The 57,671-nt window shown below is 42.0% G+C and carries 49 protein-coding genes and 2 pseudogenes (2 of these 51 cut by a window edge); 30 read left to right on the top strand and 21 right to left on the bottom strand.

Annotation, left to right across the window (positions count from 1 at the left end; all coding sequences use genetic code 11):
* The 5 genes and pseudogenes from MHN79_RS13095 to MHN79_RS13115 all read left to right on the top strand — a co-directional run.
* A protein-coding gene (locus MHN79_RS13095) for an HNH endonuclease (protein ID WP_239173255.1) crosses the window boundary here: on the top strand, nucleotides 1-153 show its final stretch. Its footprint begins 777 nt before the window's first position; 153 of the gene's 930 nt are visible here — the last part of the coding sequence; its start codon lies off the left edge, out of view; the stop codon is at nucleotides 151-153.
* 240 nt (nucleotides 154-393) lie between these two features.
* Nucleotides 394-1,315: pseudogene (locus MHN79_RS13100) on the top strand (LysM peptidoglycan-binding domain-containing protein); the annotation flags it as partial.
* A gap of 289 nt (nucleotides 1,316-1,604) precedes the next feature.
* Nucleotides 1,605-2,009: a hypothetical protein gene (locus tag MHN79_RS13105; RefSeq protein WP_239173256.1), complete on the top strand. Its 405-nt coding sequence runs from the start codon at nucleotides 1,605-1,607 to the stop codon at nucleotides 2,007-2,009.
* Between the two features lie 546 nt (nucleotides 2,010-2,555).
* Nucleotides 2,556-2,987 (top strand): hypothetical protein, encoded by a 432-nt coding sequence (locus MHN79_RS13110; RefSeq protein WP_239173257.1) that lies wholly within the window; start codon nucleotides 2,556-2,558, stop codon nucleotides 2,985-2,987.
* Nucleotides 2,987-3,211: a hypothetical protein gene (locus tag MHN79_RS13115; protein WP_239173258.1), complete on the top strand. Its 225-nt coding sequence runs from the start codon at nucleotides 2,987-2,989 to the stop codon at nucleotides 3,209-3,211. The genes MHN79_RS13110 and MHN79_RS13115 overlap by 1 nt, the downstream gene beginning before the upstream one ends.
* Here MHN79_RS13115 and MHN79_RS13120 read toward each other — a convergent pair.
* From MHN79_RS13120 to MHN79_RS13135, 4 genes are all read right to left on the bottom strand, one after another.
* Nucleotides 3,170-4,309: a tetratricopeptide repeat protein gene (locus MHN79_RS13120; protein WP_239173259.1), complete on the bottom strand. Its 1,140-nt coding sequence runs from the start codon at nucleotides 4,307-4,309 to the stop codon at nucleotides 3,170-3,172. The two genes, MHN79_RS13115 and MHN79_RS13120, sit on opposite strands and share 42 nt — an antisense overlap.
* 589 nt (nucleotides 4,310-4,898) lie before the next feature.
* A complete protein-coding gene (locus tag MHN79_RS13125; protein WP_160928043.1) occupies nucleotides 4,899-5,672 on the bottom strand; it encodes a hypothetical protein in 774 nt (257 codons plus the stop codon).
* 350 nt (nucleotides 5,673-6,022) lie between these two features.
* Nucleotides 6,023-7,135 carry an outer membrane protein transport protein gene (locus tag MHN79_RS13130; protein ID WP_239173260.1) on the bottom strand — a complete coding sequence of 371 codons (1,113 nt, stop codon included), beginning with the start codon at nucleotides 7,133-7,135 and terminating at the stop codon, nucleotides 6,023-6,025.
* A 132-nt stretch (nucleotides 7,136-7,267) separates the two neighbouring features.
* Entirely contained in the window at nucleotides 7,268-8,818 is a 1,551-nt protein-coding gene (locus MHN79_RS13135) for an arylsulfatase (RefSeq protein WP_239173310.1), read from the bottom strand.
* A gap of 343 nt (nucleotides 8,819-9,161) precedes the next feature.
* On the opposite strand from MHN79_RS13135, the gene MHN79_RS13140 reads away from it, so the two are divergent.
* From MHN79_RS13140 to MHN79_RS13180, 9 genes are all read left to right on the top strand, one after another.
* Entirely contained in the window at nucleotides 9,162-10,709 is a 1,548-nt protein-coding gene (locus tag MHN79_RS13140) for an arylsulfatase (RefSeq protein ID WP_239173261.1), read from the top strand.
* Between the two features lie 153 nt (nucleotides 10,710-10,862).
* A complete protein-coding gene (locus MHN79_RS13145) occupies nucleotides 10,863-13,181 on the top strand; it encodes a cytochrome c3 family protein (protein ID WP_239173262.1) in 2,319 nt (772 codons plus the stop codon).
* 114 nt (nucleotides 13,182-13,295) lie between these two features.
* Nucleotides 13,296-14,279 (top strand): MoxR family ATPase, encoded by a 984-nt coding sequence (locus MHN79_RS13150; protein ID WP_239173263.1) that lies wholly within the window; start codon nucleotides 13,296-13,298, stop codon nucleotides 14,277-14,279.
* Between the two features lie 12 nt (nucleotides 14,280-14,291).
* Nucleotides 14,292-15,254: a DUF58 domain-containing protein gene (locus MHN79_RS13155; protein ID WP_239173264.1), complete on the top strand. Its 963-nt coding sequence runs from the start codon at nucleotides 14,292-14,294 to the stop codon at nucleotides 15,252-15,254.
* Nucleotides 15,255-15,797 carry a DUF4381 domain-containing protein gene (locus MHN79_RS13160; protein ID WP_239173265.1) on the top strand — a complete coding sequence of 181 codons (543 nt, stop codon included), beginning with the start codon at nucleotides 15,255-15,257 and terminating at the stop codon, nucleotides 15,795-15,797.
* Nucleotides 15,790-16,881 (top strand): VWA domain-containing protein, encoded by a 1,092-nt coding sequence (locus MHN79_RS13165; RefSeq protein WP_239173266.1) that lies wholly within the window; start codon nucleotides 15,790-15,792, stop codon nucleotides 16,879-16,881. The genes MHN79_RS13160 and MHN79_RS13165 overlap by 8 nt, the downstream gene beginning before the upstream one ends.
* Nucleotides 16,874-18,589, top strand: a complete 1,716-nt coding sequence (locus tag MHN79_RS13170; RefSeq protein WP_239173267.1) for a VWA domain-containing protein — start codon at nucleotides 16,874-16,876, stop codon at nucleotides 18,587-18,589. The genes MHN79_RS13165 and MHN79_RS13170 overlap by 8 nt, the downstream gene beginning before the upstream one ends.
* Nucleotides 18,589-19,899, top strand: a complete 1,311-nt coding sequence (locus MHN79_RS13175) for a hypothetical protein (RefSeq protein WP_239173268.1) — start codon at nucleotides 18,589-18,591, stop codon at nucleotides 19,897-19,899. Before MHN79_RS13170 ends, MHN79_RS13175 begins: the two co-directional genes overlap by 1 nt.
* Nucleotides 19,900-20,182: 283 nt before the next feature.
* Nucleotides 20,183-21,076: an iron-siderophore ABC transporter substrate-binding protein gene (locus MHN79_RS13180; RefSeq protein ID WP_239173269.1), complete on the top strand. Its 894-nt coding sequence runs from the start codon at nucleotides 20,183-20,185 to the stop codon at nucleotides 21,074-21,076.
* Nucleotides 21,077-21,162: 86 nt separating this feature from the next.
* Here MHN79_RS13180 and MHN79_RS13185 read toward each other — a convergent pair whose 3' ends face one another.
* A complete protein-coding gene (locus MHN79_RS13185) occupies nucleotides 21,163-22,389 on the bottom strand; it encodes a glycoside hydrolase family 18 protein (protein ID WP_239173270.1) in 1,227 nt (408 codons plus the stop codon).
* Between the two features lie 263 nt (nucleotides 22,390-22,652).
* Between MHN79_RS13185 and MHN79_RS13190 the strand changes: the two genes are divergently transcribed.
* Complete coding sequence (locus MHN79_RS13190) at nucleotides 22,653-23,558, top strand: LysR family transcriptional regulator (protein WP_239173271.1); 906 nt, start codon at nucleotides 22,653-22,655, stop codon at nucleotides 23,556-23,558.
* A 45-nt stretch (nucleotides 23,559-23,603) separates the two neighbouring features.
* Here the strand turns inward: MHN79_RS13190 and MHN79_RS13195 are convergent, their stop codons facing one another.
* Both MHN79_RS13195 and MHN79_RS13200 read right to left on the bottom strand, forming a co-directional pair.
* The gene (locus MHN79_RS13195; protein ID WP_239173272.1) at nucleotides 23,604-24,584 is read right to left on the bottom strand and encodes an HAD family hydrolase; all 981 of its coding nucleotides are present in this window, start codon (nucleotides 24,582-24,584) and stop codon (nucleotides 23,604-23,606) included.
* Nucleotides 24,585-24,716: 132 nt separating this feature from the next.
* Nucleotides 24,717-25,505, bottom strand: coding sequence for an SUMF1/EgtB/PvdO family nonheme iron enzyme (locus MHN79_RS13200; RefSeq protein WP_239173311.1), 789 nt, complete (start codon nucleotides 25,503-25,505; stop codon nucleotides 24,717-24,719).
* A gap of 173 nt (nucleotides 25,506-25,678) precedes the next feature.
* On the opposite strand from MHN79_RS13200, the gene MHN79_RS13205 reads away from it, so the two are divergent.
* The 4 genes from MHN79_RS13205 to MHN79_RS13220 all read left to right on the top strand — a co-directional run bounded on the left by MHN79_RS13205 (nucleotide 25,679) and on the right by MHN79_RS13220 (nucleotide 29,000).
* The gene (locus MHN79_RS13205) at nucleotides 25,679-27,001 is read left to right on the top strand and encodes an anaerobic sulfatase maturase (RefSeq protein WP_239173273.1); all 1,323 of its coding nucleotides are present in this window, start codon (nucleotides 25,679-25,681) and stop codon (nucleotides 26,999-27,001) included.
* A gap of 84 nt (nucleotides 27,002-27,085) precedes the next feature.
* Nucleotides 27,086-28,081, top strand: coding sequence for a HEAT repeat domain-containing protein (locus tag MHN79_RS13210; RefSeq protein ID WP_239173312.1), 996 nt, complete (start codon nucleotides 27,086-27,088; stop codon nucleotides 28,079-28,081).
* A gap of 74 nt (nucleotides 28,082-28,155) precedes the next feature.
* The gene (locus MHN79_RS13215) at nucleotides 28,156-28,563 is read left to right on the top strand and encodes a YeeE/YedE family protein (protein ID WP_239173274.1); all 408 of its coding nucleotides are present in this window, start codon (nucleotides 28,156-28,158) and stop codon (nucleotides 28,561-28,563) included.
* An 11-nt stretch (nucleotides 28,564-28,574) separates the two neighbouring features.
* Nucleotides 28,575-29,000 carry a YeeE/YedE family protein gene (locus MHN79_RS13220; protein WP_239173275.1) on the top strand — a complete coding sequence of 142 codons (426 nt, stop codon included), beginning with the start codon at nucleotides 28,575-28,577 and terminating at the stop codon, nucleotides 28,998-29,000.
* 18 nt (nucleotides 29,001-29,018) lie between these two features.
* On the opposite strand, the gene MHN79_RS13225 is transcribed toward MHN79_RS13220, so the two are convergent.
* On the bottom strand, nucleotides 29,019-29,915 hold the full coding sequence (locus MHN79_RS13225; protein ID WP_239173276.1) for an endonuclease/exonuclease/phosphatase family protein: 897 nt from the start codon (nucleotides 29,913-29,915) through the stop codon (nucleotides 29,019-29,021).
* 277 nt (nucleotides 29,916-30,192) lie between these two features.
* On the opposite strand from MHN79_RS13225, the gene nrdD reads away from it, so the two are divergent.
* Together nrdD and nrdG are read left to right on the top strand one after the other, a co-directional pair.
* Nucleotides 30,193-32,313, top strand: a complete 2,121-nt coding sequence (gene nrdD, locus MHN79_RS13230; RefSeq protein WP_239173277.1) for an anaerobic ribonucleoside-triphosphate reductase — start codon at nucleotides 30,193-30,195, stop codon at nucleotides 32,311-32,313.
* Nucleotides 32,314-32,316: 3 nt separating this feature from the next.
* Nucleotides 32,317-32,790: an anaerobic ribonucleoside-triphosphate reductase-activating protein gene (nrdG, locus tag MHN79_RS13235; protein ID WP_239173278.1), complete on the top strand. Its 474-nt coding sequence runs from the start codon at nucleotides 32,317-32,319 to the stop codon at nucleotides 32,788-32,790.
* 95 nt (nucleotides 32,791-32,885) lie between these two features.
* Here nrdG and MHN79_RS13240 read toward each other — a convergent pair whose 3' ends face one another.
* Both MHN79_RS13240 and MHN79_RS13245 read right to left on the bottom strand, forming a co-directional pair.
* Nucleotides 32,886-33,959, bottom strand: a complete 1,074-nt coding sequence (locus tag MHN79_RS13240) for a lipase family protein (protein ID WP_239173279.1) — start codon at nucleotides 33,957-33,959, stop codon at nucleotides 32,886-32,888.
* A 201-nt stretch (nucleotides 33,960-34,160) separates the two neighbouring features.
* Nucleotides 34,161-34,604: a DUF2000 domain-containing protein gene (locus MHN79_RS13245; RefSeq protein ID WP_160927997.1), complete on the bottom strand. Its 444-nt coding sequence runs from the start codon at nucleotides 34,602-34,604 to the stop codon at nucleotides 34,161-34,163.
* 658 nt (nucleotides 34,605-35,262) lie between these two features.
* Here MHN79_RS13245 and MHN79_RS13250 point away from each other — a divergent pair.
* Together MHN79_RS13250 and MHN79_RS13255 are read left to right on the top strand one after the other, a co-directional pair.
* Nucleotides 35,263-35,706: a sulfite exporter TauE/SafE family protein gene (locus MHN79_RS13250; protein ID WP_239173280.1), complete on the top strand. Its 444-nt coding sequence runs from the start codon at nucleotides 35,263-35,265 to the stop codon at nucleotides 35,704-35,706.
* Nucleotides 35,703-36,290: an O-methyltransferase gene (locus MHN79_RS13255; RefSeq protein WP_239173281.1), complete on the top strand. Its 588-nt coding sequence runs from the start codon at nucleotides 35,703-35,705 to the stop codon at nucleotides 36,288-36,290. Before MHN79_RS13250 ends, MHN79_RS13255 begins: the two co-directional genes overlap by 4 nt.
* A gap of 353 nt (nucleotides 36,291-36,643) precedes the next feature.
* Here the strand turns inward: MHN79_RS13255 and MHN79_RS13260 are convergent, their stop codons facing one another.
* Both MHN79_RS13260 and MHN79_RS13265 read right to left on the bottom strand, forming a co-directional pair.
* Complete coding sequence (locus MHN79_RS13260) at nucleotides 36,644-37,720, bottom strand: DUF3541 domain-containing protein (RefSeq protein ID WP_239173282.1); 1,077 nt, start codon at nucleotides 37,718-37,720, stop codon at nucleotides 36,644-36,646.
* A gap of 136 nt (nucleotides 37,721-37,856) precedes the next feature.
* Complete coding sequence (locus MHN79_RS13265) at nucleotides 37,857-38,306, bottom strand: ADP-ribosyltransferase (RefSeq protein WP_239173283.1); 450 nt, start codon at nucleotides 38,304-38,306, stop codon at nucleotides 37,857-37,859.
* A gap of 692 nt (nucleotides 38,307-38,998) precedes the next feature.
* On the opposite strand from MHN79_RS13265, the gene MHN79_RS13270 reads away from it, so the two are divergent.
* The gene (locus MHN79_RS13270; protein WP_239173284.1) at nucleotides 38,999-39,910 is read left to right on the top strand and encodes a LysR family transcriptional regulator; all 912 of its coding nucleotides are present in this window, start codon (nucleotides 38,999-39,001) and stop codon (nucleotides 39,908-39,910) included.
* 71 nt (nucleotides 39,911-39,981) lie between these two features.
* Here the strand turns inward: MHN79_RS13270 and MHN79_RS13275 are convergent, their stop codons facing one another.
* The 3 genes from MHN79_RS13275 to MHN79_RS13285 form a co-directional block, all read right to left on the bottom strand.
* Nucleotides 39,982-41,745: a methyl-accepting chemotaxis protein gene (locus tag MHN79_RS13275; protein ID WP_239173285.1), complete on the bottom strand. Its 1,764-nt coding sequence runs from the start codon at nucleotides 41,743-41,745 to the stop codon at nucleotides 39,982-39,984.
* A gap of 249 nt (nucleotides 41,746-41,994) precedes the next feature.
* The gene (locus tag MHN79_RS13280) at nucleotides 41,995-43,299 is read right to left on the bottom strand and encodes an inosine/guanosine kinase (protein WP_160927975.1); all 1,305 of its coding nucleotides are present in this window, start codon (nucleotides 43,297-43,299) and stop codon (nucleotides 41,995-41,997) included.
* Nucleotides 43,300-43,408: 109 nt separating this feature from the next.
* Complete coding sequence (locus MHN79_RS13285; protein ID WP_239173286.1) at nucleotides 43,409-43,879, bottom strand: CreA family protein; 471 nt, start codon at nucleotides 43,877-43,879, stop codon at nucleotides 43,409-43,411.
* A gap of 153 nt (nucleotides 43,880-44,032) precedes the next feature.
* Between MHN79_RS13285 and MHN79_RS13290 the strand changes: the two genes are divergently transcribed.
* The gene (locus MHN79_RS13290; RefSeq protein WP_239173287.1) at nucleotides 44,033-44,536 is read left to right on the top strand and encodes a flavodoxin; all 504 of its coding nucleotides are present in this window, start codon (nucleotides 44,033-44,035) and stop codon (nucleotides 44,534-44,536) included.
* Between the two features lie 18 nt (nucleotides 44,537-44,554).
* Here MHN79_RS13290 and MHN79_RS13295 read toward each other — a convergent pair whose 3' ends face one another.
* Together MHN79_RS13295 and torT are read right to left on the bottom strand one after the other, a co-directional pair.
* Nucleotides 44,555-45,010: a methylglyoxal synthase gene (locus MHN79_RS13295; RefSeq protein WP_239173288.1), complete on the bottom strand. Its 456-nt coding sequence runs from the start codon at nucleotides 45,008-45,010 to the stop codon at nucleotides 44,555-44,557.
* Nucleotides 45,011-45,020: 10 nt separating this feature from the next.
* Nucleotides 45,021-45,980, bottom strand: coding sequence for a TMAO reductase system periplasmic protein TorT (gene torT / locus MHN79_RS13300; RefSeq protein WP_239173313.1), 960 nt, complete (start codon nucleotides 45,978-45,980; stop codon nucleotides 45,021-45,023).
* A gap of 119 nt (nucleotides 45,981-46,099) precedes the next feature.
* On the opposite strand from torT, the gene torS reads away from it, so the two are divergent.
* Nucleotides 46,100-48,979 (top strand): TMAO reductase system sensor histidine kinase/response regulator TorS, encoded by a 2,880-nt coding sequence (torS, locus tag MHN79_RS13305; RefSeq protein ID WP_239173289.1) that lies wholly within the window; start codon nucleotides 46,100-46,102, stop codon nucleotides 48,977-48,979.
* A 109-nt stretch (nucleotides 48,980-49,088) separates the two neighbouring features.
* On the opposite strand, the gene MHN79_RS13310 is transcribed toward torS, so the two are convergent.
* Complete coding sequence (locus MHN79_RS13310) at nucleotides 49,089-49,562, bottom strand: SET domain-containing protein (protein WP_160927965.1); 474 nt, start codon at nucleotides 49,560-49,562, stop codon at nucleotides 49,089-49,091.
* A 171-nt stretch (nucleotides 49,563-49,733) separates the two neighbouring features.
* Nucleotides 49,734-50,882, bottom strand: coding sequence for an iron-containing alcohol dehydrogenase (locus MHN79_RS13315; protein ID WP_239173290.1), 1,149 nt, complete (start codon nucleotides 50,880-50,882; stop codon nucleotides 49,734-49,736).
* A 344-nt stretch (nucleotides 50,883-51,226) separates the two neighbouring features.
* Here MHN79_RS13315 and MHN79_RS13320 point away from each other — a divergent pair.
* Nucleotides 51,227-54,145, top strand: a pseudogene (locus MHN79_RS13320) (glycosyl hydrolase family 18 protein); the annotation flags it as partial.
* Between the two features lie 96 nt (nucleotides 54,146-54,241).
* On the opposite strand, the gene MHN79_RS13325 reads toward MHN79_RS13320, so the two are convergent.
* Nucleotides 54,242-54,760: a hypothetical protein gene (locus tag MHN79_RS13325; protein WP_160927959.1), complete on the bottom strand. Its 519-nt coding sequence runs from the start codon at nucleotides 54,758-54,760 to the stop codon at nucleotides 54,242-54,244.
* Between the two features lie 97 nt (nucleotides 54,761-54,857).
* Entirely contained in the window at nucleotides 54,858-55,223 is a 366-nt protein-coding gene (locus MHN79_RS13330; protein WP_160927957.1) for a NirD/YgiW/YdeI family stress tolerance protein, read from the bottom strand.
* Nucleotides 55,224-55,385: 162 nt separating this feature from the next.
* On the opposite strand from MHN79_RS13330, the gene MHN79_RS13335 reads away from it, so the two are divergent.
* The 3 genes in view from MHN79_RS13335 to modB are tightly spaced (at most 11 nt apart) and all read left to right on the top strand, a layout consistent with a single transcriptional unit that may run on beyond the window.
* Nucleotides 55,386-56,858 (top strand): cobyric acid synthase, encoded by a 1,473-nt coding sequence (locus MHN79_RS13335; RefSeq protein ID WP_239173292.1) that lies wholly within the window; start codon nucleotides 55,386-55,388, stop codon nucleotides 56,856-56,858.
* Nucleotides 56,855-57,613, top strand: a complete 759-nt coding sequence (gene modA / locus MHN79_RS13340; RefSeq protein ID WP_239173293.1) for a molybdate ABC transporter substrate-binding protein — start codon at nucleotides 56,855-56,857, stop codon at nucleotides 57,611-57,613. The genes MHN79_RS13335 and modA overlap by 4 nt, the downstream gene beginning before the upstream one ends.
* 11 nt (nucleotides 57,614-57,624) lie before the next feature.
* Nucleotides 57,625-57,671: the beginning of a molybdate ABC transporter permease subunit gene (gene modB / locus MHN79_RS13345; protein ID WP_239173294.1), read on the top strand. 640 nt of this gene lie beyond the right edge of the window; only the first 47 of its 687 coding nucleotides appear in the window; the start codon lies at nucleotides 57,625-57,627; the stop codon falls past the right edge of the window.

Genomic DNA, 57,671 nt, shown 5'->3' on the forward strand with positions numbered 1-57,671 from the left:
TTTGCCCAAAATGGGGATTTGTTAGTCGCGAGCGAAAAAGTGGTGTCAGTACTGCATGTATGGGGCGTTAAATACCCACTCAATGTTGGAAGCTTTACCGAGGAGCAGGAAACATATCTTTCTTATCATAGGTTGTATTGTTTCACTGGCTAGATGTTTACGTTTGAAAGACAGTGGAGTCAAGTAGATTTCAATGTTTCTAATCTCAGTATGCCTAATAAAAACACACAATAAAAGCATCACAACCATGAATCAAACTCACAGAATCTAAACTCAATTCAGTAAATTTATAATGTAAATAACATTTAATTCAGACAATTAGATACTATTGGCGCAGTTTAATCTGAGTTAGAGTTTGTTGTAAGTTATAAAAGTGTACGATTAACTGAATTGATGGCGTATGAATTCGGTCAAGTTGAAGGAAACTTTGAAAATTTAGACGAGCGGGCATTAAAATCAGCGATTCCTCACGGGATGAATCATCGCCATTTTATCGATAAACTCAAGCAAGGTGAATTAGCCTTGCTGACTCATTCACCTGCAAGTCCTTTAATGTGCCGTGATGCGCTGAGTAAATCTTGGAGTCTATCGTCACAGGGGCAAGTGGTACTTTCTCCAGAAGCTGTCTAGAGCCAACTTAGCGAAGTCTGTCAAAGGTAATGCAGGCGGCTTTCGCAGCACTGGATATACTCCGAATATCGAAGACACATACACACCGGAACCAATTCGGCCAGCTAATCTTGATGAACAACCAAAACTTGAATACGAGTACAGCTTTGAAATCGCATGTTCCCACAAGGTATTTAAAAGTAAGGTTGGTTGTGAGTTTCAGCTAGCTAAAACTAAGCAAGAACAAGCTCTCGGGCGTTGGGAGCAGACCGTAACCGACCACGGAACAAAGTACACTACGAAAATGGCGGTTGATGAGCCAAAGCAACTTGTGGCGAAAGTTGCGGCTTATTCGATGGGGGTAAGCATTCTAGAAAGAGTTAAGGTTTACCCGATTGGGTCAAGTATTATTGAGGACGCGTTTATCCCAGTCATTCCTTCGGTGCAGTTGGGTGAACGTTTGGGACTTCCAACTCAAGGCTATTACTATCATTTTCATAATGGGCAATTAGTCCAAGAATATAAGTTGTTAGGAGATAAAAAGTGGGCTTTTTACGCCACTTGTTCTACCCACGACAAGCTTAATGATGAACAGGGCTTCAATATCGTTCAAAGTGCCATTCTAGTTTACTGGAAGTTAAGTGGTAAAAAAGTCGAAGACCAAAGCTTAGTTTATCTTGAGCAGCAGATTACTCGCGAGGAGCTTGCTGGTAGTGCTTGTAGTTATATTTGGTTTGTATATCCTATGTTGAGAATTGCATGGCAGATACCTTCTGATGATATTGTGAAATGGCAGAAAGATATCTGTGAAATCTTAGGGTCCAATTATCGTCTTTATTGGTTATCTACAATGCTTCTCAACTTAACATTGGCTGGCATTGCTGTGTTTATTATCAATGAGTGCCTACTAAGAAACTTTATTTGACTACTATTTTTGATGTAAAGTCGAATAATATACCTGAATTCAAGTGAGTAAAAGTTAGAGGAAATTATCTTTGATTGATATTCTTTTCAAACTTGGTTTCACGTTGTTTTTACCAACATTTCTTCCTTGGCTTTTTATTAATATTTTTCTCTCTTTAAAGCTTAGGCATAAAAGATTTGAGATGATTGAAGCTATCGCTGTTAGTGCACCAAAGAAATTCCGCACAAGAGCAAAATTAATGCTAGACAGTAATTTTTCTTGGGTTTTTGCCAGTTCAGCTGCCTATGCGTGGTACGTTTATCTAATGCTGAGGTTCGTTTGGAACATTCCAAGATGTGAGATTCTGGATTGGCGCGAACGTGCAGGAAGGTCTTATGGCCGATACGAAACTATTTATAAGGTATTCTCATATTTGGTAAATGTATCGGTATTAGGCTTTGCGATATTGATGTTCTGCCTAATATTGGATGAGTGACCATTAGTGATGGGCAGTGAATGAATATTCTATTTTCTACGTTGGTTACATTCTCCCTTGTCTGGATGTTTGTGTACTTTTATTACTCTCTGATATTTGGGCTCGGAGACAGAAGACATGTGAATAATCTGGTCGAGTGTCTGGCCAAAGATCCTGAGTTGTTTAAAGATAGACACCAACACTCACTGAGCGGCATTGGTGCGGGTGGAATCTTTACGGTTTTCATTCTTGCTTATCCATTTATACGGCATCGTAGGAGAAATAAAGCTTGGTCATTTGATATTTTTATGTGGCTAAACTGGTTGTTTTTTATTGTGGCTTCATATATTTACTTCTTCAGTTAGTCACTTCGCTAAGGCTGTTTATCGACAATAACGTTTTATGCATATTTGCAACTTCGGTAGGTATATTAGCATTCGTATTTGATGTTGTGATTTCTTTGATAATACCCAAAGATGAACCTCCAAATTGGAATACATTTTGTAGCTAGCCAAATGTCATGGGAAACAGCGGGTAAAGAAAAAAAGTTTTGGGAGTGCGTCAGTAATGCAGCTATATAAACTTGTGGCGTCTATCGCTTTATTAACTGGATGTGCTGCTCAAGCAGATACGGAACAGTCAATTACCGCTTGGGTTGAGAAAACAGATAAATGTGTGGCCATGACAGAAGAAAGCACAGCAAGTTTTCCTGATAATTCTTGGTTCCAGTCTTTGGATATGGAGAAGAAAAAGGGAGTTACATTTTACCTCTATCAAGAGAAGCTGTATGGCTGTTCAAAGCGAGAATCGGACGCTTTGATGCAGTCTTTGACTCAAAGTGAAAATAAAACGTTAATTAAGTTCTTTTCGGGGCTGGGAGCGTTCGCCAAGCCAGACTCAAAATTTATAGATGGGATTGATGCTGAGCAACTGAAGAAACTCTCAAATAATGTAGACTTGTTTAACCTTAGAAAAGTAGGTAAAGAGTTAAATTTTTGATGTCGTTAAATGAAATTGGTGCTTCTTTCGATAGTGACATCAAGCGCCAGAATATAGGCCATGCCATGCCATGCCATGCCATGCCAGGCCAGTTTGTTGATGCCTTACCAGAGCTCAGTTTGGCGCAAGGGTTTAAGTCATGGGATGTAAACTCGACCTTAGCGCCAATGAGCGGTACTAACTCACTGTATCAGTGTCGGAATAGGGCAATAAGTTTTACTTAGTTTGCTATTTAGGCAGTCTCGATAGGTTCTTTCCGCTTGAGCCGTTTTTTCTATAGAAAGTTCTTGTTTGATCGTATTGAGAAGTGAGTCCATATCTCTGTTGTTGGTTGATGCGATTTTTGCCCATACATAGGCGCTTTCATAGCTTTGCTTAACAATCAATCCACCAAAAAACATTCTTGCGAGATCTTGTTGTGCGTTAATTTGGCCACCGATGGCAGATTGAGTGCACCAGTGCACCGCCTTTTTATAACTTACCTCTATTTCATCGCCGTTAAAGTACATATGACATAACTGCAGTTGGGCATTCGGGTCGCCTGCTTTTGCCAGTGTGTCAGCTTGTTGATATGTCAGCTTATTAAGCGCAAGGTAGTTTTGCATGCCCTGGTAATTGTTTCTCTGTGCGGCTGTTTGAAACCACTCTTTAGCAGTTTGTTTATTTTGCTTAACACCTTGGCCATTTCGATACATCAAGCCTAAAAAATTAGCGGCTGCGCCATCACCATTGTTTGCGGCAAGCAAATACCAATGTTTGGCTTTGGTATAATCGAGTTCGACCCCTTGGCCGTTTGCGTATAAAAGACCAATATTTCGTTGTGCAGGTGCAAAGCCTTGCTGGGCCGATTTCTTATACAGAGCCATAGCTTTTTGGTAGCCAAGTTGAGTTCCACTTCGCTTGTAAGTAAAAGCTAGGCTGTTTTGAGCAGGCGCATAGCCCTGATCAGCGGCTTTTCTATACCAACGAGCAGACGTTGCGATATTTTGAAATGGCATGTTTCCGCTTTCATGCATCCAGCCAAGCTTGTCTTGAGCATACTTGTTTCCTTGCTCAGCCGCTTTTTGATACCAGTTTTTGGCTTTGTAGTAGTCAAGTTCAACTTGGTTGCCGAGCTCATAAGCTTGGCCGAGATAGAGCTGTGCCGAATCACTGCCGTTATTTGCAGCTTGTTTTATTTCTTGAAGCGGAAGATTGTCAAACTCGGTTTGAAGACGTGTCGGGTTGTCATTATCCCAACGAATTGTGACTCCCTTAAGCGCCTTCGCGGAGAACGAAAGCATCAAAACGAGGAAACATAATGAATAGAGTAATTGACGCACAGTTAAAAACCTTAGAATAATAATTTTCCAAGTAATATATCACTAATTTTTATTTAACTCTTGTTAATAAGTCGATGAAGATTATCGAAAAATCACCAGCTAGGTTTAGTAGCTGGTGATGAGAGTGGGTAAGTGGGGGGAGCGCTTTAATGACTGTTCCAACTGTAACCTAAGCTGAGAAAGTACAGCGCTGGGTCATTAAATTGCGCGATGGTATTGCCTAGTTAATATTATGGAGTATCTAAGTTAATTATGCCTGAAAACTTAGTAGGTTTCTTTGTTGGACCATTTTGACGTTTAGACTGATCGTTATCATCTAGTTGCTGCTCGAAGTTAGGCTTTAAAGCAGTTTGGTAATCTATTTGACCAAAGGAGGTAAGAAGCCGATTTTTCCTGCCAAGTTTTAGCTTGATTGAAGAACTTCAATGATATAATATAGTTCGGTTTATCTAATCATATTTCATTTCTCTTATATGCATATTACAGAAATGACACAGGCTTCTCAACATTACCTTTTCTTTAGTTTCTTTAGTTTCTTTAGTTTCTTTAGGCCATAATTCTTACTTAAATTGTTTTTGAAGCTCACCACTTATCGAAGGTCAAAGTAACTACCTAGTAAAAGTCTATTATCTCCTTTGATAGAAGCTGTACCACGATGAATAAAACGAGTATCAACAAAAATTACCGAACCTGCCTTTGCCTCTACTGATATTTTGGTTACTCTAGGGTTTTCGAGTAATTTTAACTCCTCATTTGAACACAAATGTCCGTACGAGCCATTTTTTCCTGAGAGAACATACTCTAATTCCTTGTGCTTGCGTGCGGGGTCACGAGAATAACTATTTTCATAAATTACAAAGGGGCAATTCTCCTTACCTACATCATTTAAATATAAGAATATCTTGAATCGTTTCCTCCAATCATCAAAGTGAGGAATGTCTGCTGAGGAACGTTTACCTATGGTGCCTTTCACTTCAAACATACTTTGATACCTGGTACCATGCCCTCCTAGGTAACTTGCTCCTATTTCGTCAAAGTACTCACAAAAGAAAGGGGATAATTCATTCCTTCTATCTGCTGCTAAGTACCTTTCTACACCGTAATCTGGAAAAGATAAGTGTAACTTATCATCTTGAGCCGTTTTACCGGAGTGCTTTTTAGCAGCGTCAAGCATAATTTGGGTCGTTTCCTTATCGAAATACTCTGAAGCGAGGTAGTAGCCCTTTTCATTTACGGCTTCTAGCACGTTTTTTTGAAACTCATCTCGTCCCTCAAAGTCGATTTTAGTGTTTTTTATATATCTAGGTTCATCCCAAAAAGAGTGTTTGGCATGTTTCAATATCGATCTTAGTTGAGTAGACATTACTAAATCCTTTTTTAATGTAGATGTTTCAATCTCTATGATTGTTGATAGGGGCTTTCAAATATCATTTGAACATGATTTATTTTAGTAATCCTGTGATTAAATTATAAATCAAAATAGCGTGCGTATCTCTGTATATACTCACAAATTCACGTTTAATAAAATTCTTGATTTTTTACTAATGATCTGATTAATGCCTCTGAGTCTTCGGCTCTTCAGCCCTGTTAAGTCATTCTACTAACTAAAGTATTAATTTTGGTTATTATTAAGTAATTAATAGATATTATTGAGTTGAAAATTCATGTTATATATTTATAATTATCCTCTAAATTTGGTAATAGAGCAGCGATTTATTTGCTGTTCCAGCTGTAACCTAAGCTGAGAAAGTACAGCGCTGGGTCATTAAATTGCGCGATGGTACTACCATTTGGTCCTTGGAACTCTGACGAATCAATCAAGGTCGCTTCTAGCGCGATAGAAAGGGTATTGGTATTATCTAATCGGTAGTCGATGCCTGATCCTATACGATAAGCTTTACCGGCTGGGATGGTGATATCGCCATGGGATTGATCGGCATACATGCTCGAATCATAAGCAAAGCCTGCGTTCCATGTTAAACGCTGATTAACTTTGTATTGAGTGCCAAGGGCGACTTGATAGGTATCTTGAGTGTCTGCGCCCATTATGGTTTGGTAATCACTCCAGTCTTGCCAATTGAGGTTACCCATTACAGCAAGTTTATCGTTGATATTGTGGAAGGCGCTGAAGATGACCTGTTGAGGCGCAAGTGCGTCACTGGTATCAAATTCAAATTCAGTTTCGTTGGTGTAAGCTAAACCAATTCGAGTGTCAGAACTAAATTCGTATAATAAACCTAATTTGCCATTAACTTGGACATCGGTGTCGTGTTGGTCGATGTTGACTGCGTTTGAATTAGTTGAGTGTGCTTCTAAGTCGAAAATGCCGTAGTGAATGCCTAACGAGGCTCCCACAGATAATTGCTCGTTGACTCGGTATGACGCCGACGGTTGGAATGTCAGTGCTTGAGTGGTCGCACTAGGTATTTCTAAACGAGAAAATAAATGCTCATATTGTAGGCCTAAGCCGTAGTTACCGTAAAAGCCCGCGCCGACTGTCCATTTATCGTTGAGCTGCTGGCTGTAGAAAGCTGAGCCTAAAGGCACATATCGAATCGTATTGCCTGCATCACCGCCGCCTATGGTATCCAGAGTGGCATCGCCGTAGAGGTTGATAAAGTTACCTGAAAAAGACTGTCCTTCTACATTGGCAAGGCCAGCGGGGTTGGCCGCGATAACTGAAGAATCTTGGGCTCTAGCTGCCATACCAGCAGAGGCTAACCCGATATCCGTGGTTGATGTTTCGTAAAGGTAGAGCCCGCCGGCATGGGCGCTGCTGATCAGTATCATTGGCGCTACAGCAATGAATTTATTAATTGTTTTCATGGTAAACCTGCAAATTTCTATACCATTAATGGACACTGTGTTGGATGACGCCTGCTGATTAAGCGGCGTCATTGTTGGCCTTAAGTTAAGCCTTAAGGTAGCGCGTCCCTGCGCTTAGGACCTATTCTTGGACTACTGCTTTTTTAGTTCATCAAGCTGCTTCAGCTTTTGCTGCAAAGAGAGCGAGCGATAGCTCATATCAGCTGGATTCATGGTTTCACCTTGTTGCAGCGGGTAGTCTTGAAGCGTGCTGGTGAATTTGCCAACCACATCTTGGATTGGAACAAATAGCCACATATTGTCTGCCATCCATCTCAGATACATCCCTGATTCCTTCGGCGCTTTCTCAAACGGGTCGGCGCGCAAGTGAATGATCTGAGGCCAGTTCGGCGTAGCTCGTGTTGCGTCAGAAATATTCCCTTCCATAGTGGCAAAGTTGAGTTTCCAATCATTCCATCTCACGGCATTAAGCTCACCATTGGATGAGAAATACATCAGAGATTCACGTGGACCTTTCTCTTGTTTGCCTTGGAAGTAAGGCATGAAGTTGTAGCCATCAATATGAACGCGCCAATTCTTGCCGTTTGCTTTATATCCTTTGGCCAATTTCTCTTTGACATCTGGGACACCAGCGGCGGAAAGTAGGGTAGGTAACCAGTCTTGGTGAGCCATCATATCGTTATACTTGGATCCTGGTTTGATCACACCTGGCCAGCGAACCAACTGAGGGACTCGCATGCCGCCTTCCCACGTGGTGCCTTTTTCTCCATGGAAAGGAGTGGCACCGCCGTCTGGCCAAGTCACGGTTTCTGCCCCGTTATCGGTTGAATAGATGACAATGGTATTGTCAGCAACGCCGAGTTCATCGAGCTTATCGAGTAAGATGCCGACTTGGTCATCATGCTCTAGCATGCCGTCAGCATAGATACTGACTCCAGACTTGCCGCGATACTTCTCTTGTAAACGCGTCCAAACATGCATGCGTGTGGTGTTATGCCAGATAAAGAAAGGCTTGTCTGCCTTGACCGCTTTCTCCATAAAGGCGAGTGAGGTTTCGAGGAACTCTTCGTCAGCATGTTCCATACGCTTTCGCGTCATAGGGCCAGTGTCTTCAATTTTGCCGTCAGCAAAGGATTTAATTACCCCGCGCGGACCATAGTTTTTGCGAAATTCTGGATCTTTAGGATAGTAGTAAGTCTCTGGCTCTTCTTCTGCATTGAGGTGGTAGAGATTACCAAAGAACTCATCAAACCCATGATTGGTAGGCAAGTGTTGGTCTTGATCGCCTAAATGGTTTTTACCAAATTGGGCCGTCATATAACCTTGTTCTTTTAGGAGATCGGCGATAGTCGGTGCCCAATCCGGTATTCCATGTGAGGATCCTGGCATACCAATAGTGAGCAATCCGGTACGAAACGGCTCTTCACCTGTTATGAAGGCTGCGCGCCCGGCGGTACAAGACTGTTGTCCATAGTGATCAGTGAAGAGTGCGCCTTCATTGGCAATACGATCTATGTTCGGGGTTTCGTATCCCATCATGCCTTGGTTGTACGCACTGATATTCCAATAACCCACATCATCGCCAAAGATCGCGAGAATATTGGGTTTATCTGCGGCCACTGCTGCGCTTGAGGTCGCGAGTATGCCGATACCAATAGCAAGCTTGCTCATTTGGTTAGCCATAAAAACTCCAAATTGGTTAGTAAGTTGAAAACGAGTGTTGGGTGCTAACACTTCGTTGCTGACTAACATAATGCGCTACTTGCTAAGCGTCGCTTTATACTGCATATAACCATAGGTTATAGAGATTCATAAGTACTTGTTTATAAGTGGTATTACATGAATTTGTATTAAAAGACAGCGTGTGTGGTTCTAGACTTATATCACGTTACTTCATTTAGACATCATGATTATAAGATCTGGGTTTGAGTTCAGATATTTTTATGCTACTAGGTTCGCATTGATCTGTTTTGTCGACTATAAGTTTGTGTGCGCAAAGCATTTTCTATTACAAACAGAGGTTTATATGACAGTGAAATATGGCGTTAAACGCCGGCTAGCGATTCTTGCCGCGGCTTTACTTGGCGTAACGACAAGCAGTATCGCCGCAGACAAACCCAACATTCTGGTTATTTGGGGTGACGATATCGGGCAAACCAACGTCAGTGCTTATACGTTTGGCTTGGTGGGCTACAAAACACCCAACATAGATAGCATTGCCAAAGAGGGCATGATGTTCACCGATTATTATGGTGAGCAATCTTGTACTGCTGGGCGTGCAACCTTTATCACTGGTCAAACCGTATTGAGAACAGGCTTAAGTAAAGTCGGTCTGCCAGGCGCAGATCTAGGTTTACAAGCCGAAGACGTCACCATTGCTGAACTTTTGAAACCTCTGGGCTACATGACAGGGCAATTTGGTAAAAATCACCTTGGTGATAAAGACGAGCATCTTCCCACCAATCATGGATTTGATGAGTTCTTTGGTAATCTCTACCACCTCAATGCAGAAGAAGAACCTGAAAACGTAGATTATCCGAAAGATCCTGAGTTTCGTAAGAAATTTGGTCCACGTGGGGTGATTAAGTCTTATGCGGACGGAAAGATAGAAGACACAGGTCCATTAACTCGTAAGCGCATGGAAACGGTCGATGAAGAGACTCTGGATGCAGCGCTCGATTTTATGGATCGTTCAGTAAAAGCCAACAAACCTTTCTTTGTGTGGTGGAATGCGACTCGAATGCATTTCCGCACTCATGTTAAAGAAGAGCATTTAGGTAAAACAGGGATCAGCTACTATGCAGATGCCATGGTAGAACACGACAATCATGTTGGTCAGCTGCTGAAAAAAGTCGACGAGCTTGGCGTAAAAGACAATACCATCGTCTTTTATTCAACAGACAATGGCCCTCACATGAATACTTGGCCTGACGCGGGTATCACACCATTCCGTGGCGAGAAGAACACTAACTGGGAAGGCGCCTTCCGTGTTCCAGCCATGGTTCGTTGGCCAGGTAAAATCAAGGCGGGTAGTGTGTCTAATGAAATTATGCATCATATGGATTGGATGCCAACTTTCTTAGCCGCCGCTGGACAAAGTGATGTCAAAGAAAAATTGGTCAAAGGCGAGTCCGTTGGTGGAACTAATTATAAAGTTCACCTTGATGGCTATAACTTCTTGCCTTATTTAACCGGTGAGGAGAGAAAAGGGCCGCGTGAAGAAGTCTTCTATTTCTCTGACGATGGCGATCTTACCGCTCTTCGCTATAACAACTGGAAGATCGTCTTTATGGAGCAAAGAGTAGAAGGTACTTTGCGAATCTGGGCTGAACCCTTTGTCGCACTTCGTTTACCTAAGATCTTCAACCTGAGAATGGATCCGTATGAAGTTGCAGATATTACGTCCAATACTTATTACGACTGGATGCTAGATCGTGCGTATATGCTGGTACCGGCGCAAGCGTATGTGGGTAAATTCTTAGAAACGTTTGCTGAGTTCCCACCAAGACAAAAAGCGGCCAGTTTCTCGCTCGATCAAGTTATGGAGAAACTTCAGGAAAGCCATAACAAGTAAATTGGTCAATAGAATCTATCAGGGCCCTTCAGTGGCCCTTTTTTGATCTTGGTATGAGTTCTCCCTTTAATGATGTGCAATTTGTTGTATTTGAAAGGAAATATCTTCTATCTTTGCTGAGAAAAAATTAAAACAACTCTTATAAGGGCAGTCATGACTCAGTGGGCAAGTCGTAATCAGGCGATACAACGTCTATTTGTGCTCGTCATTTTTCTGGTGTGGACGCAAAGTGTGTTTTCAGAAACTTCTCAATCAACCAAGCCTTTAATGGCTGATTTTGTCGGTACTCAAGCTTGTGTTGATTGTCACCAAAAACAGTTTACCGCATGGAAAGGTTCCCATCACGATATGGCCATGAAACACGCCGATCCGCAGTCTGTTTTGGGTGACTTCAATGATTACGTTTTCAATTTTAATGGCAAAGCGAATCGTTTCTATCGTAAAAATGACCAATACTGGGTGAATGTTCAAGGTGCGGATGGCAACTGGCACGATTATAAAGTCAGTTACACCTTTGGATGGCAACCGCTTCAGCAATACATGGTTGAGTTTGGTGACGGAAGAGTCCAACTACTGCCTTTTGCTTGGGACTCAAGACGTAAAGAGGAAGGGGGACAACGCTGGTTTCACCTTTACCCAGAAACCACTCCGACCGATGAGTTTTATTGGACTAATTCAGGACAAAACTGGAATTTCATGTGTGCCGATTGCCACTCTACCAATGTACAGAAAAATTATGATGCCCAGTTAAATACTTACTCTACTACTTGGTCTGAGATTAACGTTGGTTGTGAGGCATGTCATGGCCCTGCCAGTAAGCATATGGAATTGGCGCAATCTGACAAGCTTTCAAAACAAGCGATAGGACACCTAGGTTTTGACCGCGATTTATCCAAAGCGGTGAAAGAATGGGTACAAAAAGAAGGCCACAGCACGTTACAGCCCAAAGAGATTGTTATGACCCAGCAAGTACAAACCTGTGCGCAGTGTCATAGTCGACGAACACAGCTCAATGAAACGGGCGATCATGTTAATGACTCATTTTTTGACAAATATCGTCTGAGTTTAATTACGCCAGAGCTCTATCATTACGACGGTCAAATATACGATGAAGTCTATGTTTATGGATCATTTTTACAATCTGAGATGGCGAAGAAAGGCGTGACCTGCACTAACTGTCATGACCCGCATAATGCACAGCTCAAGATAGCGGAAGAAGCGGTGTGCTTGCAGTGTCATTCGGCATCTGAGTACAGCCCAGAAAAACATACTTTCCATACGGCGGGTACAAAAGCATCAAAATGCACCACTTGCCACATGCCTGAAACGACGTATATGCAAGTTGATCCTCGTCGCGACCATAGTTGGCATGTGCCACGTCCAGATCTTAGTCAGCATATCAACACGCCGAATGTCTGCACATCTTGTCACGAGGACAAAACGGCGCAATGGGCCGATGCACAAATCGGTAAGTGGTATCCGAACTCGACCTTTCGTAACCAACGCCATTTCTCGCTTGCTTTCTACGCTGATGCCATTGGCCATCGTGGTGCTCCCGATGCCCTGGCATTCTCGGCTCAGGACTCTTCTCTAAGTGATATTATCCGCGCGTCGGCACTTGAGCGAATGGGAGGCAATACTGGGCAAAATACCCTAGTGTCACTGGCTCGTTCGGTAAAACATGATGATGAAATGATCCGTCTTGGCGCTATTGCAGGCTCTTCGGGGTACTCCTTTAGTGATAGGTGGCAAATCCTAGAGCCTTTATTGAGTGATCCAGTTTTGTCTGTGCGAGCGGAAGCCGCAGGCGCTTTGGTTCGCTCATATTCCGAAATGAACCCACTTCAAAAAGAGAAGCTCCAACCTGCGCTTGATGATTATAAGCGCATTCAGATATTTAACTCGGATAGGGGCTTTGGCAGAACCAATCTTGGTAATCTCTATCGCGATCTCGGAGAAACCGATAAGGCGATTGACGCATACAACAAGGCAATAGAGATAGAGCCCTATTTTGAAAATAGCTACGTGAATTTAGCTGATTTGTATCGCGCGCAAAATAAGGAAACCAAAGCGATAGAGGTGCTCAGCGCCGGAATGAAAGCTCAGCCTAAATCGAGCGCATTGCCCTACAGTGCGGGTTTAGCGTGGTTAAGGCGCGGTAACGATAATAAAGCGATGAAGCTCTTGAAGCAGGCTGCCGAAACCGCCAAGCGTAATCCACATTATTGGTACGTTTATGGATTGGCGCTGGAAAAAACCAATGTTCTGGCGGCTAGTCAAGCGCTCAATACTGCTTATGAGGTGGGTGGCGATCCTCAACACCTTTACGCTGAGTGTGATGTCTTGGCTCGTAATTATAAAGCTGGCGGTATCGCCTTCGCTTTTGAGCAGTGCGTAAATCGATTGAGTAAGCAGGTGCCTCCCCAAGTGGTTGAGCAACTGAGGGCTAAGGTCGTCGGAGCGGGTGGATAAGAATGCGATTAAGCAAGAATTTACGATTGGGTAGCTATTAAGTTTATAACCAATAGTTATAGCGCTTGTGAGTAGGATGTACACAGCAATCACAATGCATATTGAGGGAATAGGATGAATCATGTACAGCAAGCCATAAACGAGTTGATAAAACGCACCGAAGAAAGTGTGATTGGACAGAGTCATGTGGTTCAAGCTTTGGTCATCAGTTTGCTCACCAATGGACATGTGTTACTTGAAGGTCTTCCGGGTACGGCCAAGACTCGTTCTGTAAAGTCACTCGCGCAAAGGCTAAACACAAGTTTTGGCCGTATTCAGTTCACCCCAGATTTGCTGCCCTCTGATGTGACAGGGACAGAAGTTTATCAGGAGCTAGAAGGGAAACCTCAGCTCATGTTTCAAGCAGGGCCGATTTTTAACAGTATTGTATTAGCCGATGAAGTAAACCGTGCGCCAGCCAAGGTTCAAGCGGCGCTGCTGGAAGCGATGGCAGAAGGCACCATCACTGTCGGTGATAAAACTCACGTGCTCCCTGAGCTCTTTATGGTGCTCGCTACTCAAAACCCTGTTGAACAAGAAGGAACCTATCCATTGCCTGAAGCGCAAATGGATAGGTTTATTATGAAGGTCACCGTTGAATACCCAGAAGATGAGGCAGAGCGTGATATCATTCGTCTGGTACGAAGTGAAGAGCAGGGTGCTAAAACCTCAGTGACGCCCGAAAATGCGTGGCATATAGACTCAGATTTAGTGATGGAGGCACGTCGTCAGTTGCCTGAAATGACAGTTTCTGATTTGGTTGAAAACTACATTGTTGCGTTAGTAATGGCCACGCGCAAGCCAGAGCGTTACCCCAATTCTCAGTTAACAAAATGGCTGGAAATAGGCGCCAGCCCGCGTGCTTCCATCGCTTTGGATAAATGCTCAAGGGCTTATGCATGGTTACAGGGGCGTGACCACGTAACGCCAGATGATGTCCGTGCTATGGCTCCCTCCGTACTTGGCCATCGCTTTTCCCTGTCCTATGATGCCCTTGCAGACGGTGTCGACCACAAGCGGGTAGTGATAGAGCTGCTTGACCACGTAGAAATCGGATAGGCGGGCAGCATTATGGCTCGGCCGAAAATTGCTCCAAAAAATCAGGGACTTGATCCTCGTTTGTATTGTGAGTACGCAGGCTTGGTCCGTCTGCAAGCTCAAGTCGAATCGTTCAGCTTACTGCCTCATTTAAACTCAGGTAGTGTGTTATCGGGCAGGCATCACTCCCTTTTTCGTGGCCGTGGTTTGAACTTTGAGGAATTGCGCCATTACCAAACAGGCGACGATATTCGTAATCTCGACTGGAAAGTGACCATGCGCACCGGAAAACCACATGTGCGCAGCTACACAGAAGAAAAAGATCGTAACGTGATAATTTGCATTGATCAGCGTAGCGGAATGTTTTTCTCTTCAACCCAAGTAATGAAGTCGGTTGTGGCCGCTGAATTAGGTGCGATGTGTGGATGGCGAGTGTTAAAAGATGGTGATAGGGTCGGGTTTGTGATTGCAGCGGACAACGAATTGTATCACAGCAAAGCAAAGCGTTCTCAGTATGACTTATTGGCCCAACTAAAGCGACTATCCAAGGCGAATCAACGTTTAAATGTACAGTCACTCAATTCAGATAAGGTCGATTTTGGGCATTGGGTTTCGCTCTTGAAACGAATGAAGCTTAAACAATCGACTTTCATCATTATCAGTGACTGGCGAGATTGTGAAGATCATCATCTCGATCATTTAAAGCAGCTTCAGCAGCACAACGATGTATTGGCCGTCACCATTAGCGATCCCTTTGAGCAAGCATTACCCAAAGACTTAGTGAAAATGAAATGGGTGATTGGAGATGGCCGCTATCAGCTAAACCTCGACAACCAAACAAAAGTAGCAGCTGCAAGCGCTGGGTTGGCAGAACAAACCACTAAGCAGAGGCAGTCTGTAGCAGAATTGATGGCGATGAAAAGATTGCCTCATATCGAGCTGGATACTTCAGGAAACCATATCGCTCAATTTAAAAAGCAGGTGGGGAGACGATAAATGGCTCAAACTCATACACCTCCAAGTACCTATATTCTGCGTGATCTTCATGATGTTGCTGTGCCAGAGAGCGTTAGCTGGCTGCCTCAGACCCTAGGTTGGAAAATTCTAGCAGCTGCCTGTTTTGTCTTATTTCTCTACTGGTTATATCGTATCGCCTCTCATTGGTGGCATAACCGCTATCGCAGTGAAGCCGCTCAGGCAATATCACAACTGCAATTCAATCAGGATAGCGATGCAAAAGAGTTATTTTCAATTATGAAAATTGTTCTTATCTACCTCGACAGCAGTAACGCGCCTTTATTTGACGAAAAGTTTTTGCATAAGCTTGATGAATTAAACCCTAAGGGTGTCCAATTTACCGATGATGTTAGCAAGCGCTGGGTTAAAAGTGTCTTTGACCCAAATATCTCGCTTGATGCTTCAGAATGCGCTTTATTGAAACAACGCGCACTGGCTTGGATGAAAAGTCATAATTATCGAGAGACCAAGCCACTAGTTAAAACATGCTTGCGTCGATTGGTAGGGGGAAAGTATGAATGATTTTCTTTCCCTGATCAGCCAACTATCCCGTGTTGAATTTGATCATCCCATTTGGTTTTTAATGCTGCCGTTACCCTTAGTTATTTATTATTTGGTTCCTGCTTATCGCACTAAGCAAGTGGCGATAAAAGTCCCTTTTTTCAATTTGTTAGTTAAAGCCATCGGAGAAACCCCTTCAGAGGGGGCGAGCCAATTAACGCCAACCTGGTGGCAGCGTGCAACACTCGCTTTGTCTTGGATGTTGGTAGTGACAGCGCTCGCTAAACCTAGCATTCTTGGCGCCCCGCAAGTGCGTGAAAGTTTGGGCCGCGACGTGATGGTGCTTGTTGATTTGTCGGGCTCGATGGCAGAGCAAGACTTTGTATCTAAGCAAGGTAAGTCAGTGACACGTTTAGACGCTGTGAAAGAGGTTCTGGCTGATTTTGTCAAAACCAGACAAGGTGATCGGCTCGGATTAATTCTTTTTGGTGACGCTGCTTTTGTTCAAACCCCTTTTACGGCCGACCAACAAGTATGGCTAGAACTGCTACAGCAAACTGATGTGGCAATGGCCGGGCAAAGTACACATCTTGGCGACGCTATTGGTCTTGCGATAAAAGTGTTTGAGCAAAGCGCCAAGTACGAACAAGCACTTGATAGAAAGAGAGAAAAAGTCGCTATCGCTTTGACCGATGGTAATGATACGGGCAGTTTTGTAGAGCCGATAGACGCGGCGAAAGTGGCAAAGGCAAAAGGGGTACGTATTCATGTTATTGCTATGGGCAACCCGAAAACAGTGGGAGAAAATGCACTGGATAAAGACACCATAATGCGAATTGCACAGGATTCAGGTGGTGAAGCCTTTGAAGCGCTCAATCGTGACGAGCTTGAGAGGGCCTATGCGCGAATCAGTGAATTAGAACCACAGTTATATAACAGCACGACCTATCGGCCAAAACAAAGTCTTCACCATTACTTGATAGTTTGGGTTGTGCTGATGTATTTAACCGCATTCTTGCTTGCGACTATTAAACGCAAACGGCTGTTGAGCCGCAGCCTATCATCTTCGATTGGGGCTGATATGTCTGGAGAGAAACATGGTTAACAGCTTAGACATCGAACAGTTTGTGACTCAGTTTCACTTTATCCGTCCACTTTGGCTATTGGCCTTTATCCCTATGTTGTTGCTTTTGTGGTTGCGATGGCGAGAAGAGAGTAAGCCGAGTTGGAAGGATGTATTGCCCGAGCATCTGCGCCAAGCTCTCACTTTGGGTGAACAGGGCTGGCGCAAACAATTACCTTTAAAGTTGTTAGTCGTGATCATTGGGCTTGCGATAATCGCTTGTGCTGGTCCCACTTGGCATCGCCAAGCCTCACCTTTTGGTGAAGATAAGGCGTCTATGCTAGTTGTCATGGATACCAGCGATTCAATGCTACAGAAAGATCTGCCCCCCAGTCGTTTAGAGCGTGCAAAACACAAAATACATGATTTGTTGTTAGCAAGAAAGGGAGGGCGAACAGGATTAATTGTGTATGCTGGCTCCGCCCATGTAGCTATGCCCATTACCCAAGACAGCGAAGTATTTGCGCCTTTCTTAGCGGCTATTTCGCCTGACATTATGCCCAAAAAAGGGAAAATGGCCGAAGAAGCATTGCCTCTTATCGATCAACAATTGCAAGGTCAACTTGGCGCAACTGTGCTTCTGGTGACCGATGGTGTTAATCCGACCACGATACAAGCCTATAAAGCCTATTTTTCCAACAAGCCCTATCAGTTGTTAATTTTAGCCACTGGCAATTCGGATGTGATCTCTGATCGTCCGCTTGATATAAATTCGCTCAAGCAGCTCGCTAGCGAGACTTATGGGCACCTTGTGGAAGTGACGGTGGATAATGCTGATATTGAGGCATTAAACCACTATGTAGAGCGCAATATGCAGCTCAATGGGGATTCGGCTATGCCGTGGCAAGATATGGGCTATCAATTGCTGATCCCCATCGCTTTGATTATGTTGCTTTGGTTTCGTAAAGGCTGGTTGGTGCAATGGTGTTTATTGGCAACTATTTCTATTACCGCATTTGCTCCTCATCAGGTTTTAGCGCAAACCGTATCATTGAAAGCCGAGACAAGCGAGGTGCTCGAGGAGCGAACGACAATAGATCGAATGTCTCAATGGTGGTGGGACTTGTGGCTGACACCCAATCAGCAAGGTCAGCGTTGGTTTAATCGCAAAGATTACCTAGAGGCTGCCAAGCACTTTACCGATCCGCTAAGGAAAGGGACGGCGTATTACTATGCTGGCGAGTATAAGCTTGCCCACAGTGCCTTTCTCGAAACGCAGAGTAACTCATCACAAACAACAAAAGACCTAGGGCTATATAATGCCGCAAGTGCGCTTGCTCGTCAGCGAGAATACCTAGCTGCGCGAGATGTCCTTCAATCTTTGGCTGATAGGGATACGTTAAGCGAACCACTAAAGTCAGATGTGGCTCATAACCTCAAGGTGATCCAAGGTATTGTTAAAGAAATTAATCGAACCAGTGAGAGTCAAGCAGGCACAGAAAATGATGCCTCAAAAGAGCTGGGTGACAACCCGCAAACCGCCGAGGGAGCGGATGAGAAAACGTCGTCAGAATTGATGATCAAAGAGACCTTAAGTGCCAATGAACTTCTTGCCGACCAAGAATTGGCCGATAAGTGGTTAAAGCGAGTAGAGGCCGACCCAAAATATTTTCTGCAGGCCAAATTTCATATCCAACTGCGTGAGAGATCTGCTCTTGTTAGTCGCTCTGAAAAAGAGGAGCAAGAATAATGAAAATTGTATTTCAAACAAGCCGATTTCGTTACTTTTTATCAGTGGTTTTGTCATTAATCGCGCTAGTGGCTATCTCAACACCTAGTCAAGTACTTGCCCAAAATATTCAAGACCTTGAGCGCAGTAACGACATTGAACTTCGAACTTGGGTTGGCAAGCAGAATGATGTGAGAAATGATCGAAAAACGCAGTCATTCAGCATTAATGAACAAGTTATTTTATACATTGAGGTTGCCACTCCACGCTGGTTTACCGGCGGTACTCGCATTGGCCGCATCGAGATACCCAATGTTATTGCCAAGCAGCGCAACCAGCTTGCGACCAATTACACTGAGAAAAAACAAGGCAAAACTTGGTCTAGACAACGTTGGGAAGTAACCCTCTATCCCCAATCTTCGGGTAAGTTTGTAGTTCCACCTGTTCCAGTAAGTGTTCAAGTGTCAGCACCTAATGGCAAGTCAGTATCGGGTACTTTGTATACTAGGCCAATACGTTTTGAAGCCAAATTGCCTTCTGGTTTGGTAAGCGTTGAGGGGCAGTGGTTTACTGCGACCGATGTGGATGTCAAACAGACTTGGTCAACGTCTAATGATGAACTTAAAGTGGGTGATGCTATTACGCGAACTGTAGTTATTAATGCCAAAGACAGTCTGTCAGTCCTACTGCCCGATATCCTATCTGATCGTGCAACGCCACAATATCAAGCATACCCTAAGCCCAATAAATTGGCAGATACCGCCACGCGTGGTGATTATCAGTCAAGTCGTGTGGAAGAAATGGTATATGTGATCCAGCAAGGTGGTGAATTAAGCTTACCTGAATACCAATTTCAGTGGTGGAACAGCAAAACCAAACAACTTGAAACACACACAGTGGCAGGGAAAATCTTTATCGCTAAACAGACATTTCAGTCATTCGTTCGAGCCTATTCGCTATGGTTTTATATCGCTGCTGTAATCATTTTAGCCACGGGTCTTATGTTACTGACTGCTCGACGATACTATTGCAATCATCCTAGGCCCGCTTGGTGGGTGCTCAATCGCTTGCTCAAAGATGAGCGATGGAGTGATGCACGAACTTTCTTGTATCGACATCTACGAATGAATACCAATGAATTAGAAATGAGCAAATTGTTGACATCAGACACTTGGCTTAAACAGAGTGGCCGATTTCAAGATGGAGACAAAAACAGACATTTGTTTGTGTCGTTGTGGAAAGTGATAAAAGGAATGAGAACGAGTCGATTTAGGTTAGCAAGCTTCAAAGCACTTCCTAGACTTGCAAAAGCTCAGAGAAATCGATCATGATACCCTTCATTTAAGCCTGCCGACATCCTCGTACTTCTTGGAACTTAATCTGGCGATAAAGCTGCCGCCTATAAATAATATCAGCATCTGGCCTCACCCCAGATGCATTTATAGGTATCATAATATTAAGCTTTGAATCTAATGAATTATTTATCGAACAAACAGTATGGTGTATAGTTCCGTCCGGCTCTCACCTATGAGACATTTAGTATCTGTACTTATATGTTAAATTGGGACCTCTGAAGTCTAGTATTATTTGAACTCAAAACTTAGGAAGTGATTAGTGAGACGAGTCTCGATCTTTTTGACCATTTTTTTGGCGTTGTCGGCTAGGGCATTGGAAATCCATCATGACTATGGGACGGAATCATTTGAACGAGTACCTAAAAAAGTTATTACCCTAGATTGGACTTTAGCTGAGACGTTGATCAGCCTAGGCATTCAGCCGCAAGGTATCGCTGATGTCTCGGGCTATAATACTTGGGTATCACAACCTAAGCTAGGGACGAATGTTGTTGATGTGGGTAAACGTCGTGAGCCTAATATTGTCCGGATAGCTGAGCTGAAGCCAGATGTGATATTGATTAGCGGTTATATGGCTTCTTCTTACCACGAATTAACAAAAATTGCTCCGGTCTTAGTTTATTCAGTCTATAACACTGAAAAAGCGCCACTTCTATCTGCTATGTCCATAACGAGATCGTTAGGTTCCTTATTTGGTAAGCAAAGTAATGCTGAAAAAGTCATCCAGCAAACGGAAGACCATCTAAAAGAGAATGCCAATAAAATAAAAATGAAAAACATTCCTACTAAGCCTTTATTGTTTGTTCGTTTGATGAATGAAGGTACGCTGCGCATTCATAGTGAAGGTTCTCTTGTCCAATCAGTAATAGATAAAATGAACTTGAAAAACGATTGGCATGAGGAAACGAATATTTGGGGTTTTACAACGACTGGCGTTGAGAAAATTGCCAACCACCAGCAGGCAAATGTGCTGATATTTGGGCCTCTCATGGATGACGAACGAGAGCTTCTGTCTAAATCACCTCTTTGGCAGGAAATGAGATTTACTCAAACAAATTCGGTTTATGAACTACCCGTTATCTGGAGCTTTGGCAGTCTTATATCAGCGCAAAGGTTAAGTGATAGTATTACGGAGCAGTTGCTCGGTAAGTAACTTAAGTCAGATTGGATAATGGTAAAAACTGATTCCGAGTGTAAAATTAGCACTCGGATTGCTATTGAACCAATGAAATGATGGATTTAGTTACAGTTCGAGATAAACACCCAGCCTGAGTATTGATCGGCAGGAGTTTTGCCCGCATCTGTCCAACGCTCCGAGTGGTACAAATCGTTTTGATAAACCACGTCCACATCAGGCCTATATTGACCTGATTCAAACTCTTCAATGCCTTGGCACTGGTTTGGGTGAGGCTGCGAAGGGGGCTCTATGTTTGCTTCTGCGATGGAACTAGATAAGGTCTGATTTGCTGAATCTTGGCCAATCTCCCACACAGCAATGCCTCCAAAGCCATTGGCATCGGCATAATCAACCTTTGCATCTATATTCAGTGGGCTGTCATAAAAGATAATGTTATTTTCAGCATTAGAATAGGAGTAGGTTCCTTCCCAGTTGTTTTCTACTACTGTGTAACCTTGATTTATAGACGGCTCTATACTTGCGTAAGTAACGGCTTGATAGCCGCTAAATTCACTATTTGGCGTGGTTGTGCCACTAAACTTACTGGCAAAAAACGCTACGCCTAAGTTGAGTTGCTCTGCTGGTAAACCACGTTCAAGCCAGTAGTCTAACCCTTGAGCACCATCCATTAGGCTAGAGTGATGTTTTGTGGTTTGAGACCAGCCGCCAGAATATGAATAGGTCATCACGACGAGATAATCTGAATCGGATAATGCGTCTATTGGTGTGTTATCCCCCATATAAGCGCTTGGAGAGATAGCGTTAGAAACGAGAAGGTTATGGCTGTCAGCTGCCGTATTGAGCTCGGCCATAAGATCAGTATAAGCTTGCTTGTAACTTTCGTTAGTATTTGGCTCACCCCATTCCCAATCGATATCAATTCCGTCAGCTTCCCATTCCAATGCCAGCTCTATAGCGTTGTGGACGAACTCGCTTCTTGTCTCAGGATTCGCCGCCATTACTGGGAAGTATTGCGAGCCTTTTTCTGAAGTACCGCCGAAAGTCAGCATCATTTTAGTATTGGGGTTCGCTTTTTGTTTTAAATCCTCAAAGTATTGCGCCATTTGCACCTTCGTTTTTCCATCGGGCCAACCCAATGTTCCATCTGCTAGAGGAGTAATTGAGAATAGGTGGACATGGGTATACATGGAGATATCCATGTTTTTAACGGTCTCAATGCGGTAACTAGGAACATAACCAATTACGTTCCCTTTGATGTTTTCTGTTGCGGCATTTGCACTTAATGTCAGTACAGCTGGAACGAATAACACTGCTTTTAACTTATTCATAGATATCCCTATATGTTTTTTATTCGAGAACAATTAGCACACCCTTGTGTTAGTCGAATATGACACTAGACTATTTTTCTTTGTATCTTTGGGTTGGCTCCACAAAACGAAAGTTATTCATAGTGAACTTTGTTAAAGGAAAGTCCATGAAATCAACTCAGTATGCGAAGAAACCTGTATCGCCACTCAATTTCTTGATTTTAAGTCGTGGTCAGGAAGCAAGTTGGCTAGAATAGAGCGATGTTGGATTTTGTGTTGGTGCCATGAAGAATACAGACTTAAACCTTATTCCCATTTTTGTGGCGATTTATGAGGAACAAAATTTATCTAAAGCCGCAGCTAGGTTGGATATAAGCCAGCCAGCGGTGAGTAAAGCGTTGGCTCGTCTAAGAGATATTTATGATGAACCATTGTTCCATCGCAGCCCTTCAGGCGTTGATCCAACCAGTTTTGCGATGGACATTTACCCTGCGATGCTAACCGCGTTGAAGAACTTTACTTCGACCTTATCGGCTTCAAGTAGTTTTGATCCTAAAGTATCCAATCGAATTTTTTCTATTGCTTGTTTGTCTGTGGCCAGTTACGAATTAATGCCGCAACTTATGTGTCAAATTCGCGACCAAGCCCCAAATATTGCCTTAGAAGTTCACCCGCTATTTACCGAGGATTATGAGGCTGATTTGCGCCTTCAACGTTATGATTTAATCATAGATTTGCCGCCAAGAGGCCGAACTGTACTCAAAACCGAAGCGATATTTTCTGAGCGTTTGATGGTGGTTTGTCGTGCTGATCATCCTCGACTGATAGACGCTTGTACTGTTGACCAGTTTTTAGCAGAAGAGCATGTGGTGGTGGCTCGTTGGCAGGCAAGGGATAGTTTGCTTACCGGTGAAGATATAGAAGACCTAGCCAGGCGCAATATTGTTTATCGTGCGGCAGGTGCAATGGAAATGTTGCCTGTTATCAATAGTAGTGAGCTTATTGGTACCTTGCCAGAGTCTACTATCCAGCATTTCTCTAACACCTATGATCTTAAATCCTTTCCTCTTCCTTTTAGCGATAGCGTGCATGATTTATATGCTATTTGGCACTCCAGTCGAACTAACGAAAGTGCGCATCAGTGGTTAAGAGCACAAATCAAGCGGGCAGGGAAAGCGATCCGTAAATAGGCGTTTTGATTTGAACGCTCCCCATAATGGGGAGCGATGAGGGAGTTAATAAACAGTGCACCATTCGTTCTTCATATCAATGAGGTGCCAATTGTTGCGTTTGTTTGCTTCATCCATGGCCTTATCAAGATGTCCAACGCTTGATTTACGGTCATATTGCCACTCTCTGTCTTTATCGGTGTGATGAACGATCATTGCCATCGAATTTGGCTGGCTTGTTGCCCATTGCATCATTGCGTGGTCTCCATCGGAATTACCAACTGCAAGTACAGGTTTCTTACCGATAACGTGCTGAATATTTTCAACCTTTACTTCTTTATCATCGATACTAAGGATTTCATTAAGTTTGGTTACGGTTGGATTACCATCGTTGTAATCATATTGATACTTAAGAGCACTACCGATGATCTGCTCTTGAGGGATGTTGTACACATTGGGCGCCCATACGCGCATAAAATCAACCCCACCACCAGAGACAATATAAGTTTTGAAGCCGTTGTCTTGAAGGTAATTTAGCATCTCTCGCATCGGCTTATAGGTTAGGTCAGTATAGGCCTTGCTAAATCGCGGGTCTTTGGCTGCTTCAAGCCATGTGGCCACACGGCTTTGGTACTCTTCGACCGTCATACCACTATGTGTGGCAGTAACGATTTTTAAAAGCGCTTTCTCACCACCGCGAAATACACTCGGGATGTCATTTTTGAGCACTGACTTGAATGGCTCTTCTGCACTCCATTCTGGATGCTGGTCAGCCATAGACTTAACTTGATCGAAAGCAAAAGCAAGCTGGTAGTAATAGGGTTTTTCTGACCAAAGTGTGCCGTCGTTGTCAAAAACAGCAATCCTATCTTTTTCTGGGATAAATGTGTTTTGCGACTTATCAGTAGATTGAGAGACAAATTGAGTAATCTCCGTTTTACTCGCACCATCTTTCCAAGAAGGTAATAAATTTGGGTCGCAATCTACAGCCATTGCTGAAAAGGAAAGACTCGATAAAACGGCGAGGGTACAGATGTTCTTATTCATTTATAGGCTACCTATGTGTTTGTTGTACTTATGTGAGTGCAGCGATAGATAAACGTATCAGGTGATATACGTTTGTCTAACCTAACCAAAAACGTGTGTAAAATCTCATCGTGTATTGGGCATGCGTTTTCGCTACTGAGTATCTTTTGCTAGCCGAAGCCCCATGTCCGACATAATAATAGACTGACTTGCGAAATCTCGGCGGAAATTTTCCGACTCATCAGCATCATAGGCAAAACTTCCGCCTCGCACGACCTTGTGTGCTAAGCCAGCTTTTTCCTCTTTTGCGTTATTAGGATTAGTTGTTGGACCAAATCGATAAAAGGTATCGTCATAAGCATCAATGACAAACTCTCCGACATTGCCCGTCATGTCGTAAAGCCCTAGCTCGTTAGGTTGTTTTTGCCCAACAGGATGTGCTTGGTTGTTTGAATTGTTTGCATACCAAGCGACATCGCCAATGCTATTTGAACCTGAATAGGTATAACCGAGACTCTTATTACCACCTTTGGCGGCAAACTCCCATTCTGCTTCTGTGGGAAGTCTGTAGTTCTCACCGGTTAACTTATTAAGCCGCTGAATAAAGTAATTGGCTTGCTGCCAACTTAAATTATTTACTGGCATGTTTGGGCCATGAAAGTAGCTCAATGATGACCCCATTACGGATTCAAACAGCTCTTGCGTGACCTCGAATTTAGAAATATAAAAGCTGTCGATTTCTACCTTTCTGGCGGGTTTTTCGGCTTTGTTTGCGCTTTTGCTGTCTGAACCCCTGATATAAGAGCCTCCTTCTACCTTAACCATATCTAGATCAATGTTGAGAGCAATAGGGTGAGTGGGTTTTGTCGCGCAGCCGTTGACCAATAGACTCGATAAAATAATAGAAAGTGAATGTAAGACTACGTTTTTATTAACTTTCATCAGGGAGTTCTCTTTCATATTTTGAAACCTTAGCTTAACAGCAACAGCCATGAAAAAAGGTTATATCCGGTATAACAAGCCAGTGGTATTAATGACATTTATGATTGCTGTACCAAGTTAAGAGCAGGCGGCTAAGACTGTTTTTAGCTGACTTAAACAGACAAAGGTGACTTATGCATATTACTCAGGGTCCTCAATTTAATGGTAAAGCGTCTAAACGGCTGCATGTGATGGCCAAGCCTATCGGCGCTGTGTGTAACATTGACTGCACTTACTGCTATTACCTCAGTAAACAGGACTTACTTGAGTACAAACAGGGTTGCTCGCCTGTTATGGACGATGACACTTTAGAAACCTATATTCGACAATATATTGAAGGGCAAAATACACCCGAAATTATTTTCTCTTGGCAGGGTGGTGAACCTACTATGCTAGGTTTGGACTATTTCAAAAAAATTGTTGAATTCCAGGCCAAATACCAGCCTCAAGGTATTACTATTTCGAACGATTTGCAGACAAACGGCACCTTACTTAATGATGAGTGGTGTGCGTTTCTAAAACAACATAACTTTCTCGTGGGTTTGAGTATTGATGGGCCTGAAATGTTGCACAATGCTTATCGAACCAATCGTGCTGGTCGCGGTACATTCAATCAAGTGATGAAAGCTGTAGAGTTACTCCATAAACACCAAGTAAAATTTGCAACTCTAACTTGCGTGAACAACTTAACCAGTCGTAATCCGCTCGAAGTTTATCGCTTTTTGCGAGATGAAGTGCGTTCTCCTCAAATGCAGTTTATTCCGATTGTTGAACAAAAAACGTTCCGCACTACCGCTCCCCAAACTTGGCAACCGCAGGAACAGTTAAAGCAAGGTGATAAACGTTTGATCCCCGGTCATAAAGATTCAATTGTGGAACCATGGTGTGTCGCAGATGAAGCATGGGGTAATTTCCTTATTGAAATCTTTGATGAGTGGATACAAAACGACATAGGTAAAGTGTTTGTTCAATACTTTGAAGCAAGTATTGAAGCATGGATGGGACGAAAAAATCCTTTGTGCACCTTGGGTGAAATTTGCGGTAAAGGTTTGGCTATGGAGCCAAATGGTGACGTGTATTCGTGTGATCACTATGTTTATCCCGAATATAAAATTGGCAATATTCACCATCAAAAACTAGACACCTTGGCCTATAGCACCGAGCAACAAAAGTTTGGTTTTGCTAAAAAGCGTACATTGCCACGTCAATGTCAGAGCTGTGATTATCAATTTGCTTGTTATGGTGAATGTCCGAAAAATCGTTTTATTCGCACTCAAGAGGGTGAGTCTGGATTGAACTATTTGTGCGCTGGCTGGAAGAAGTTTTTTTCTCATGCGGATAAGGCTATGGCGTATATTCTCCGAGCAACGGGTAACCCTGTTGCGCATGGAAAATATAGTGATGCCGTATTGCGTGAGCATTTGGGTAAACCTTCTGTATTTGAAACTAAGTTTTGAGGTGTATTGATGCGATTGTATTTAAACCATGGCCCAACAACTCATACCTCAGTGAATAAATGCTATCGGGTTTATAAAAAATTGATGGTTCTGTTAGTTGGCGCCTCAGTCTGCCAGCTTTCGCTTGCAGCGAGTACTGGCCAAGAATCGGCCCTTCCAGCACAGCATCAAGAGCAGCAGGTGACGCCTCAGCAGAGAATAGCGGCGCTCTCTTACAAAGCGCAGGATATTAAGCAGCCTCAAGCTCAGCGTATTCAAGCGCTTCGGGAGTTAGCCAACTATCCCAGTCAAAATGCGCTGGTTGCGGTAGTAAGAAGCTTGCAAGATAGCGAACCCGAGGTTCGAGAGGCAGCGATTGTGGGAGCGGCGCCGTACAGCATTGAACATCGCTGGCGTTTGATTGAGCCTTTGCTTACAGATGATGAGAAGAGAGTTCGCATTACCGCGGCGACCAATCTGGTTCGAGATTTTTCAAATCTGAATAAAAAACAGCAACAGATACTCGAAAAACCAGTCGCTGAGCTTATTACAGATTTACAAGCCGACAATGATCAAAGCTCGCAATTACTGTTAGCAGACGTTTACCGCTGGCATCAAGATTGGCAAAAGGCAGACGACATCTACCAAACTCTGGTAAAGGAACAACCTAATAATCCCGAGATTTGGCTCAACTTAACGGATAATTATCGTGCTCAAGAAAAAGATCGTATTGCTGTAGAAACTCTGACCAAAGCGATCACGCTAAACCCCAATAATGCGCCTCTTCACTATTCGAAATCATTGGCCTTGGTCAGGCTCGATGATAAGAAAAGTGCTGCGTTTGAAATTGAGCAAGCGGCAGAGATGGCAGAAGATAATAGTTATTATTGGTATCTAAATGGTGTGTTACAAGAGAATTATGACTTACAAAAGTCAATCAGGTCTTTTGAGCAGGCGTATTTAATTTCTGGTGCTCCAGAGCAGTTATATGCTGTGTGTGATATATACGTTCGCCACAACAATCCAAAAATAGATCAATGTTTGAGTGAGCTTGCCAAGGTTGCGCCAAAATCGGTGATTGATGGGTTAAAGAAGCGTTAGTTAATTCATTTGTATCTTGAACTTCATTACATTAGCAATTAAAGTATTAGTAATTGCTAATATTTGGTGTGAACATGATGGATAGTCTTCCTTGGACCTCCTTTTTTGGAGGCGTATTACTTGGCTTATCAGCGGTCTTTCTGTTTGTTATTCACGGTAAAGTCGCAGGCATCAGTGGGATAATTAATGGATTGCTTTCTCCAGTCAAAGGTGATCGACTTTGGCGAGTGTTGTTCTTAGTCGGTCTTACTGCTGGTGGTTTGGCTTGTTTAGCAATACTGGATATTCAAGTGCCAGATACTACCTCTATTCCAATTCATACTCTTATTCTGGCGGGCTTACTTGTCGGCTTTGGTACTCGACTAGCGAATGGTTGTACAAGTGGACATGGCATATGTGGGATAGGAAGGTTTTCAGTTAGGTCTGTCGTTGCGACATGCGTATTTATGCTCTTTGCTATGGTCACTGTGTGGCTAACCTAAGAGATTCAGCTATGACACGAACAATGTTAAGCTTATCTATATTAGCAACTGGCCTGTTGTTTGGTGCTGGTATGACTTTGTCTGGAATGATTGATCCCGCCAAGGTAATCGGCTTTCTTAATATTGCTGGTCAGTGGGATCCAAGCTTGGCATTTGTCATGCTAGGCGCATTGGCAGTTTACACTCCTGCTTATCATCTTTGGTTAAAGCAAAGATCACAGACTTTATCTGGTGAAAGTTACTGCCTTCCGACCAATAAAACCATCAATGTTAGACTGATATTCGGAGCGGTATTATTTGGCATAGGCTGGGGGTTGGCGGGTATTTGCCCAGGCCCAGCCATGGCTAGCCTGGGGTTTGCCAATCTAGATATCGTTATTTTTATCATCGCAATGCTCGTCGGCTCTCAGTGTGCGAAGCATATAATGCCTAATTAAGCCGTTATTGTGTTCTTTTCACTCAAGCGCTGTTTGTAATGGGCAATGATCACTTAAGTGGTATTTAAGCACTTGCTTACTTGGAAAAGTGATCTGCTTTGGCGTGCTCAGTGAGAGCTCTTGATTGACTATGATATGGTCAATCAAAGAGCGAAATTGGTGAAGGCGCTTAGGTTGGCTCCTAGAGCGGACTTTACAACGTGGCTGAGTGGACAGTGTCGCAAGGCTGGCTGAAGAAGTTTGCGTGATCGCTTTCCATAGCCAGTCACCTTGATAACTCAGGTTGTGGTTAAAATCTCCCAAAATCATATATTGCTCGTCTGCTTTTTCGCGATCCAAAATCCATTGGTTTAATGCTTTCCCCTGAGACATAAGGACTTGGCAATCCTTGCTGTTTTTATATGCTCCGCTGCAACGCGCCTTTAGATGAACCGACAATATATGCAAGGGTGGTTTTTGTTTTGGTGTGACTATCATATAAGTGGCGAATCTAAGCTTACTGTTTTTACGATTGTCGAGCCTAATGTCAGATTGTCTCTCGACAGATAATCCTTTACGAATAGCAAACCCCGTGTATTGATTTATATTCTCAAACTGATGTCGTTTATTGTTCGTGTTGGCTCGCTGTGATAGGTAAATATCATAGTCTTTGCCTACCACAGCGCGAAGCGCCGCTATGTCGTTGACTTCTTGAAAGGCGAGAACGTCAGTATCTGTAGCTGCAAAATGGTTGGCTAGTGCGTCAAAGTCTGCTTGTGTTCGTTTTGACTCAATAAACTGTTTGGAAGGCGTTGTCGTTAACCATTCTATATTCCACGTCGTAAATGAAAGAGAAGATGCCGTAGCGCAGGGAGAGAGGAAACAGAATATCAGCGCAAGTGCCAAGTACTTCCAGTTAGAGTAAGCTTTAGCCATAACAAAAGAGTGCTATTGATTAAAGCGTTCAATTCTACATGAAATTTACACGGATTCAGTGATAAACACTTCAAACAAAGAGAAGAATTTCTCACTAGAGTGCGATCTCTGCCAATACGATTGATGTCTTGTTCATCAGGTACAAAGCTTTGTTGATCGATATCAAGACACACCTCTACCGATTTTCGTTAAATACACAACATATAGTATCTATCTGATTTTTATTGTCATTATATTGCGATTTTAGACCGGTTGTGGATTGGGTTAAGGAGGATAAGTGAAACCAGTTGTAATTAAACGTGATGGCTCAAAGGTGCCTTTTTGTCGTGGGCGTATCCAATCAGCCGTGGAGGCTGCTGCAGAGGTCAAAGGCAAAAATATCGCGGTTTATGCTCTTGAGGTAGCGCTTAACATAGAAGCTCAGCTTAAGGATCATCACCAGATCGATATATCTGATATCCAGACCCTAGTTGAAAATGAGTTGATGAAAGGCCCATTTCCGTCGCTCGCCCGTTCTTATATTGAGTATCGACATGATCGTGATATTGCCAGAGAAAAACAAAGTGGGTTAACGAGGGAAATCGAAGGATTAATTGCTCAAAGTGATCTTGATTTGATCAATGAGAATGCCAACAAAGATGGCAAAGTTATTCCGACTCAGCGAGACTTACTGGCAGGGATTATGGCTAAGCATTACGCAAAAACTCGAATTCTTCCTCGAGATATTGTGGCTGCTCATGACAAAGGCGATATCCATTATCACGACTTAGACTATGCGCCGTTTTTCCCCATGTTTAACTGTATGCTGATTGATTTAAAAGGCATGTTGACTCACGGCTTTAAAATGGGAAATGCTGAAATAGATACGCCTAAGTCGATCTCTACTGCTACAGCGGTGACGGCACAAATTATTGCTCAAGTGGCTAGCCATATATACGGTGGTACAACCGTCAATCGTATTGATGAAGTGCTTTCGCCTTACGTTATGGCAAGTTATGACAAGCATCTCGCGGTTGCCAAAGAGTGGAACATAGAAGATTCACAAAGTTTTGCTCGTAGTCGCAGTGAAAAAGAGTGTTTTGATGCTTTCCAGTCCTTGGAATACGAGGTGAATACCTTGCACACAGCTAACGGGCAAACGCCGTTTGTGACTTTTGGCTTTGGGCTGGGTACGTGCTGGGCTTCTTGTATGATTCAGCAAGCCATACTAAAAAATCGTTTAGCAGGGCTTGGAAAAAACCGTAAAACGGCAGTGTTTCCAAAACTTGTTTTTACTATAAAACAGGGGCTAAATCGTAGCCGTAACGATCCCAATTATCATATCAAGCAACTCGCATTAGAGTGTGCGTCAAAACGCATGTATCCGGATATTCTTAACTATGACCAAGTGGTAAAAGTGACAGGGTCATTTAAAACCCCAATGGGTTGCCGTAGTTTTCTTAACGATTACCAAGAAAACGGTGAGTTTATCTATGATGGGCGCAATAATTTGGGTGTAGTGAGCCTAAACCTTCCTCGAATTGCTTTGCAGTCAAATCAAGTTGAAGCCGAGTTTTATGCCTTACTTGATCAAAGACTTGTGCTTGCTCGCAGGGCATTAGAGACTCGAATTGATCGGCTAGAAAACGTTCAAGCTCGCGTTGCCCCCATTTTGTATATGGAAGGGGCTTGCGGAGTAAGGCTCAAAGCACAAGAACCAATAGCAAACATTTTTAAGCATGGGCGTGCCTCAATCTCTCTTGGTTACATTGGTCTTCATGAAGCCATTATCGCCTTGTATGGTAATGAGCCTCATATATATGACAACACTGACTTGCAAGCCAAAGCATTCAAAATAGTGCAACACCTTAAATGCGCAGTTAAGCAGTGGAGTGAGGAGTCTGGCTATGGCTACAGTTTGTATGCCACGCCAAGTGAAAACCTATGTCACCGATTTTGCGCTATCGATACCAAAGAATTTGGTGTGATTAAAGGTGTGACGGACAAAGGTTATTACACCAATAGCTTCCATCTGGATGTGGAAAAAAAAGTTAACCCTTACGATAAAATTGACTTTGAAATGGTTTACCCTCAGCTCTCAAGTGGCGGTTTTATTTGTTATGGCGAATTTCCTAATATGGAGTCCAATATAGAAGCCTTAGAAGATGTTTGGGATTACAGTTACTCACGTGTGCCTTACTATGGCACCAATACACCGATTGATGAATGCTATGAATGCGGTTATCGAGGGGAGTTTGATTGCACAAGTAAGGGATTTTGTTGTCCCAACTGCGGCAATCATGATTCGTCGACAGTGTCTGTGACAAGGCGAGTATGTGGTTATTTAGGCAGTCCTGATGCTCGTCCCTTTAATACTGGTAAGCAGCAAGAAGTCATTCGCCGAGTGAAGCATTTATAAATAATGAATTATCATGCCTATTATCCAATCGATGTCGTTAACGGCGAGGGAACGCGCTGCACCTTATTTGTTTCCGGCTGTGAGCACCAATGTAAAGGATGTTATAACCAATCTACCTGGCGTGTTGACTCTGGTCATTTGTTTACAAAAGAGCTGGAAGACCAGATCATCGCGGACCTGAATGACACACGAATAAGGAGAAGGGGGCTGTCTTTATCGGGCGGTGATCCGCTGCATCCTGCAAATCTTTTCGCCATTAAGAAGCTTGTTCAAAGAGTAAAATTAGAATGCCCTGACAAAGATATTTGGTTATGGACGGGTTATACACTCAAGTCACTCTCTCCTGCACAACGCGCTATTGTTCAGCAAATCGATGTTCTTATTGACGGCAAATTTGAACAAGACAAAAAAGATCTCACCCTAAAATGGCGCGGCAGCTCAAACCAAATGATTTATTGGGTGAGGGATTTTGGTTAAGTGTTTTTAAAGGATTAAACAGATTCGTCGGAAAGTAGGCATAATGGTATACTATTATCATGAGGCCTATGAAAAAACTAAATTTAAGATATCGCTTAAAAGATCTGATTGCGTTTTAGAGCAACGATCTCGAGCTTTTTACGATAAATACTGATTGAGTGATCAGAGATAAATTTTTTGTACGGGAGTTTTCCGGTTAGGTGGGATTTGAGTCTGAACAGTAGAGAAACAGAGTAAAGTAACTGAACATCTTCATACTCTCCTTTTCGACAGTTTGTTAAGTAACGCATATTGCCAGCATGCATATATCCACGGAATTTTTCTAAAAATAGTTCTTTTACCTTAGAGCCAACCCAAGGTATGAAGCTAATACTCACACCGATAATACCAACTGCTAGTCCATTAGGTGGTAACATAGTCACAGAGTCAGCAGCGTTCACAACTCGGTAAATTGGTGTCTTTATTGTAGAAATCCACTCTTTGTCCCCAACTTTTGGTGAGCCAAATGTGTAGCATGCCGCTATACCAAAAGCGAATTTTAATCTTTTCGCTGCGATTGTTGCTAATGCACCGCCTAAACTATGCCCTGTAATGAATAATGGTTTATTTTTTGTTAATGAATTAAGAGTAGTACTAAGCTCTTTCTCCACTGATTTAAAAGCTTTATGAAACCCTTCATGTACGTTACCTGGGCTTTTACATTTAGTTATTGTAGCTTTGATATTTGTTTTGATATCGCGAAAGCTGGTGGATTCAGTTCCTCTAAACGCTAATACGTAGGAGTGAGGAGTTTCTACCAATATAGCTTGAGTTCCTATATCAGTACTGAAGGTTTGTATAAGGCGAGAGCCGTTTAGAGTATTTAACTCATTAACTAGCTGTTTTCTTTCTTCTTCATGATCCCAAAGCAAGCTCTCTATCGCGAATACGGCTGCAGACATATTTATGTTGCTTGAATCATCTATAAGTTTTTTTAATGCCGTATTTAAGCCAAGCTTCTGTACATTGCTGGGTAATGCTGGATTAAAACGTAAGTATGCGAGCTCTGAAAACGTAGCCATTAGCCAAGCGGTTCGATCGCTATATGCTTGGCGATAACTTGGCTGTGGCAAACTCAATAGGCAGGATTTGGGAGTCAAGCCGATATTAACGTCCTTTAATACAGTCATAACCAACACCTTAATATGCAACTGTGCTTTTATGGTGTGGCATTTAACCAGTCGTAAAAGAAACTTTCAAGTAACGATTTGAATTTGAGGGTAATTAGGGGAACACACTCCTCAATAGGTTGTATTGAATTTGAAGAGTGAGCGAACGTTTTGGTCACATGTCATTTCACGATGTAAATGACACAAACTTCTAAGTTTTTCTTACTTAAAAAGGCTAAACTTGCCTGTAATTTCCTTTAGATGCTCTGTCTCACCAAACATACAAATTCCAAAATACTCTAGATCTTGCTCTTTTTTATCTAACGTGGCCATAACTTGCTGTTCTGACGACCCTATGATCATGGTATCTGTAAAATCAGTAAATGGTATTTTTCGTTCTAAGAGCTCATTGCGAATTGTTCTGATTTTATTCGAGTTGTCAGCTTTAAGCACAATGAAAGGGTAGTGTGATATTGATGGGTGTATGCCTTCATCTTTATCTTGATATTGCAAGAAACAAAGCTTTTCAACATCACCAACTTGATTGACGAGTCCTGCAGACATGTGACCTAATGCATTAAATAACCGCCCAATTTCTACTTTTTTATTTAATACGGCCACAAATCTTTTTGAAGTCTCATCGGGAAGACTTGAATAATCTGACATATTATACCTTCGTGCTACTCTCATGGAGAGATTAAGGGTGTGATACTTTAGGTGATGAGTCTAAGTATATAAGTCAAAACACTCACCTAAAGCAATACTTAGCTGTCATAGCCCATACAATAATTTATTTTAAAATTGACATGTGATGATTAGCCATGAGCATCGAAATCATTATTCTATAACTAGCACCTATAATCAATAAAATTTTATATATCATATAGATAACACACTAGTCTTATTCGTGGAATACAAGACGTTATGAAAACATACAACTAAGTGATAGTCGAGGCTTAACCTGCTCTTTAAGTACTACAAATTAATATTGAGTTGACATTTTTCATCTCCTTTGTAACCAGACCATAATGTAACCTTTTCCTCCTTTGAAATTTATATCTCATCCTATATAAATTTTTTACCTCAGGTTGAAAGTAAGTTGACATAAATCCAGTATTATATCTGGCTTACCTATATTTATCTTCTAAATAAGTCATTGGCTTTATTATTTTTCGTTTACTTTTAAGCTATATATTTTGCTTCAAGGTATTACCTAGTTTGGTATTCGATATTAATAAATCACTATTAGTAATGCATGAGTTTTATAATACTTCATGTCATATACTTTCATAATTGATAGATCCACCATTTTCACCAAATGTAAATGTTACTCACGATCTATGCGATCGCGGGACTTGCTAACTTTCAATTTGAAATACAGCAACGGTGGCAAGGGTTTTTTGGTGCTATGATGGGTTCATGTAATGGGGTTTTCACTGGTTTGACGGGCTCCTCTGCTGTTCCCGGTGTTTTTTACCTTCAATCATCAGGCTTGTCCAAAGAGCAATTAGTTCAGGCGATGGGTATACTGTTTACTTTCTCATCTGCTGGCTTGAGTATTGGATTATATTTACAAGATAAGCTAACTATCACTTCAGGGGCTCTATCCCTAGTCGCTTTGATTCCAGCAGTCTCTGGTATGTACATAGGTGCAAAAGTAAGGAAACGCTTATCCATTCAGGTATTCCAAAAGGTGTTTTTTTGTCCTTATTGCTACTTGGTCTATTTATTGTTTTTAAAAATATTGTTTTATAGAGAGACATTATGAATGAAATCAGAAAGCTACTAGAGTCACTTGCTGCCAAAGGCATTGAAAACGATAGTCTAGTGACGGAAAAGAATAGGAAGTACCTTAACATCACCCATGATACTGGAGAGTTCCTTTCTGTTATGGTGAAATCTATCTCAGCAAAGAATATACTTGAATTAGGAACGTCAAACGGCTATTCAACAATTTGGCTTGCTCAAGCACTTAACGGATCAGGAAAAGTCACCACAATTGAATATGACCCTGTCAAAGTCAAGGAGGCAAAAGAAAATTTCAAAAGTGCGAAGCTGGATGATCGTATAAGTTTGGTTGAAGGAGAAGTAACTAAGGTTCTACCTAGCATTAGAAATCATTTTGATCTTGTTTTTCTGGATACAGACAGAAGTATCTATATGTGTATTTTACAAGATATACTAAGACTAACGAAGCCTGGTGGAATGATTATCTGTGATAACGCATCTTCCCACTACGATGAGTTAAAGGATCTAATAGACTTTTTTAATCAGCAGCATGGCTATACGACATGCCATATCCCCGTTGGTAAAGGAGAGTTTGTAATTCACAAAGAAAAGACCAACCCGTAATTTATTTTAAAGCAAATCTCCGTAAGTTAATGGATTACATAAAATAGAACATTTTGGTTAAACGGCTTGTAATGCTTTTGGTATGGAATATTTTGTCTCGGATAGTAATACTGATTATCTAGTATGTGTAAGTTGGTATGCAGTTGAATTTAAAGGACTAATTAATCTGGATGCCATCAAAAGTTAAAATGGACACACACTAAATCTACATAGTGTGCTGAACTAAACCCCAAGGCCTCGCAACATGTGAGGCCTTTTTACTTAGAACAGTATTTACAAGGACACACACCTCAATAGAGTTTCCCTTGTAAACATGCCGGATTTTCTGAATCAGTTGACGTTACACCTTCTTGCTACTTTGCAATCAAACCATAAGGTAAGGTTGGAAAGAGGTGAGGGCTCTGCTGTATATTTACTGAGCTATTGGTCCCCTGCCAATTTAAAAGGATCGCTGAAAGAACGTTACGATGCTCTCCTATACTAATATCTGCGCTTCCGGTGGTACTGAGTATCATATTATGTTTGGGGTCGATGCTGTTTAAAATATGGCGCTGTGTTTTAATCAGTGCAGGGTCGTCATTTAGACCTGCTAATAAAAACACTATACCTGATTCTGCAATCACATCTTCTTTTGTTCTCGCAATAATGGTGTCTATGTTGCTGCGAAAATAGTCATAAACCCACTGATAGTCTTTCTCGTTAATAGAATGCTGATAATAGCCAGATGCAGCGATAATAATATGCGTCAGGCCATAAATTTTATTGGCGTATTGTTGATCCGTTAGCTGAGCATCAAGATGATCAGGGTAAGTCTTCTTAAAAGCTGAGATATACTCATCAACGATATCTTGGACACCCAGCTGTTTAAGCCAATAAACCTGATTAGACAGTTGGGCGGCCCATGCTTTGATCATATCTGGGTCTGTCGCATAGTTTTTGAAATCATACTGGTTGAGTAGCGCACGTAATCTGTCATCTTGAATATGTTTGAGTCCTAACTCATCCGCGCGCGCCATTGAGCCAATAAGATTAACAGCAAGCTCTATATATTCTGGGTATTGTTGGAGTGTTTTTTTTCTTAATGATTCTTTTATTGGATCGGAGTTTTGGTAGCGTTTATCGATATTCTTAGAAGCTTGATCAATTAGAGAGGGGCTATATAACTCATTGGCGATTCGGTTTAGGTTACTGGCTACACGAGCAGTATCAACCCAAATTCCCGTCTGATAACTGCTATCGCCTGTCTGACGATACATGCGAATAGCGTAATGGCCAAGTTTAAATGGAGGCAGAGAAAGCAAGTGTTGTTGATACGTAGTTTTAATCTGCTCTGAACCAGCAATCAAGTCTTGTGTAGATGGTGGTGTTGCGGCGTGACTGCAAAGACTAATAGCAGACGTGAGAACGAGAATGCTCCAATGCTTTTTCATAATTTTTCCAAACTTACGTTAGTCGGACATATATACCATAATTCGGTCAGATTTTTTGTTATCAAAATGTGCAGACTATGTGAGGGCTGCACATTTTGAAATATACTTCTCGATTCACGTGAGATTTTTGTATTTTTTATATGACGAATGGACAGGTAAGATGTAAAGCATCTGATGAAGACTCTACAAACTGAATAGCCTCTGGCTCTGACGTATATAGATTGAATGCTTGAGTATGACCTTCGATTGAGTCAATCGTTTCCAGAGCAATTAGCTTTCTACTTCCTTGAGTAGCGATCGCTTGTACTTTCATATAGGTTTTGGGTGACACAATAACTTCAGCCTCTCTAGGTGTGACCGCGATAGCTGGAACAGAATACCCATTAGCGGTTAAATCAATTTCTAGTAAGGTACTGCTGTGACCAATTGTTGTTTCTGTATCTTCAGCAAATCCCATCGCTACCTCAGGTAAAACGGATGTAGACATAAAGCCCAGGTCATAGACGAGATCGCCCACGTTTAACTGGTCAATCAGACCTGTTTTTGTCAAAGTTCCGCGATACACTTTTCCTTGAAAACGCGGCATTTTTCTTAGCCCGGTTTCTACTTCTTTTACTTTCGATGCTACTATTTTATCGAACCGTTTTCCGTTTATATAAGCATCACCATGTTTGTTGTTGATAAGTATTTTCTCGCAAAATTTTATTTTTATGCGTAATTCTCTAATTTTATTAAACGCTATTGATTAAATTCAAAATAAATCATCAATCATATACTCCTTAAAACATTATTAACCTTTTGTTAATGATGTTTACTTTTAACTAAAAATCAAAACACTATTAATTTAGCTAATAATAAGGTATTCATATTTCTCATAGCGTGGCCCACTAAAATAATCAGAAGGAATATCCAATCAGACTACGGTCGTTTTGGCTTCTATGATGCATTCATAAAATGAAATCCCAAGTAACCATTTAAAATCAATTATTTATGTTGATTAAAGTTTTGTTTTCAATCGATGGTAATTAATAAGAAATAAAATATTACACTTTTATTTCAAAGCAAAAAATAAAATAGTTATGAATGAAAAATTATCATATATGTTGTAATTGCATGAAAATAGTAGATTTTTTTATTTTATAAAGTCGATGAGCTTGTATTTATTATGATTATGTTTTTTTGTGCATATAATAAAACTCATAAATATGCTGTATATTTCCATGACTTTAAGAAGTGAGTTAAAAATACTGAGATAATATTTGTCAGTAGAGGAAGCCTATGGAAAACATGAAACGTTACTGCATATTTTCTGTTGTTGCAGAATCTGAGAGCATGACTGCTGCATCAAAGCGCCTAGGGATGTCACCATCAGCGATTAGTCAGAATATATCTATATTAGAGGAATCTTTAGGTGTGACATTAATTTACCGTTCGACTCGTGGTTTTTCTTTGAGTGAGGCAGGCAGGGTGTTGGTCAGTGAATACCAAAAAATGCATGATCATTTTTGCCAATTCAAACAGACGATTACCGATTGCAAGGAGCACATGTCTGGGAGCATTAAAATCACTGCCAGTAACGGCATGGCTCAGGCTGTTCTTGCACGAGCGCTTGAGGACTTTACGCCAAAATACCCGCAACTGAGTTTTCATATTATTGCTGATGATGAGTTAAGAAATACCATCAATGATGGTATCGATATTGCCATCAGAGTTGGAAAGCTGAAAGACAGTAACTTAGTGTATCGACCCGTTGGTCAGCTGGAAACCGTATTAGTCGCTTCCCCCAAATATTTAGAGCAACACGGAATACCAAGTAATATAGAAGATTTAGTGGAGCATTGTTGGCTTACGGGTACAGCGTGTGCGATGGAAAGCAGAATTAATGAGATGCTGAAAGATTCTAAACCTCTAAAATTCAACACTAAAATTGAAAGCAATAATATTATGGTGTGCCGTTCCTTTGCGATTGCTCATCAGGGAGTCACCATTTTACCACGATGTTTTGTTAATGATGCATTGAAATCTGGTCAGCTTGTTACGCTTTTAGAAGATATCCTTTGGCCTTCTGTTGAAGTGCAGATTCTTACTGCCAGTAGGGTATTACCCAAAAAAGTGAGGATTGTCATCGATCACTTAAAATCTCACTTTGAGCTTAAAGGTCAATCAATTAAGTCATTACAATCGTCTTGATATAACAATGTTTACTTACTGCAACAAAAAAGCGCTTCACGAGTGAAGCGCTTTATATAGACGGCAGTTAACTATTTTGAAGTTTGGAACTCAGCGACTGCTTGGTCCATATCTCCAGCTTGATTGGATACTTTGTCAACTTCTTCAAGACAATTCTGAGCAGATTGCATATTACCCTCTGAGATTGTATTTAGCTCAGTAATGCTGTCGCTTACTTGATTCATAACACTGCCTTGCTCTTCAATTGCAGAAGCGATACGCTCTGAGTTGGCTTGGATGTTGGTCATATCCGTTATGATTTGACCGAGACTGTCGTCCAATGTTTCAGAGGCCGTTAAGGTTTGCTGACCTTGTTCGTTACATTGGTCTATGTTGGTGACAACTGTCGCCATTTGAGTCTGGATATCGGTCACGACTTTGGTGATTTCCTCGGTCGATTGATGCGTTCGACTCGCCAAAGCTCGTACTTCATCTGCCACAACAGCAAACCCGCGACCTTGCTCACCTGCACGAGCAGCTTCGATAGCCGCGTTTAAGGCGAGTAGGTTGGTTTGTTCAGCAATGCCTTGGATAATATTTACTGCATCACCAATCTTGTCTACATGGTCATTAAGTGAGCTGATGGAGCCTTGGCTGTCAGAGAGGATTTGTGACAGCTCACCAATATTTTTTACGGTTTCTTCAACCACCGAACGACCACTTTGTGCATTGATTGTCGCTTGCTGAACGCCTTCTACCGCCACCGCTGTACTTTCAGAAATTTCGTTGATAGTCGAAACCATCTCCTGAACAGATGTAGCCATTGTTGAGGTGTGATCCGCTTGTATGTGGAACTGTTCAATCACACCTTGTAGTTCATCGTGCATACTTTGTGTGCTACTAGAAAGTTCTGATGACTTAGCCTGTGTACCTGATATCAGATCTTCTAACTTATCTAATAGGCGATTGAAGTAAGTACCAATAGAAACTAGCTCGTTGTTGCCTTTGAGCTGGGAACGAAGGGATACATTATTTGATTGAGCAATCTCTTGTATTATACCAAGCAAGGCTGAAACTTGTTGGTTGATTGAGCGAGATATCTGCCAAATAAACACCAAAATGAATATCATCACCGCGAGGCTTACGCCTTGTTTGATGGCGTCTAGGCTTTTTCGAGTAGTCTCACTTTGCTCGGCTAATGCCGCAGCGAATGTTTTAAATTGCTTTTCAACGTTGTGCGATAAGCCCCTAGTTTCGCCTAAAAGCCCTTCGTTATACTTGAGGCCAATAACTTTCATCTGCGCGACTACGTCTTTAGCTGCCGAGAGTACTTGGCTTGAGTTGTAAGGTAACAGGCTTTCTTTTAGTTCACCTTTTGCTACGCCCGAGTCAAATTCTGCAAGGCTTACAAGCTGATCACTCGACAGTGACGACTTGATATTAGACAGTGCAGAATTGTACTTACCACGCAATTTTTCTTCGGATTTTAATCCCAATGTGGCATAACCATTGACCAAGTTAGTAAATCCCGTTTGATATTTGAGTATACCATCGCGAACTGAAGCGCTGGAGGGCAGGTCATTGTCGTCTAATACGGGTGATAATTCAGACTCCAAGCCGAGGAAAATATCCATGTTCTTATCAAACTTACCGAGATACTTCATATCCTTTCGTAAGAGGAAGTCTTTTTCGTTACGTCTTAAGTTAAGGAGGCGAATTTCGAGCTTCGCGACAAGTAAGGTCGCTTGATTAAGCTGCTCAGAAGTTTGAGCAAAATGTGAGGTCGTCAAGAGCAATGAGGCAACTCCTACAACGGCGACTGCACCTAATGAATATAGTTTATTCTTAATATTCATGTGACTACCTAAGTTATTGGTTTGATCGGCTGATTAGCAACTCTTTGAAGAATAGTTGTTAATTATAGATATATCAATTATGCACTCTTAGGATATGCCATATCGGAATGCTTTTTTGTAAGGCTATGATATATCGTCTTTTTAGACTTGGTATAAGTGACGAAAATAGAGGTTTAGTCTAGGTAGGGAGCAATGAGAGGGAGCTTAGTTTGGCAAGAGAGCAGTTAAGAGCTGCTCTCTATAAATAGATTAACGATCCCAGTAAGTTTCTTCTAGACTGTCTTCCCTTTCAGGCAAAGCTCTTGATAAACGAGGGGAATGCTGGGTTAATACTTCATAGCTTACACGGTTTGCATACTTGCAAATCTGCGATAGAGAAGAATAAGTCAGGTAGGGATGATCGTGTTTAGATGAATTAGGTACATTCATGTGGTGATGACTATTGGCCGCCATATCATGCAAAAGTGCCGACAGTGCCGCATCTCCTGCGCCGTTGGTATTTTTTATCTCAAGCGGGCCGCCTAAGTATGGACCGATATGAGAGTATACTTTGATAGGTGTAGTGCAATCGTCTTTGCGCATAGCGCGGCTAAATTCATATTTATTAAATTCAGCAATATTGCCAGGAAGTAATGGAAGCTCTGTTGTTCGTTTAACCGAATCTTCCGTGTAACCTGCCATGTATAAACCTACAGGACCTGCGGTACATAGCACAAGATCAACCCATTCAAGAGCTTTGTCGGCAGCCAGAAGAGGGTCTTTCTCACCAGTAAGTGCTTCTCCTTCCTCTTCATTCATCGCAACAATCGAAATATTTTCTTTGATGTAGTCTTGCCACCATTCTGCATTACCCTCAATGACCCATTTTGTCCCTAAAGTTAAAACCACCGGGACATTTTTAGACTTCGCAATTTCTATCGCTCTGGCTACGGCTTTAGGCATTGGATCTTCGGGTTTACCGCGCATCAAATAGGACGAAACGATAAGTGCGGAGGCTTTATCGAATACATCTTCAGGAATACTATCCGGACGGAGCTTATTCATATGCCCTTCGTTTATCGCAAAGGTTCGCTCACCATCTTTAGAGATTAGGGTGTAACAACGCCCGATAGCACCTTCCACCATTTGCAAATGATTGAGGTTCATTCTTGATGATGTTCTACATAAATAGCGATAAGCAAACGAGCCAACTTCGATATTCTTAGACATAACACCGAGTAAGACAGATTTACTATCCGCAAGCACAGAGTAATTATGTAATGTATTACCGATAGTGTCTCCGGGGTATTGATGTGTGATCAGCTCTCGATTAACCAGCTCAGCATACAATTCGTCTGCCGTACTCTCTTCAACGACTAAAGAATGACCTTTACTCAAATCATATTTTGCCAAGAAGTCGTCATCAACTCTTGCTTCAATATCAACGATTGTCTGACCAACACCGACAATGATCGGTCTAAAAAGCTTGGGTGTCTGCTTCATTTGGTTGACAAGTGGATCTCTTGCGTGAGTAGGGAAGTAGTGCTTCGATTTACGTTGTCCAGGAAATTTCATCTTTTGAACAGGGTTAGAAATTTTCGCGCATCATATCACATTATAATAGGATTGCTTCCATTTTATTTACAGGAAATAGGGCCAATTTCTCATACACTGGCCCTTTCTACTATTTGGTTACAACCGCTGTAGAATATGCTTTCGTCCCCCAGAGTGGAACCGTTGATAAACTATGTTTGAAGCTACCTTCTGTTTCTTTTGTTGTATAGGATAAATAGAGTAAAGTTTGATTTTCTGCATCATAAATTCGTCTAACTTTCATAGACTTAAAGAAGATACTTTTTGACTTTCTAAACACGACTTCGCCCGACTTACTCTTATCTATTTTAGCGATCATTTCTGGTGTTATATCTCCAGTTTGACGACATGAAATAGAGCTATCACTTGGATCAGCTAAGCTAAAGTCGGCTTCCACCGAGGCGATATGGCAGGTTACGCCGGTTACCACATCATCTTTTAAATTTTCGATTTTGATATCTTTTAACGTAAACAAACCCAAAGACACATCGCCAACCTCGTTGTTATCGCAAGCAGTGAGTCCAAGAGAGAGCATAGTTACCGCGGCTATTTTCCTTAACATGATTTTATCTGTCACTTTTTCATTTGGTTAGGCAAATTAAAACAGGTTGAACCCAAATATTCTAGATGGAACTTGAGTGGATGGTTAAAAATACTTGTGACGTCATGTCGTTGTCTATAAGCTTGCTCCATGTTTTCCCATAAGGCTTGAAATATGGACCAAAGTCCAAATGAACTTCTTGAAATCAAAAATCATTGGTTCAGCCAGCAAGTAGAAGTCGATTTTCCTACCCAAGAGAGCCTGTTGGGACGAGAGCTGTATTTATCTGCGGCTCATTCTCGTTCTTGTAGTCAAATAAAAACGTTGCCGACTGCAAATGCAGAATTTGCTGAGGACGACATTTATAAAGTGGATTTTCACCGATTAACTGTCATGTTTTCGTTATTACAAGCTAAGCGCTGGAATAGCGAACAAGATCAAGCCTTGGTGATTGAATTTTTGAGCCAGATAATCTTTTCTGAACCTTGTGACTTATATGTCGGCTTCCATCAAGGTGAGCCTTCGGCAGCAGCGGTTGTAACAATAAAAGACGATTCTATCTTGATATCTGATATTGTTACAAACTCCGACGATTCAACGGCTTTTCTCTCCACTTTGCTAAACCACTCTGCGGTCGCAGCTCATAAGTACGCCCATATCTTTGTTGAATCAAATTAACCGCCAGCGCTGCATTAATCAAAGTCTTTCAGCAAGGTAGGCTTGATAATCTGGAATTTCTATACTGACCTCAGATTCGATCAAATCTGAAGCAACAAGAAAATTTGCAGTAGCTCGGTTGGCCGCAACCGGGATATTCCAAACACTTGCTATTCTTAATAGTGCTTTGACGTCGGGATCATGCGGAACGGCATTAAGTGGATCCCAAAAAAAGATCAGTATATCTATCTTACCTTCAGAAATAAGTGCTCCTAGTTGCTGATCGCCTCCCATAGGACCAGAAATCATACTTGTTATCTTGAGGCCCGTTTCTCTATTCAGAATTGTTCCCGTTGTGCCTGTGGCATACAAAGTGTGACTTTGTAGCTTTGTCTTATGTTCCAAGACCCATCGCAGTAGCTCTGGTTTGTAGTTATCATGAGCGACAAGAGCGATATGTTTGCTTTTTGACATCGTACGTTTGGTTTTTTTCATCGGTTTTGTCCTAGTTATTAACATGAAAGGTAGGGCGATACTCTGACGGTGACAAAGATTGAGATATCACATTTGGATTAAGCTTTTCGGGCGTTAGCGGTTCAATAACAGGAGTTTGCTTGGATTGATAGGGTAATCCGCGAAGATAATTGACTGCCTGTTGAACCGACATCCGCCCTTGCTGCACCATTTTGTCCGTGGGAGCGAACTCGACTCGATTACGAAGTAAACCGCGATAAACCCCATGGCTTAAGTAAGTAGCGATAAGACCAATTTCACCAGACTTATTTGCAATTCGTAATTCACTGATCGCAGCTTCAATCGCAACTGCGCTTCCTACGATATAGTCTATGTCATCTCGCTCGATGATTTGCTGGACTAAGTTACGTTGTAACTCCTTGTCGTTGTCAGCCCAGTAGGATTGAATAATGTGAATATCACTATCTTGAACCGCATTAATGAAACCCTGGAGTACGGGAGCAGTGCCTCCGCTTGCCTTCGGGCCTAGTAATAGTGCGACATTAGCTTGTCCTGAGCTCTTGGGATGTTTATCTTTGAGGTACTGTCCCACATAATAGCCCATCCAATACCAATCGACGCCTACTTGGCCTTTAAGCTGGTGAGATTTTGGGTCGAGAGTCAGTGCGTTAACACTGGCGAAAACAGGTGTGTTGCCTACTAGCTGATGTATTTTGTTCAAATAAAGATCGGGACTTACCGTACCTAAAATAATGGCGTCTGCATTCCATTCATGGCATTTTTCTAGCTGAGCTTGTTGTTTTTGTTTGTTAGGGTATCCTCCAGCCTCGAAAACTTTGAGGGCGATGCTTAATCGTGCCGCCTCATCAACCATGCCATAATTTACGGATAACCAATACGAGTCTTTCAGGTGTGGATATAGAGCGCATAGCTTTAACGGCTTTGTCGATGCAGCTACATTTCCTGTCAAAAAGCAGCTGACTAGAAACATGGCTATCGAAGAATGTTTAAGGTTTAAGGCTGAAAGCATGAGGTACACCGTTGCGAATAAGTCCATAAACATTGCAGAATATAACCTATTGTCAACACCCACAGAAGAGTAACTGCGAAATGTTATTAGAAAAGGCCAGTATTGGTCGAAAATTACTGTTTGCGTTTGTCGCGATGGCAACCTTAGTGATGATCTCTTCAGCGATTGGGGTAGTTGGCTTTTCGTCAGTTGCCAGAACAGAGCGACAAGTGGTTAACTTAGCCATTCCCTCCATGATAGAGGCCAGACAAGTCTCTGAGCTCAGCGCTCGCATTATATCTTCTATTCAAACGCTCTCGAGTGCAAAGACGGAAGCAGAGCGACAGCAATCTGGAAAAGTTCTATTTTCTCAGTTAGAAAAGTTACTCTCACATATTAAACAACTCGGATCGGATTCATTTGATTCTAACTTGTTAACCCAATTAGAAGATGAGTTGCAAACCGTGATTAATACATTGGCTGAGCTTGGACTTGTGGTCGAGAAAAAGCTGTTTCTCGAGAAACAGTTATCTAGTATTACAGGGTCACTTCGACAACAAGCGTCTGAGCTAGAGGTGCTGACAGGGACGCAAGTAGCAAATACCAGCACAAACGCTGTAGCGAATGTTACCCAAATATATAATCTGTTGGATAACAAAAATACAGATAAAGTCTATCAAGCACTAGATACTTTGGTCGAAGTTGACCTAGATCGCGCTGAGCGTTTACATGAGCTGCATTTACTGGCCTTTAAATTACTCAACCACATTGAAGAAACAAGAACCACTTCTAACATCGATCGAATAAACAGCATTAAAGAAGCGTTTAAAACCAACCTTGAGATCATGAAACGTCGTATACAAACGATTGAAGATCCCACTCGTTCTATCCAAATGAAGCAGCTTTTAACAGAGTTAGACCATGGAAGTGTCGTGTTTGATTTGTTGGTTGAGCGCTACCAAAGCGAATATACAGCTCAAATGCTATTGCGTAACACCTTAGTTCAATTAACAGATCTAAATGCAACTGTTGCTAAACTGATTGACGAATCTAACATGGCCACGACCGATGCAGTCACAACATTACACACAACGCTTCAATATTCACAGTTTAGTTTGGCTTTCATTACCCTAATGGGGATGGTGATCGTTGCTGTGATTCTTTGGCAACTTGTTTATGTTTCAGTGGTAAAGCGTTTAGCCGAGTACTCAACGGCATTGTTGTCTGTTGCCAATGGTCAGTTAAACATAGATATTAACGTAGAAGGTAACGACGAACTCGCTGATATGGGAAAAGCCATAGTCAATGCGAGAGATACTGCTAAGTCACTTAAATTGGTCGCAGAAAGTGAAGCACAAGCCAAGCGAGAATTGGAGAAGCACAAAGGGCATCTCGAGGAACTTGTCGCCGAGAGAACACGTCAACTTGAAGAGAGCAATGAAAAGCTTAACCAAGAAGTGATCAACCATGAACTCGCAAGAGCGACCGCAGAGAAAGCTAATCGTGCAAAATCAACCTTTCTTGCCACCATGAGCCACGAAATTCGAACTCCCTTGAATGGTGTATTAGGAACCGCTCGGCTGCTCAAAGATACAGGGCTTAACTCTAAACAAAATCACTTTATCGATGTAATTAATCGTAGTGGTTCAACCTTATTAGCAATCTTAAATGATGTGTTAGATTACTCAAAAATCGAAGCTGGCTTTTTAGAAATAAGGCCGGTAGATTTTGGAATTTATGAGACAGTTCGAGAGGTTAAGCAGTTACTCGATAGTAAGGCGAAAGAAAAACGTATTGAAATTCGCGTTTCTATTGACAGTAGGGTTTCGCCATATTTGCTTGGCGATGTGACCCGTATAAGCCAAGTACTAACGAACTTAGTCGGCAACGCGGTCAAATTCACCGACGCTGGACATGTCACTATTAGTGTCTCACCGGATCCATTTCAACCAGAGAATACACACTTTGTCGTGTCGGATACCGGAATAGGTATTGAAGAAAATGAGCAGGAGAACCTGTTTGATGCCTTTACACAAGCATCGGGAGGTATTCAGAGTATGGGAGGAACTGGGCTGGGATTGGCTATCAGTAAGCGGATTGTTCAGGCAATGGGTGGTGAGCTACGACTAGAGTCTAAAATAGGTTCGGGCAGTCGGTTTAGTTTCAGCCTTTGCCTACCAGAGGGAAGCCAACATTCTTCCAAGTATCGGCCTTCTGAGACGGTTCAACTAGCACGAGTACTGCTTATTGAAGATAACCCTGTCAACAGTATGGTTGCAGAGGGCTTTTTGGAAAGTTTAGGTCATACGGTTGATACCGCCCATGATGGAGAATCGGCGAAGAGACTGTATGGTAAGAACCATTACGACATTGCATTGATTGATATTAACCTTCCCGATTGTAATGGAATGGACCTTCTCACCACGTTAAAACGTATTAAAAGTGACAGCGTAGCGAAGATGATTGCAGTTTCGGCACATGTGTATAACGAAGAAGTGCAAACCTATCTGAGTGCTGGCTTTGATGGCTTTTTACCCAAGCCTCTTGATAAAGACGCATTATCCGACATGCTGCAAAAAAGCTTGACCGAGTCAGGCTCAAATCAACCAGCTTTTGACCCGCCTGAACAAAATCAAGACGATGAAACTCATATTGTTAATGCCAAAACAATCGAGCAAGATATATCGATTTTAGGGCAATCCAAAATGAAAGAAATTATCGACATATTTGATGAGATGGCGAAAGATATATTGCAGCTTATGCAGGAAGCGGAAAATAATCGGGACCCAAACCAACTGAAGGCGCTAGCACACAAGTTGAAAGGTTCTTCAGGAAGCTTAGGCTTGCTCGCTTTATATGATATGTGTTTAGATCTTGAAAAGGCGGATCATCCCATTGTCGCATATCAAAAAATCAAGTCACAACTGCCGAGCTTGATTCAACAGTCTAGTGACTCATTACATCGATTGGTCACTCGATAAGCGTTTGTCAGTCTCGACTGGGAAGTGTTTCCCCATTTCACCCCTAATAGTTGGAGACTTGAACTTATTATTCGTGATAGGCGATCAGAAGGAGGGGTTTATGACGTGCTTAGGTTAATTTAGCGTCGGAAAACAGATTAATAAGTTCTTTTGCTGAATCTATAAGAGCGTTGTGTGAATTTATTCCATCAACTTTTATATTTTCAGAATCTTTAAATTTATTAACATCATCATTAGCTAGAAAATACTTATAGTCAACAGTTAATTCGTCTCCTATATTTATGTCAGTTTTAGCAAAACATAACCCACAATGATAAAGCATTGTAGGGTCGACTGAATGGTTAATTCTTTCTTCAGGCCCTATTTTATCTCCAGTTAAAAATACTTCACCAATCCATCTTACAGCAGACCATGTAATGACATCATTACCTTGTCTTTGTTTTTCTTGGTATTCTTCTTCAGTAAGAATATCAGCTTGATATGAGAGGATTGCAAGTAGTTGGCCTTTAGTAGCACTTTCGGCAGCAAACAAACCCAATCCTTGTATAGTTGAGTTCTTCACTTCAGTTTCAATCATTAACATTTTAACTCTCTCCATAGAAAAATTAATAAATATATTTTTATAGAATGAAGTTTATGCTGAATAATATTACACTGCTATCTAAAAAAATAGCTATTCTATCAAATAATTAGATTATATTCAGATTGATTTATTTAATTAAATTAAAAGCAGCAAATGCTGCTTTTATCAATATTATGCAATCGCGCTTGTTAGTATTTGGCGACTGGCTTCGAGGGTGATCGTTTTATTCTCACCTAGAGCTTTCAAACCATGGAGCTCTAACTGAGAGACTACAGCATCAATCGCTTTCTGCTTGTTATCACCATGCTCGGTTAATTGAGTGGATACCTGCATCGTTTGGTAAAAGCTTTCGATCGCATTGATGGTTCTTTCGGCTAAATCGTCTGATTTAGTTAGGCCAAAAACGTTAACACCCATTTGCTCCAGTTTTGCACGTTTATGCGCAAGCTGATTTCTAAGTAGGGAAGGCTGTACTATTGCGAGTGAACGAGCATGATCGACGCCCCACAGCGCTGTAAGTTCGTGGCCTATCATGTGAGTTGCCCAATCTTGAGGAACGCCAGTTCCAATTAGACCATTAAGTGCTTGGTTTGCTGTCCACATGAGATTTTCACGCCAAGCATCGCTATTACGTTGTTCAAAGCTTTCACCAAGCGTTTTTAACGTGCGCAATAGGGTTTCAGCATAACCATCTTGAACCATGGCACCATGGCTTGTGGTTAAATACTGTTCGCATACATGCACCCAAGCATCAACAATACCATTAATCAGTTGCTTCTCAGGTAGTGTTTTCATTACATCAGGATCCATTACAGCAAATTTAGGCTGAACATGTGGACTACCAAAAGACAACTTATCTTGGGTTGCAGCTTTAGTAATTACCGCACCTGCATTGGATTCAGAACCTGTTGCAGGGAGTGTAAGCACTGCGCCAAGAGGAGTGGCGTCTGATACTTGGTAGTCACCTGTCAATATATCCCAACCATCACCTTGGTATTTTGCTGCGGCTGCAACATATTTTGAACCATCAATAACAGAGCCACCGCCAACAGCGAGAATAAAGTCGATGTTCTGTTGTTTGACTATGTCTACCGCCTTATCCAGCGTTTCTTTGGTTGGGTTCGCCTCAACGCCTGAAAACTCAACCCATTGGTGGTCTTTAAGTGAGTTGACGACCTGGTCATAAACACCGTTTTTCTTAATTGAGCCACCGCCATAAATAACCAAAACTTTATCGCTTGGTGAGATGGATGACTGTATTGAGCTTATTTGGCCTTGTCCAAAGAAAATTTGGGTAGTATTAACATAACTAAAACGCATTGCCATTCCTTTGTTATCTGTAGTTAGAGGCCCGAATTTTATCGGGACTGAACGTTGATGTTGACCTTTACAAACTGCACGGTCAATCCAGCATATTAAGAATATATGGGGATAACATCAGCAAAATACCAGTGGCTTAACACGACATGTTTTCGCCGCAAATTTACTACTGAGAAATTGCACTTCAGACAGAAAAACTTGCGAGCGATTTTATAGATATTACATTTTTAATCTTGAGCGGCCCTGTTCTTTTCTAAAGTTATTTCACGATGAAATTTAAGTTGGCTTAAAAACAATAAAGTCAGCAAACAGAAAATAAAACAATAACTTAAAGGAAAACAAGAATGTACCTAACAACGTCAAGGACTCATCGACGCCTCTTTCAGCTGAGTTTACTCAGCGCTTCCTGTCTGACTGTATTTCAAAGTTATGCTGCGATTGATTGCACACCTTTATCCGATTGGGATAATCAAACAGTCTATACTGGAGGGCAGAAAGTCCGGCACTTAGATTATGCTTATCAAGCAAATTATTGGACGCAAGGTGATGCACCTGATGCTAACTCTGGCCAGTGGTCTCAATGGAAAGAGTTGGGTGCATGTTTGGCTGATACAAACCAACCACCGAGTGTTGATTTGACCTCTCCTAAGACCTCAGATTCAATCCAAGTCGACCAAACTGTTGTGATAGCTGCTACTGCGAATGATTCCGATGGCTCTATAGAGAAAGTGGTTTTCTCTGTTGACGGTCAACCTATCGGTGAAGATAAAACCTACCCGTATTCGATTAATTGGCTAGCAGTTGCAGGTAACCACAATATTACCGCGATAGCTCATGACAATCGTGGTGCACAAAGTATTGTTAGTAGCGTTGATATAAAAGTGTCCACAACCCAGCCAGGTAATGAACCTCCAACCGTGGATCTTATGTTATCAGCTAACAGTGTTGCTCTTGGCGATACCGTTACTTTTACATCAAACGCAGTAGATAAAGATGGTCGTATTGAAAAGGTGGAATTTTATGTTGCGGGAGAACTCGTTGGCACTGCAACAATGGCACCGTATTTACTGGATTACCAGACTTCCAGCAAAGGGGTACTGCCTGTTATTGCTATAGCAGTTGACGATAAGGGGGCTTCCTCAAGTTCATCAGCTGTGCTGCTTGAAGTGAGTGAAGCCCCTAGTGTTGCTTCATGCCGTCCAGATGGTTTGTATCAAACTGAAGGTGTGAGTGTACCTTATTGTTCCATCTATGACGAAAACGGACGTGAAAAAATGGGGGCTGACCATCCTCGAAGAGTGATAGGTTATTTCACTAGCTGGCGCTCTGAAGATGATGAACAAACCTCATATTTAGTAAAAGACATTCCTTGGCAGCATCTGACACATATTAACTATGCGTTTGTCAGCATTGGCTCTGATGGCAAAATGAACATAGGTGATGTGAACGATCCCGATAACCCAGCAGTGGGTAAAACTTGGTCTGATGTTGATATTGATCCCTCTCTTGGTTTTAAGGGCCATTTTGGTGCTCTTGCGACATATAAGCAGAGACATAACGTAAAAACCTTGATTTCCGTTGGTGGTTGGGCCGAAACAGGTGGTCACTTTGATAAAAATGGTAACCGAGTAGCGGATGGTGGCTTTTATACTATGACTACTAACGCTGATGGCTCGATAAACCATGCGGGTATTGAAACGTTTGCAACATCTGCGGTTGAAATGATGCGCAAATATAAGTTTGATGGTTTGGATATCGACTATGAATATCCGACATCGATGGCAGGTGCAGGAAATCCAGATGATAAAGACTTTATGGAGCCAAGACGTCGCTATTTATGGGCTTCATACCAAGAGTTAATGAAAGTACTGCGCAATAAACTGGATAAGGCATCAGCACAAGATGGTATTCATTACATGCTTACTATTGCCGCGCCTTCTTCTGGGTACTTGCTGCGGGGAATGGAGTCTTTTGATGTAACTAAGTATTTGGATTACGTCAACATCATGACTTATGACCTACACGGTGCGTGGAACGATCACGTTGGGCATAACGCAGCACTTTATGATACGGGTAAAGATTCTGAACTTATACAATGGAACGTCTACAAAACCGCAGCGTATGGTGGTATCGGTTATCTAAATACAGACTGGGCCTATCACTATTTCAGAGGTTCAATGCCAGCAGGTCGTATCAATATTGGTGTCCCATATTATACAAGAGGCTGGCAGAACGTCAGTGGTGGAACGGATGGATTATGGGGCAGAGCAGCATTACCTGATCAAACTCAGTGCCCTCCAGGCACTGGAGAAGGTGAGAAAAACAATTGTGGGCACGGTGCGGTTGGCATTGACAATATGTGGCACGATAAAGATGCTAACGGCAATGAGATGGGGGCTGGTTCAAACCCCATGTGGCATGCTAAGAATTTGGAGAATCAAATTTGGGGTACATACTCATCTGCATACGGGCTTGATCCTGTTAATGATCCGAGCGATCGATTAACGGGGAACTATACACGCCATTATGACAGCGTCGCTGTTGCACCATGGCTATGGAACAATGAGAAGAAAGTCTTCCTATCGACTGAAGATAAGGCTTCTGTCAACCTCAAAGCAGACTATGTAATTGATAAGGAAATTGGCGGTATCATGTTCTGGGAGCTTGCGGGTGATTACAATTGCTACTTACTTGATAGCCAGGGGTTAAGATCGCAAATTGATGAGTCTGAGCAAGCGTGTTTGTCAGGTCGAGGGGAATACCATATGGGTTCGACCATAACCAAGACTATCTACGATAAGTTCAAATCCGCTACGCCATATGGTAACAAACTATCAACGACCCCCATTGCTTCTCAGGCTCTGGATATCAATGTGACCGTGACGGGTTTCAAAGTGGGTGATCAGAATTACCCAATCAATCCTAAAATCACTTTCACCAATAATAGTAACCAAGCTTTACCTGGAGGAACAGAATTCCAATTCGATATACCTGTTTCCACGCCAGACAATGCTAAAGACCAATCTGGCGCGGGTTTATCGGTTATATCATCTGGTCATACCCGTCCCAATAACGTTGGTGGGCTTGACGGGCCAATGCATCGAGTGTCTTTCACTCTACCCAGTTGGAAGACTTTACCGGTAGGGGGCTCTTATGAGCTTGATATGGTTTACTACTTGCCTATTTCTGGTCCTGCTAATTACAGCGTGAAGGTTAACGGGGTCGACTATGCGTTCAAATTTGAACATCCAAACTTACCGATAGCGAGCAGTAGCAGTAAGCAACAACAAAGTGAGCAGTAGAGACCAGTCCAAGAGGCTTTGGGAATCCAAAGCCTCTTAATCGCCGAATTGGATTAACTAGTAATGAAACCTAACAGACATAGTAACCTGAGGGCCATAAAGACCATTATTGCGAGTTTCAGCAGCAATCGAGAGTTGGTCCGTTGAGTGAAAACGCACACCAGCATAAAAGACCGAGCTATCGTCATTACGACCCAGTCTCCCAGTGGCCTCTATTTGATCGGCAAGCCATAACCTGATACCAATATTTAGCTCACCGGTTGTTTCTCTGCGCTCTTGGTATTCACGAGTGTACTTGGTTTGATGCAAAAGAAGCTGACCATATATATCCGCGAATTGGCTTATTGGGCCGTTAAATCCAACGCCTCCGGCGAAATCATAATCCTTATCGAATAATGTATCGGCTCTTAAGACAAAGTGAGAGTTATCAGTAAAATAAGTACTAAGCTCAGCGCCAAACAATTCAGGGTTAATTGCCGTTCTTACTTCGATAAAGTTGTAGTTAAAGTTGTTTGCATTTACAGCGCTAGCAAAACCAGAGCATAAAAGAGCGCTGATTAAGGTGATCTTTTTCAAAGTAAGTACTCCAACTCGCATCAAGTTTTTGACGGTTAAAATATTGTGCAATAAGTAAGCCAAATATTATCGCAATCGGAGCTGAATTACTTTATGTTTACAAAACTTGAATATGATCCACTTCAATTTCTGGACTATTTCCACCAGAGAATTTGCCAAAAATCCGTAAATCTGTATTTGCATCAATAGATTGATCTAACTTCACTTTATCACTGACTTCAATTTGAATTTCTCTCTTACCATCTGAGAAAATAAAACTGGCAATACTAATTTGCCGGACAATATGCCCATCAAGAATTGCATTACGCTTAGTAAATACACTATTGTCATCTAACAAAGAATCGACGGTTGTTAAATTTACCGGCCCATTAAACTGAATTCCTGAGGGGATTTCGCTACTGGCAATACCTGCTAATGGCAGGAGCAAGAGTGTTATAGCAATCGATGACAGTATTTGTCTCACTGTTCTTCCTCTTTTGTTTCCACAAGGTCAACATCATTATGCCATGTGGGTTATTTGACGACTCGGACAAAACGATGCAAGTGACATTCAAAAGTTGAGAGAAACGGTACAAAAACGTTATGATGATTGTTCTCTACTACATGAAAAACCAAAGAATGTAATATGCAGACTCCATCCAAAGCATTGATGGTTCAAGGTACAACTTCAGATGCTGGCAAAAGTGTTTTTGTTTCTGCGTTATGCCGCCTTCTCGCGCGAAAGGGAGTTAAAGTAGCGCCTTTTAAACCACAAAACATGGCGCTTAATAGCTCAGTTACGAAGGATGGTGGCGAAATTGGACGAGCCCAAGCGGTACAGGCTCAAGCATCATGCACACCGACGACCGTGCATATGAATCCAGTTCTGTTGAAACCCAATTCCGATACAGGGGCACAAGTTGTTCTGCAAGGCCAAGCGATTGGAAACATGGAAGCTGTCGGATATGATAATTACAAGCAAACCGTATTTCCCAAAGTTCTAGAATCTTTTTCGATATTACAGCGAAATTATCAGACTGTTGTTATTGAAGGCGCTGGTAGTCCCGCAGAAATCAATCTTCGGCATAACGACATTGCCAACATGGGTTTTGCTGAGGTTGCAGACGTTCCAGTGGTCATTATTGCAGACATAGATCGTGGCGGCGTTTTTGCTCACATTGTTGGAACATTGGAACTCCTATCGGAATCGGAACATGATCGCGTTGTAGGTTTTGTTATTAATCGCTTTCGTGGTGATATATCTCTGCTCCAATCAGGGCTTGATTGGTTGGAAGAAAAAACATCAAAGCCAGTACTCGGTGTTTTGCCTTTTCTGCATGGCTTAGAGTTGGAATCAGAAGATAGTATCAGTAGTGAGCAGAATATAGGGGAAGTTATACAACTCCGAGTTGTTGTACCTGTATTAACTCGAATGAGTAATCATACTGACTTTGATGCGTTAAGGGCCCACCCAAATATTCATTTTCGCTATGTTTCCAAAGGCGAAAAAATTGATCGTGCTGATCTGGTGATATTACCTGGAACAAAGTCAGTAAGATCTGACCTTGACTATTTACGTTCACAAAATTGGGATAAAGATATTCAACGCCATGTGAGGCTTGGTGGAAAACTGATAGGGATTTGTGGAGGCTATCAAATGCTGGGACGCATTATAAGAGATCCGTACGGGGTTGAAGGGGAAGAGGGGGTGTCACATGGACTAAATTTTCTACCCATTGAAACTGAACTTACCAAGCGAAAACAACTCACAGAAGTGCAAGCAATACTTAGACTAAATCAAAAAAGTACACCAGTAACTGGGTATGAAATTCATGTAGGTCGAACGTCCAATGATGAAAAGGATGCTGCGATCTTTGACGCGAATGGTTTGAAGCCAGTTGACGGAGCTATCAGTGAGTGTAACCAAGTCTTTGGAACATACTTGCATGGAGTTTTTGACTCACCAAAGGCGCTAGAGCTGATATGTGAGTGGTCTGGTGCAGGCCATATCAAAGCGATTGACCATGCGCAGCAACAAGAAAATGCAATAGATAGGATTGCTGATGCGGTAGAAAAACACATCGACTTAACGCAAATTTGGCCAGAGCTCTATCAATGAACCATAGAACGTACTGTGCATCTAGAGCCATCACCGTATTCCTTGTTTTGTTGATTTCGACAGGGGTTAACGCCACATCGATCAACATCTACGCAGCTTCGTCATTGACTAATGTAATCAAAGCATTAGGTGATGCATATTATGCTAAGACAGGGGTTACAGTCGTTCCTGTCCTAGCTAGTTCTTCTTCTCTTGCCAAGCAAATATTGGCCGGTGCGCCTGCAGATATATATATTTCAGCGAACACTCAATGGATTGATTACCTAGTGGAGAAAAATAAAATACAAAGTGACGCCGTCACTAGTATTGCGAGTAATAAACTGGTCGTGATCGCACCGAACAATCAGTTAATGGCGTTAGATGTGAGTAGCAAAGAGCAATGGTTAACTCACTTAAAAGACAAGCGATTAGTGGTAGGGGATACTCGGGCTGTACCAGTTGGTATTTATGCCAAACAGGCTCTGCAAGCTATGGGCGTGTGGCAGTCTTTGCACGATAAGTTGGCCCCTGTAAGTAATGTTAGAGTGGCGCTAAGACTTATTGAGCGAGAAGAAGCCCCGTTGGGTATTGTCTACCAAACTGATGCTCAAACAAGTTATAAAGTTAAGGTTGTAGCGACGTTTCCTTCATCCAGTCATACAATGATTACATATCCTATGGCACTACTTAATTCTGATACAAAAACTCTTGATTTTGCTAACTTTGTGCAAAGTAAACAAGGAACGGCCTTACTAAATCAGTACGGTTTTCAATAGGAGTCAGTAACTTGCTTTCTGAATATGAATATCAGGCTCTCATACTGAGTTTGAAGGT

This window comes from Vibrio sp. Of14-4 (assembly GCF_022347625.1).
GTDB classification, from domain to species: domain Bacteria; phylum Pseudomonadota; class Gammaproteobacteria; order Enterobacterales; family Vibrionaceae; genus Vibrio; species Vibrio pristinus.

Bases quoted from the DNA above. Each gene is read 5' to 3' on its own strand.
- MHN79_RS13225 (WP_239173276.1), bottom strand. From the start codon at position 29,915: ATGGCTAAAGCTTACTCTAACTGGAAGTACTTGGCACTTGCGCTGATA.
- MHN79_RS13125 (WP_160928043.1), bottom strand. From the start codon at position 5,672: ATGTCTACTCAACTAAGATCGATATTGAAACATGCCAAACACTCTTTT.
- MHN79_RS13255 (WP_239173281.1), top strand. From the start codon at position 35,703: ATGAATGAAATCAGAAAGCTACTAGAGTCACTTGCTGCCAAAGGCATT.
- MHN79_RS13260 (WP_239173282.1), bottom strand. From the start codon at position 37,720: ATGAAAAAGCATTGGAGCATTCTCGTTCTCACGTCTGCTATTAGTCTT.
- MHN79_RS13195 (WP_239173272.1), bottom strand. From the start codon at position 24,584: ATGAATAAGAACATCTGTACCCTCGCCGTTTTATCGAGTCTTTCCTTT.
- MHN79_RS13200 (WP_239173311.1), bottom strand. From the start codon at position 25,505: ATGAAAGTTAATAAAAACGTAGTCTTACATTCACTTTCTATTATTTTA.
- MHN79_RS13240 (WP_239173279.1), bottom strand. From the start codon at position 33,959: ATGACTGTATTAAAGGACGTTAATATCGGCTTGACTCCCAAATCCTGC.
- MHN79_RS13315 (WP_239173290.1), bottom strand. From the start codon at position 50,882: ATGCGTTTTAGTTATGTTAATACTACCCAAATTTTCTTTGGACAAGGC.
- MHN79_RS13185 (WP_239173270.1), bottom strand. From the start codon at position 22,389: ATGAATAAGTTAAAAGCAGTGTTATTCGTTCCAGCTGTACTGACATTA.
- MHN79_RS13245 (WP_160927997.1), bottom strand. From the start codon at position 34,604: ATGTCAGATTATTCAAGTCTTCCCGATGAGACTTCAAAAAGATTTGTG.
- MHN79_RS13165 (WP_239173266.1), top strand. From the start codon at position 15,790: ATGAATGATTTTCTTTCCCTGATCAGCCAACTATCCCGTGTTGAATTT.
- MHN79_RS13115 (WP_239173258.1), top strand. From the start codon at position 2,987: ATGTCGTTAAATGAAATTGGTGCTTCTTTCGATAGTGACATCAAGCGC.
- MHN79_RS13250 (WP_239173280.1), top strand. From the start codon at position 35,263: ATGTTACTCACGATCTATGCGATCGCGGGACTTGCTAACTTTCAATTT.
- MHN79_RS13130 (WP_239173260.1), bottom strand. From the start codon at position 7,135: ATGAAAACAATTAATAAATTCATTGCTGTAGCGCCAATGATACTGATC.
- MHN79_RS13150 (WP_239173263.1), top strand. From the start codon at position 13,296: ATGAATCATGTACAGCAAGCCATAAACGAGTTGATAAAACGCACCGAA.
- MHN79_RS13335 (WP_239173292.1), top strand. From the start codon at position 55,386: ATGCAGACTCCATCCAAAGCATTGATGGTTCAAGGTACAACTTCAGAT.
- MHN79_RS13285 (WP_239173286.1), bottom strand. From the start codon at position 43,879: ATGTTAAGGAAAATAGCCGCGGTAACTATGCTCTCTCTTGGACTCACT.
- MHN79_RS13205 (WP_239173273.1), top strand. From the start codon at position 25,679: ATGCATATTACTCAGGGTCCTCAATTTAATGGTAAAGCGTCTAAACGG.
- MHN79_RS13290 (WP_239173287.1), top strand. From the start codon at position 44,033: ATGGACCAAAGTCCAAATGAACTTCTTGAAATCAAAAATCATTGGTTC.
- MHN79_RS13190 (WP_239173271.1), top strand. From the start codon at position 22,653: ATGAAGAATACAGACTTAAACCTTATTCCCATTTTTGTGGCGATTTAT.
- MHN79_RS13265 (WP_239173283.1), bottom strand. From the start codon at position 38,306: ATGCCGCGTTTTCAAGGAAAAGTGTATCGCGGAACTTTGACAAAAACA.
- MHN79_RS13135 (WP_239173310.1), bottom strand. From the start codon at position 8,818: ATGGCTAACCAAATGAGCAAGCTTGCTATTGGTATCGGCATACTCGCG.
- torS (WP_239173289.1), top strand. From the start codon at position 46,100: ATGTTATTAGAAAAGGCCAGTATTGGTCGAAAATTACTGTTTGCGTTT.
- MHN79_RS13140 (WP_239173261.1), top strand. From the start codon at position 9,162: ATGACAGTGAAATATGGCGTTAAACGCCGGCTAGCGATTCTTGCCGCG.
- MHN79_RS13175 (WP_239173268.1), top strand. From the start codon at position 18,589: ATGAAAATTGTATTTCAAACAAGCCGATTTCGTTACTTTTTATCAGTG.
- MHN79_RS13220 (WP_239173275.1), top strand. From the start codon at position 28,575: ATGACACGAACAATGTTAAGCTTATCTATATTAGCAACTGGCCTGTTG.
- MHN79_RS13275 (WP_239173285.1), bottom strand. From the start codon at position 41,745: ATGAATATTAAGAATAAACTATATTCATTAGGTGCAGTCGCCGTTGTA.
- MHN79_RS13295 (WP_239173288.1), bottom strand. From the start codon at position 45,010: ATGAAAAAAACCAAACGTACGATGTCAAAAAGCAAACATATCGCTCTT.
- MHN79_RS13170 (WP_239173267.1), top strand. From the start codon at position 16,874: ATGGTTAACAGCTTAGACATCGAACAGTTTGTGACTCAGTTTCACTTT.
- nrdG (WP_239173278.1), top strand. From the start codon at position 32,317: ATGAATTATCATGCCTATTATCCAATCGATGTCGTTAACGGCGAGGGA.
- MHN79_RS13155 (WP_239173264.1), top strand. From the start codon at position 14,292: ATGGCTCGGCCGAAAATTGCTCCAAAAAATCAGGGACTTGATCCTCGT.
- MHN79_RS13270 (WP_239173284.1), top strand. From the start codon at position 38,999: ATGGAAAACATGAAACGTTACTGCATATTTTCTGTTGTTGCAGAATCT.
- torT (WP_239173313.1), bottom strand. From the start codon at position 45,980: ATGTTTCTAGTCAGCTGCTTTTTGACAGGAAATGTAGCTGCATCGACA.
- MHN79_RS13145 (WP_239173262.1), top strand. From the start codon at position 10,863: ATGACTCAGTGGGCAAGTCGTAATCAGGCGATACAACGTCTATTTGTG.
- modA (WP_239173293.1), top strand. From the start codon at position 56,855: ATGAACCATAGAACGTACTGTGCATCTAGAGCCATCACCGTATTCCTT.
- MHN79_RS13310 (WP_160927965.1), bottom strand. From the start codon at position 49,562: ATGTTAATGATTGAAACTGAAGTGAAGAACTCAACTATACAAGGATTG.
- MHN79_RS13215 (WP_239173274.1), top strand. From the start codon at position 28,156: ATGATGGATAGTCTTCCTTGGACCTCCTTTTTTGGAGGCGTATTACTT.
- MHN79_RS13210 (WP_239173312.1), top strand. From the start codon at position 27,086: ATGGTTCTGTTAGTTGGCGCCTCAGTCTGCCAGCTTTCGCTTGCAGCG.
- MHN79_RS13110 (WP_239173257.1), top strand. From the start codon at position 2,556: ATGCAGCTATATAAACTTGTGGCGTCTATCGCTTTATTAACTGGATGT.
- MHN79_RS13160 (WP_239173265.1), top strand. From the start codon at position 15,255: ATGGCTCAAACTCATACACCTCCAAGTACCTATATTCTGCGTGATCTT.
- MHN79_RS13280 (WP_160927975.1), bottom strand. From the start codon at position 43,299: ATGAAATTTCCTGGACAACGTAAATCGAAGCACTACTTCCCTACTCAC.